The 57671-nt window shown below is 59.9% G+C and carries 51 protein-coding genes, 1 tRNA gene and 2 pseudogenes (2 of these 54 only partly in view); 36 read left to right on the forward strand and 18 right to left on the reverse strand.

Annotated elements, in window-relative coordinates; translation table 11 throughout:
• From sufD to NZ960_01580, 4 genes are all read right to left on the reverse strand, one after another.
• Nucleotides 1–1125, reverse strand: the 5' portion of a protein-coding gene (gene sufD, locus NZ960_01565) for a Fe-S cluster assembly protein SufD (protein MCS7176306.1). 177 nt of this gene lie to the left of the window's left edge; 1125 of the gene's 1302 nt are visible here — the first part of the coding sequence; it begins with the start codon at nt 1123–1125; the stop codon falls past the left edge of the window.
• A 9-nt stretch (nt 1126–1134) separates the two neighbouring features.
• Nucleotides 1135–1908: a Fe-S cluster assembly ATPase SufC gene (gene sufC / locus NZ960_01570; GenBank protein MCS7176307.1), complete on the reverse strand. Its 774-nt coding sequence runs from the start codon at nt 1906–1908 to the stop codon at nt 1135–1137.
• Nucleotides 1909–1934: 26 nt separating this feature from the next.
• On the reverse strand, nt 1935–3380 hold the full coding sequence (gene sufB / locus NZ960_01575; GenBank protein MCS7176308.1) for a Fe-S cluster assembly protein SufB: 1446 nt from the start codon (nt 3378–3380) through the stop codon (nt 1935–1937).
• 120 nt (nt 3381–3500) lie between these two features.
• The gene (locus NZ960_01580; protein MCS7176309.1) at nt 3501–4682 is read right to left on the reverse strand and encodes an acetyl-CoA C-acetyltransferase; all 1182 of its coding nucleotides are present in this window, start codon (nt 4680–4682) and stop codon (nt 3501–3503) included.
• A 116-nt stretch (nt 4683–4798) separates the two neighbouring features.
• Here NZ960_01580 and NZ960_01585 point away from each other — a divergent pair, with 116 nt between their 5' ends.
• Both NZ960_01585 and NZ960_01590 read left to right on the forward strand, forming a co-directional pair.
• On the forward strand, nt 4799–6349 hold the full coding sequence (locus NZ960_01585) for a VWA domain-containing protein (GenBank protein ID MCS7176310.1): 1551 nt from the start codon (nt 4799–4801) through the stop codon (nt 6347–6349).
• A gap of 28 nt (nt 6350–6377) precedes the next feature.
• Nucleotides 6378–6914 (forward strand): hypothetical protein, encoded by a 537-nt coding sequence (locus tag NZ960_01590; protein MCS7176311.1) that lies wholly within the window; start codon nt 6378–6380, stop codon nt 6912–6914.
• On the opposite strand, the gene recA is transcribed toward NZ960_01590, so the two are convergent.
• The gene (recA, locus tag NZ960_01595) at nt 6902–7966 is read right to left on the reverse strand and encodes a recombinase RecA (protein ID MCS7176312.1); all 1065 of its coding nucleotides are present in this window, start codon (nt 7964–7966) and stop codon (nt 6902–6904) included. The genes NZ960_01590 and recA overlap by 13 nt on opposite strands.
• A gap of 222 nt (nt 7967–8188) precedes the next feature.
• Between recA and NZ960_01600 the strand changes: the two genes are divergently transcribed.
• From NZ960_01600 to kynU, 12 genes are all read left to right on the forward strand, one after another.
• Complete coding sequence (locus NZ960_01600) at nt 8189–9238, forward strand: OsmC family protein (protein ID MCS7176313.1); 1050 nt, start codon at nt 8189–8191, stop codon at nt 9236–9238.
• Between the two features lie 5 nt (nt 9239–9243).
• Entirely contained in the window at nt 9244–10356 is a 1113-nt protein-coding gene (locus tag NZ960_01605) for a VIT1/CCC1 transporter family protein (protein ID MCS7176314.1), read from the forward strand.
• A gap of 11 nt (nt 10357–10367) precedes the next feature.
• A complete protein-coding gene (locus tag NZ960_01610) occupies nt 10368–12062 on the forward strand; it encodes a penicillin-binding protein 2 (protein MCS7176315.1) in 1695 nt (564 codons plus the stop codon).
• A gap of 51 nt (nt 12063–12113) precedes the next feature.
• Nucleotides 12114–12857 carry a YolD-like family protein gene (locus NZ960_01615; protein ID MCS7176316.1) on the forward strand — a complete coding sequence of 248 codons (744 nt, stop codon included), beginning with the start codon at nt 12114–12116 and terminating at the stop codon, nt 12855–12857.
• Between the two features lie 49 nt (nt 12858–12906).
• On the forward strand, nt 12907–13071 hold the full coding sequence (locus NZ960_01620) for a response regulator (protein MCS7176317.1): 165 nt from the start codon (nt 12907–12909) through the stop codon (nt 13069–13071).
• The gene (locus NZ960_01625; protein ID MCS7176318.1) at nt 13020–13394 is read left to right on the forward strand and encodes a response regulator; all 375 of its coding nucleotides are present in this window, start codon (nt 13020–13022) and stop codon (nt 13392–13394) included. Before NZ960_01620 ends, NZ960_01625 begins: the two co-directional genes overlap by 52 nt.
• Nucleotides 13358–13978 carry a hypothetical protein gene (locus NZ960_01630; GenBank protein MCS7176319.1) on the forward strand — a complete coding sequence of 207 codons (621 nt, stop codon included), beginning with the start codon at nt 13358–13360 and terminating at the stop codon, nt 13976–13978. The genes NZ960_01625 and NZ960_01630 overlap by 37 nt, the downstream gene beginning before the upstream one ends.
• Before the next feature lie 7 nt (nt 13979–13985).
• Nucleotides 13986–15029, forward strand: coding sequence for a CBS domain-containing protein (locus NZ960_01635; protein ID MCS7176320.1), 1044 nt, complete (start codon nt 13986–13988; stop codon nt 15027–15029).
• Nucleotides 15030–15099: 70 nt separating this feature from the next.
• Nucleotides 15100–15381 carry an HU family DNA-binding protein gene (locus NZ960_01640; GenBank protein MCS7176321.1) on the forward strand — a complete coding sequence of 94 codons (282 nt, stop codon included), beginning with the start codon at nt 15100–15102 and terminating at the stop codon, nt 15379–15381.
• A 9-nt stretch (nt 15382–15390) separates the two neighbouring features.
• Nucleotides 15391–15948 carry a tetratricopeptide repeat protein gene (locus NZ960_01645; GenBank protein MCS7176322.1) on the forward strand — a complete coding sequence of 186 codons (558 nt, stop codon included), beginning with the start codon at nt 15391–15393 and terminating at the stop codon, nt 15946–15948.
• 129 nt (nt 15949–16077) lie between these two features.
• A complete protein-coding gene (locus tag NZ960_01650; protein MCS7176323.1) occupies nt 16078–17103 on the forward strand; it encodes an amidohydrolase in 1026 nt (341 codons plus the stop codon).
• Nucleotides 17100–18392, forward strand: a complete 1293-nt coding sequence (gene kynU / locus NZ960_01655; protein ID MCS7176324.1) for a kynureninase — start codon at nt 17100–17102, stop codon at nt 18390–18392. The genes NZ960_01650 and kynU overlap by 4 nt, the downstream gene beginning before the upstream one ends.
• Here kynU and NZ960_01660 read toward each other — a convergent pair.
• The 5 genes from NZ960_01660 to NZ960_01680 all read right to left on the reverse strand — a co-directional run bounded on the left by NZ960_01660 (nt 18341) and on the right by NZ960_01680 (nt 22961).
• Entirely contained in the window at nt 18341–19177 is an 837-nt protein-coding gene (locus tag NZ960_01660) for an ATP-binding cassette domain-containing protein (protein ID MCS7176325.1), read from the reverse strand. The genes kynU and NZ960_01660 overlap by 52 nt on opposite strands.
• Entirely contained in the window at nt 19174–20967 is a 1794-nt protein-coding gene (locus NZ960_01665) for an ABC transporter ATP-binding protein (protein MCS7176326.1), read from the reverse strand. The genes NZ960_01660 and NZ960_01665 overlap by 4 nt, the downstream gene beginning before the upstream one ends.
• 301 nt (nt 20968–21268) lie before the next feature.
• A complete protein-coding gene (locus NZ960_01670; protein ID MCS7176327.1) occupies nt 21269–21535 on the reverse strand; it encodes a hypothetical protein in 267 nt (88 codons plus the stop codon).
• Nucleotides 21536–21579: 44 nt separating this feature from the next.
• Nucleotides 21580–22113 carry a hypothetical protein gene (locus NZ960_01675; protein MCS7176328.1) on the reverse strand — a complete coding sequence of 178 codons (534 nt, stop codon included), beginning with the start codon at nt 22111–22113 and terminating at the stop codon, nt 21580–21582.
• A gap of 2 nt (nt 22114–22115) precedes the next feature.
• Nucleotides 22116–22961 (reverse strand): SDR family oxidoreductase, encoded by an 846-nt coding sequence (locus NZ960_01680; protein MCS7176329.1) that lies wholly within the window; start codon nt 22959–22961, stop codon nt 22116–22118.
• A gap of 112 nt (nt 22962–23073) precedes the next feature.
• Between NZ960_01680 and uvrA the strand changes: the two genes are divergently transcribed.
• From uvrA to purH, 9 genes are all read left to right on the forward strand, one after another.
• Nucleotides 23074–25869 (forward strand): excinuclease ABC subunit UvrA, encoded by a 2796-nt coding sequence (gene uvrA / locus NZ960_01685; GenBank protein ID MCS7176330.1) that lies wholly within the window; start codon nt 23074–23076, stop codon nt 25867–25869.
• A complete protein-coding gene (locus NZ960_01690; protein MCS7176331.1) occupies nt 25856–26869 on the forward strand; it encodes a flippase-like domain-containing protein in 1014 nt (337 codons plus the stop codon). The genes uvrA and NZ960_01690 overlap by 14 nt, the downstream gene beginning before the upstream one ends.
• A gap of 453 nt (nt 26870–27322) precedes the next feature.
• The gene (locus NZ960_01695; GenBank protein MCS7176332.1) at nt 27323–28027 is read left to right on the forward strand and encodes a 7-carboxy-7-deazaguanine synthase QueE; all 705 of its coding nucleotides are present in this window, start codon (nt 27323–27325) and stop codon (nt 28025–28027) included.
• Nucleotides 28024–28608 (forward strand): DUF3109 family protein, encoded by a 585-nt coding sequence (locus NZ960_01700; protein ID MCS7176333.1) that lies wholly within the window; start codon nt 28024–28026, stop codon nt 28606–28608. The genes NZ960_01695 and NZ960_01700 overlap by 4 nt, the downstream gene beginning before the upstream one ends.
• Nucleotides 28605–30128 (forward strand): heavy metal sensor histidine kinase, encoded by a 1524-nt coding sequence (locus NZ960_01705; GenBank protein ID MCS7176334.1) that lies wholly within the window; start codon nt 28605–28607, stop codon nt 30126–30128. The genes NZ960_01700 and NZ960_01705 overlap by 4 nt, the downstream gene beginning before the upstream one ends.
• The gene (locus tag NZ960_01710; GenBank protein MCS7176335.1) at nt 30115–30993 is read left to right on the forward strand and encodes a YihY/virulence factor BrkB family protein; all 879 of its coding nucleotides are present in this window, start codon (nt 30115–30117) and stop codon (nt 30991–30993) included. The genes NZ960_01705 and NZ960_01710 overlap by 14 nt, the downstream gene beginning before the upstream one ends.
• Nucleotides 30990–32027, forward strand: a complete 1038-nt coding sequence (locus tag NZ960_01715) for an ATP-binding protein (GenBank protein MCS7176336.1) — start codon at nt 30990–30992, stop codon at nt 32025–32027. The genes NZ960_01710 and NZ960_01715 overlap by 4 nt, the downstream gene beginning before the upstream one ends.
• Nucleotides 32028–32103: 76 nt before the next feature.
• Nucleotides 32104–33321 (forward strand): MFS transporter, encoded by a 1218-nt coding sequence (locus tag NZ960_01720; GenBank protein MCS7176337.1) that lies wholly within the window; start codon nt 32104–32106, stop codon nt 33319–33321.
• Complete coding sequence (gene purH / locus NZ960_01725) at nt 33278–34807, forward strand: bifunctional phosphoribosylaminoimidazolecarboxamide formyltransferase/IMP cyclohydrolase (protein MCS7176338.1); 1530 nt, start codon at nt 33278–33280, stop codon at nt 34805–34807. The genes NZ960_01720 and purH overlap by 44 nt, the downstream gene beginning before the upstream one ends.
• A 4-nt stretch (nt 34808–34811) precedes the next feature.
• Here the strand turns inward: purH and lptB are convergent, their stop codons facing one another.
• Nucleotides 34812–35555 carry an LPS export ABC transporter ATP-binding protein gene (lptB, locus tag NZ960_01730; GenBank protein ID MCS7176339.1) on the reverse strand — a complete coding sequence of 248 codons (744 nt, stop codon included), beginning with the start codon at nt 35553–35555 and terminating at the stop codon, nt 34812–34814.
• Nucleotides 35552–36712 carry a trypsin-like peptidase domain-containing protein gene (locus tag NZ960_01735; GenBank protein ID MCS7176340.1) on the reverse strand — a complete coding sequence of 387 codons (1161 nt, stop codon included), beginning with the start codon at nt 36710–36712 and terminating at the stop codon, nt 35552–35554. The genes lptB and NZ960_01735 overlap by 4 nt, the downstream gene beginning before the upstream one ends.
• Nucleotides 36713–36890: 178 nt before the next feature.
• On the opposite strand from NZ960_01735, the gene NZ960_01740 reads away from it, so the two are divergent.
• Both NZ960_01740 and NZ960_01745 read left to right on the forward strand, forming a co-directional pair.
• On the forward strand, nt 36891–38570 hold the full coding sequence (locus tag NZ960_01740) for a hypothetical protein (protein MCS7176341.1): 1680 nt from the start codon (nt 36891–36893) through the stop codon (nt 38568–38570).
• 60 nt (nt 38571–38630) lie between these two features.
• Nucleotides 38631–40007, forward strand: coding sequence for a GWxTD domain-containing protein (locus NZ960_01745; GenBank protein MCS7176342.1), 1377 nt, complete (start codon nt 38631–38633; stop codon nt 40005–40007).
• Here NZ960_01745 and NZ960_01750 read toward each other — a convergent pair.
• The 4 genes from NZ960_01750 to speB all read right to left on the reverse strand — a co-directional run bounded on the left by NZ960_01750 (nt 39996) and on the right by speB (nt 43869).
• Nucleotides 39996–40868, reverse strand: a complete 873-nt coding sequence (locus NZ960_01750; GenBank protein MCS7176343.1) for a L,D-transpeptidase — start codon at nt 40866–40868, stop codon at nt 39996–39998. The genes NZ960_01745 and NZ960_01750 overlap by 12 nt on opposite strands.
• A gap of 215 nt (nt 40869–41083) precedes the next feature.
• Nucleotides 41084–42094 carry an ATP-binding cassette domain-containing protein gene (locus NZ960_01755; protein MCS7176344.1) on the reverse strand — a complete coding sequence of 337 codons (1011 nt, stop codon included), beginning with the start codon at nt 42092–42094 and terminating at the stop codon, nt 41084–41086.
• A gap of 15 nt (nt 42095–42109) precedes the next feature.
• A complete protein-coding gene (locus tag NZ960_01760) occupies nt 42110–42970 on the reverse strand; it encodes a 2,3,4,5-tetrahydropyridine-2,6-dicarboxylate N-succinyltransferase (protein ID MCS7176345.1) in 861 nt (286 codons plus the stop codon).
• Nucleotides 42967–43869 (reverse strand): agmatinase, encoded by a 903-nt coding sequence (gene speB / locus NZ960_01765; GenBank protein ID MCS7176346.1) that lies wholly within the window; start codon nt 43867–43869, stop codon nt 42967–42969. Before speB ends, NZ960_01760 begins: the two co-directional genes overlap by 4 nt.
• Nucleotides 43870–44078: 209 nt before the next feature.
• Here speB and fliP point away from each other — a divergent pair, with 209 nt between their 5' ends.
• The 9 genes and pseudogenes from fliP (at nt 44079) to NZ960_01810 (ending at nt 51810) form a co-directional block, all read left to right on the forward strand.
• Nucleotides 44079–44846, forward strand: coding sequence for a flagellar type III secretion system pore protein FliP (gene fliP, locus NZ960_01770; protein MCS7176347.1), 768 nt, complete (start codon nt 44079–44081; stop codon nt 44844–44846).
• Nucleotides 44847–44873: 27 nt separating this feature from the next.
• A complete protein-coding gene (locus tag NZ960_01775; GenBank protein MCS7176348.1) occupies nt 44874–45128 on the forward strand; it encodes a flagellar biosynthetic protein FliQ in 255 nt (84 codons plus the stop codon).
• Between the two features lie 4 nt (nt 45129–45132).
• A complete protein-coding gene (locus tag NZ960_01780; protein MCS7176349.1) occupies nt 45133–45834 on the forward strand; it encodes a flagellar biosynthetic protein FliR in 702 nt (233 codons plus the stop codon).
• Nucleotides 45835–45932: 98 nt separating this feature from the next.
• On the forward strand, nt 45933–47042 hold the full coding sequence (gene flhB, locus NZ960_01785; GenBank protein MCS7176350.1) for a flagellar biosynthesis protein FlhB: 1110 nt from the start codon (nt 45933–45935) through the stop codon (nt 47040–47042).
• Nucleotides 47039–49124 (forward strand): annotated as a pseudogene (gene flhA, locus NZ960_01790) (flagellar biosynthesis protein FlhA). The gene flhB and the pseudogene flhA overlap by 4 nt, the downstream one beginning before the upstream one ends.
• Before the next feature lie 103 nt (nt 49125–49227).
• A complete protein-coding gene (locus NZ960_01795) occupies nt 49228–49977 on the forward strand; it encodes an electron transfer flavoprotein subunit beta/FixA family protein (protein ID MCS7176351.1) in 750 nt (249 codons plus the stop codon).
• 15 nt (nt 49978–49992) lie between these two features.
• On the forward strand, nt 49993–51012 hold the full coding sequence (locus tag NZ960_01800) for an electron transfer flavoprotein subunit alpha/FixB family protein (protein ID MCS7176352.1): 1020 nt from the start codon (nt 49993–49995) through the stop codon (nt 51010–51012).
• Between the two features lie 61 nt (nt 51013–51073).
• On the forward strand, nt 51074–51700 hold the full coding sequence (locus NZ960_01805; GenBank protein MCS7176353.1) for a DUF151 domain-containing protein: 627 nt from the start codon (nt 51074–51076) through the stop codon (nt 51698–51700).
• 37 nt (nt 51701–51737) lie between these two features.
• Nucleotides 51738–51810 (forward strand) — tRNA-Met (locus NZ960_01810).
• Nucleotides 51811–52163: 353 nt separating this feature from the next.
• On the opposite strand, the gene NZ960_01815 is transcribed toward NZ960_01810, so the two are convergent.
• Together NZ960_01815 and NZ960_01820 are read right to left on the reverse strand one after the other, a co-directional pair.
• Complete coding sequence (locus NZ960_01815; GenBank protein MCS7176354.1) at nt 52164–53306, reverse strand: cysteine desulfurase; 1143 nt, start codon at nt 53304–53306, stop codon at nt 52164–52166.
• Nucleotides 53303–53566: a hypothetical protein gene (locus NZ960_01820; protein MCS7176355.1), complete on the reverse strand. Its 264-nt coding sequence runs from the start codon at nt 53564–53566 to the stop codon at nt 53303–53305. Before NZ960_01820 ends, NZ960_01815 begins: the two co-directional genes overlap by 4 nt.
• A 112-nt stretch (nt 53567–53678) precedes the next feature.
• Here NZ960_01820 and secA point away from each other — a divergent pair, with 112 nt between their 5' ends.
• The gene (gene secA / locus NZ960_01825) at nt 53679–56801 is read left to right on the forward strand and encodes a preprotein translocase subunit SecA (GenBank protein ID MCS7176356.1); all 3123 of its coding nucleotides are present in this window, start codon (nt 53679–53681) and stop codon (nt 56799–56801) included.
• Between the two features lie 5 nt (nt 56802–56806).
• Nucleotides 56807–57671: pseudogene (locus tag NZ960_01830) on the forward strand (RluA family pseudouridine synthase) (it continues 104 nt past the right edge of the window).

A 57671-nucleotide genomic window follows, 5' to 3' on the forward strand; every position in this document is an offset into this window, starting at 1 on the left:
GTCCAGGCTGCCGGTTGTAGCTCCGTGGGTACAACGGACATCGTCAGCGTAGATCTCTAACTGTGGCCGTGCGTTGACGGTAGCCTTCTCTGAGAGTAGCACGGCTCGGTGGGACTGGTAAGCATTCGTCTTTTGGGCCCCTGGGTATACGTGGATTCGTCCTGAGAAGGTGATGGTCCCTTGGTCGTCGGCCACGGACTTGTAGAGCTGATTGCTGGTACACTGCTCTACCCGGTGTTCCACCAGCGTGCAGTGATCAATGATCTGCTGCCCTTCGACCATCATTGCGCCAAAGAGCTGGGCATCAGCACCAGAGCCGGCGAGGCGAATATACAGATTGTTGCGTGTCACTGCCCCGCCCAGGGCCACGTGCCAGACGCCCAAGCGAGCATGCTGTTCCAGTAGGGCGCTGAAGGTCGTAATGAGGTATGCTGTCGTGACGTCGGTCTCCCAGACGACGAGCTCCAAGTGAGCGCCTGGACCTACCAACAGCTCAGCGGCAGCGTTCGTCAGGCCGGGATGCGTGCCCAAGCTGTGGAAGCTCACCAGGACACGCCGGTGGGCATTCGGTTCTATGCGTAGCCACAGCCGAGGGTGTGCAAGCTGCGGCTCAGTTTCTGCGGTTGTTACGATGGCAACGTGGAGTACTTCATCAGGCAAGTCGCCCGAAAGGCTCACGAATGCTGCATCGGGAGCAAAGGCTGTGTTGAGGGCTACGAAGGCCTCATCCTCAAGTGGCAGAAGGCTACCGAAGGAGGGATGGCCTTCCGGATTCTGCAGGAAGCTCCAGCACTGCACCTGCTCGGGCAGCCTGGCGATTACCGGGAGACCGTTGAGGAGCCACACGTGGGGCGTGGGGAGTCCTTCAAGGGCAGGAAACCGGTGGAGGAGAGCGGTCGGTTCCAGAGGTGGCGGGGGGGTAAGCCGGTATGCTGGGCGCAGCAGTGGTGCAATGCTGGTGTATTTCCAATCCTCGTGCCGTGTTGTCGGGAAGCCAAGGCGCTGGAAAGCTGCTATTGCCCGGTGGCGCAGGGGATGTTGCGGAGACCAGGGTAGGTTGTCACCATCATGTTGCCAGCGGTGGAAAGTCTCCACCAAGCGTGTCTGGAGATCGTGTGCTGCCATAGCCCTGTCCTACGGGAGGGTCGGTAGCACAAGCTCTTCGCCTTCGGTGCGGAGCCAATCGTATCCGCGCTCTTCCAGCTCCAGCGCGAGCTCCTTGCCGCCGGAACGTATGATGCGCCCGTCGAAGAGTACGTGCACGATGTCGGGGACGATGTAGTTGAGGAGACGCTGGTAGTGTGTGATGACAACGAAGGCCCGCTCTGGAGAGCGCATTCGGTTGACTCCGGAGGCGACGATCTTCAAGGCGTCGATGTCTAGTCCAGAGTCAGTCTCGTCCAGAATTGCCAACCGAGGCTCCAAGAGCAGGAGTTGGAAGATCTCGTTCCGCTTCTTCTCGCCCCCGGAGAATCCCTCGTTGACGGCACGCTGCAGGAAGGCTGGATCAATCCCGAGCCAGCTCATGCGCTCGCGAGCAAGATTCAGGAACTGGATGGGGTCTAACGGCTCCTGCCCGCGCGCGGTTCGAATGGCATTGAGGGCAGTCCTCAGAAAGGTGGCCAGCGTGACGCCGGGAATCTCTACCGGATACTGGAAGGCCAAGAAGAGACCCAATCGGGCACGCTCTTCTGGCTCCATCTCCAGCAGGTTCTGGCCATCGAAGAGGACCTCGCCCTCCAGGACTTCGTAACCCTCGCGGCCTGCAAGGACCGCTGCGAGGGTGCTCTTACCGGACCCATTCGGTCCCATGATGGCATGGATCTCTCCGGGGCGAACCTCCAGGTCCACTCCCCGCAGAATCTCTTTCCCTTCAACGGCAACGCGGAGATTCCTTACACTCAACAGTGGCTGCATCCTGATCCACAGCTGTGTTACCCAACACTACCCTCCAGCGAGATCGCCAGCAGCTTCTGCGCTTCTACAGCAAATTCCATCGGCAGTTGGTTGAGGACTTCGCGGCAGTAACCGTTGACGATCAGGGCCACGGCATCTTCCTCCGAGATACCGCGCTGCTGGCAGTAGAAGAGCATGTCCTCACCAATCTTGGATGTCGTTGCTTCGTGTTCGGTCACCGCTGTTGGGTTGAGCACCTCGATGTAGGGGAAGGTATGAGCCCCGCAACTGCTCCCGATGAGTAGGGAGTCGCACTGGGTATAGTTGCGGGCGTAGTCAGCCCCGCGGAGGATGCGGACCAACCCTCGGTACGTGTTGTTACTCCGCCCAGCAGCGATGCCTTTAGAGACGATACGGCTTCGGGTGTGCCGGCCGATGTGGATCATCTTGGTGCCGGTATCTGCCTGCTGGAAGCCTTTGGTGACAGCGACTGAGTAGAACTCGCCGACGCTCCCTTCACCCTTGAGGATAACACTCGGGTACTTCCACGTGATGGCAGCGCCTGTCTCCACCTGAGTCCACGAGATCTTAGACTCCTTGCCCAAGCAGATACCGCGCTTGGTGACGAAGTTGTAGATGCCACCGCGCCCCTGAGCGTCGCCCGGGTACCAGTTCTGGACAGTGGAGTACTTGATTTCCGCTCCGTCCAACGCGATCAGTTCCACGACGGCAGCGTGGAGCTGGTTTTCATCCCGCATTGGAGCGGTGCAGCCCTCTAAGTAGCTGACGTACGAGCCTTCATCAGCAATGATGAGGGTGCGCTCGAACTGTCCGGTCCGAGCAGCGTTGATGCGGAAGTACGTGGAAAGCTCAATTGGACAGCGCACTCCGGGCGGGACGTAGACAAAGGAACCGTCGCTGAATACAGCGGAGTTGAGGGCTGCGAAGAAGTTGTCCGTGTATGGCACCACGGAGCCGAGATACCGCTGCACCAGGTCTGGGTACTTCTGGATTGCCTCGCTCATGGAGCAGAAGATGATACCCAGCTCCGCCAGCTTTTCCTTGAAGGTTGTCGCAACGGAGGCGCTATCCAGAACAGCGTCAACAGCAACCCCAGCCAGTAGCTTCTGCTCCTCCAGTGGGATACCCAAACGCTCAAAGATGCGGCGAATCTCGGGGTCAACCTCGTCCAGGCTACTGACGTGTCGTTTCTTTGGTGCTGCGTAGTAGCTGATGGCCTGGTAGTCGATCGGTGGATAGGTAACCTTTGCCCACCGGGGCTCCTGCATCGTCTTCCAGTGGCGATAGGCTCGTAGGCGCCATTCGAGCATCCACTCTGGTTCGCCCTTTCGCTCCCAGATGTAGCGGATGATGTCTTCGTTGAGCCCTACTGGAGCAATTTCTTCCTCAATCTCTGCAACGAAGCCGTACTTGTATTCCGATTCCGTGACCTGCTGGAGAACGTCCTCGTACTGCGCTGGCATCGAAGCTATGTTTCACCGTGGCACGTTTCGCAGGGGCGGAGACGAAGGGAAAAAGGGACTATTTTAGTCGCCTTTTCCCGAGCTCGGTGGTCTCGCGTTAGTGATGCCAGGGACTGAGGGTTACTGGAGGTTTTCAACGATCAGCGCACTGGCCTCTCCACCGCCAATGCAGATAGCAGCCATACCGTAGCGCTTGCCGTATCGCCGAAGGGCGTGGATGAGGGTAACCAAGATGCGAGCACCCGAAGCACCAATCGGATGTCCAAGCGCAACGGCTCCACCGTGGACGTTAAGCCTCTCCAGGGGTATCCCCAGTTGCTTCTGGGCTACGAGCGCAACAACAGCGAAGGCTTCGTTGATCTCAAACAGGTCGATGTCCTCCAACTGCATGCCGGCTTTGCGTAGGACATGCCGGATTCCCTCGATGGGGGCAGTTGTGAACCATTCGGGTTTCTGGGCAACCGAGCCATGAGCGACGATGCGAGCCAATGGCTTGATCCCCAGGGCTGCTGCACGCTCTTCAGACATTACGACCACAGCAGCAGCACCGTCGTCGATAGAGCTAGCGTTTGCAGCCGTTACTGTTCCGTCGGGGCGGAAGACAGGCTTGAGGTGGGGAATCTTTTCGAAGCGCACCTTTGCAGGCTCCTCATCGGTATCGACAGTGACCGTCTGTCCGTTCGGGCGTTCGTAGGTAACAGGGACAATCTCGTCAGCGAAGTATCCCTTCGCTTGGGCCTCCAGAGCCCGGCGGTAGCTTAGGATGGCGTATTCGTCCTGTTCGTCCCGTCCAATCGAGCATGTCTTGGCACAGAGCTCAGCAGCGTCGCCCATGTGGAACTGGTTGTAGACGTCCCAGAGTCCGTCGTGGATCATGGAGTCAACGAGCTGGGCATGTCCCATGCGCAACCCTGTGCGGACTCTAGGGAGGAGGTAAGGAGCATTCGACATTGATTCTTGGCCGCCTGCAACAACGATTTCAGCGTCACCACATCGGATAGCCTGTTCAGCGAGCATAACTGCCTTCAACCCGCTGCCGCAGACTTTGTTGATGGTCATGCAGGGAACGTGTTCCGGAAGTCCAGCGAAGATGGCGGCTTGACGGGCTGGGGCCTGTCCAACACCAGCCGTGAGGACGTTGCCCATGATGACTTCATCAACGATCGCTGGCTCAATCCTAGCGCGGCGAAGCGATTCCGCAATGACGTGCGCTCCTAGGCGTGGAGCAGGAAGCTCAGACAGCGAGCCTAAGAAGGCACCAATCGGGGTACGGACAGCGGAGACGATAACGGCTGCGGGCATAGCAGAAGCGCGAGTAATGCAACACGGCCGCAAAATTACCCCCTCTCCGGCCTCTGAGCAGGCGATAGCGGCTGTAGGGAAATTTCTAATTTGCTGCAGGCAAGCCGCGCGGACTCATGGAGTCAGCACAGCGCTCGGTTGACGAAGTTGGGCTGTTCCTGCTGGCAATGCAGGAATTCGGGCTCTTTGAGGCGGTGGAGCGCCACCTACCAAAGGAGTTTGCTGCCGTCTACGAAATTGCCCGTGTCCTCCTTCGGCCGGATAATCCCCTGGCGCAGCGTCTGGCACCGCTCTTCGGGCTCTTGGCATCGCATGCTACCCTACAGCGTGAGTCGGTGTCGAAACCCCTACTACATCACCAGTTCGTGGCGGAGGAGTACGAGGCCGAACTCATCCGGCACTACCGTGACGTAGCCAGAATCTACTCGCACCAGTTTCTGCTGCCGGAGGAGGTCTTCTACCACCGCTTGGCTGAACGGTCTCTGTGGATGCCCGTTGCCCGCCCTCCGCAGGTCTACGGCTACCAGACTCAAGCCGACGTGTACGCCCCGGACATCCGCAAGCAGAAGGTGTACGTGCTGCTTGACACTTCTGCCTCTATGCAGATGCACCACCGCATCCAGTTGGCAAAGGCGATCACGTACATCTTCCTCCGACGAAACCAGGCAGAGCTTGGTGAAGTCTTCTTCCGCACTTTCGATTTGCAGTTGGGCGAACTCCTCCATGCTAGCGATCGGGCTTCGTTTGAGAAGCTGCTGCAGACTGTGCTTCGCCTCCGGGCCGTGGGCCAAGGGACGGCCTTGGAACAGGCAATTGTGACGGCAGTCAATGATATCCGCCGGCGCCCTTCGTTAGCGCAGAGTGAGATTTTGGTCATCACCGACGGGATTGCGTACTTGCACGTCCAACAGCTCCGGGAGTTGCTGGGCACGGACATCCGCTTGCATGCCGTCCGGCTGGGCGCAGGCCAGCTTCAGCTAAAGGCGAAAGCGGTGGAGGATTTTGCTTATCGGGATGACAGTGAGCCGAGCCGGCTTCTGCGGAAGCTCTCCGACGAGAAGCGCCATGTAGAACGGCTTCTGGCCAACGCCTCCGGGGAACAGCAACGGCGGTCACTGGCCAACCAGCTACGGGCACTGGAGCAGCAGTATGCGGCACTTTTTACACAGGTGGAGCAGCAGGCGCATGAGCACTACAGTACGGCCCTCCAGCAGCTCTGCACGGTGTTTGTGGCCGTGGAAGACATGGAGTTGGCCTCCCTCGTTGAGCTATCGGCGGAACGTCGGGTGCTGCTGGAGAAGGCAGTACAGCAGTTCCTGGAGCGTCTTCGGGACTTGCCAACAGCGCAGGACTACCGCGATGCAGCCGTCCTTGCTGAGTACCTAAGCTTCTTGGCAGAGTGCTGTCCCGAGGCAAGTTCTCTGCAGGCTTTAGAAGAGCAACTGCGGACTCATGTGGCACGTGTCATCCGCCAGGGGGAGTACGTGAGCGCACACCAGCGTGTGTCGCTCAACCGTATGGAGCGTCGGTCTCTGATGGTTCTGGCGGCGGCTTCTGGGAGTTCGTTGGAGTGGCTCCTGAGGTTGCTGTCTCCGCTGTACTGGTTCCGGCGCCTACGGCTGTGGCTACGGCGGCGGCTTCTGCGCTTGCGGTGGCGCTTTCGGTGAAGGTAGACCTGCAGGATGGTGAGGCGAAATGAACCGGTGGCGACTCTTCGGTTCACTGCTAGCGTTTTACGCGGGGATCACGCTGTGGGTAGGGAGCTTGGGGGTGTTCGGGATTGCGGTAGCGGGGGTTCCCTTTGAGGTCCTCTCACGCGATACGGCTGGGGTAGTGAATCGGCTCATCTTGGCACGCCTACATGTACTGGAAATTGCGGGAATCCTGCTCGTCGGAACAGGCCTGTGGCTCCTCAATCTACGGCTCCGTGGGTGGCAATGGCGGTTAGGGTTGGTGGCCTTCGTGGTGATGGTTACGCTCTTCGGCATCTACGCTGGCCTGCTGGAGCCGCTGATGAACAGCATCGCACGCGCCGTTAGCTTCGACAATCCGACGCCTGAGACGCTGGCTGCGATTGCTCGGTTTGAGGGATACCACCGCCTCTACTCTCTCCTGGCGGGGCTGACGGTAACGTGTGGTGTTGCGCTCTTTGGGTGGCAGACCTGGTTGGTGGTGCGTCTGTTGATGCCCTCTAGGGACGCCGCTGCTGGGGATGGGGCTCAGCGCTCTTGAGGTGCTAGGGGCTTTCGAGAGGCATTGCGGGTGGCTTCTCCGTCACCACGTTGTGGTAGCTTGAGAGTAGTTCGGACAGCTTCCTCGAGGCGGGCGTAGAGGGCTGGGTCTTCTTGGAGGAGCTTCCGCAAACCTTCGCGTCCCTGGACGCGTTCCTCGCCGAAGGAGAACCACGAGCCACTACGGGCAACGATACCGTACTCTACACCGAGGTCTATGAGCTCGTTGAGCCGGGAGATACCTTCGGTGTAGAGGATGTCGAACTCGCCTTCTTTGAAGGGAGGTGCCACCTTGTTCTTGACCACCTTGAAGCGGATGCGGCTGCCGACAATCTCCGTGCCCTCCTTGATGACGTCTTTGCGGCGTAGCTCGATGCGGACCGAGGCGTAGTACTTGAGAGCGTTCCCACCAGTAGTCGTCTCTGGGTTCCCGTAGAGCACGCCGATCTTGCTGCGGAGCTGGTTTGTGAAGATCACGACGGCATTCGAGCGGCCAATAGCAGCGCTGAGCTTCCGCATTGCCTGTGACATCAAGCGTGCCTGCAGCCCAACTTGGGCATCCCCCATCTCCCCTTCAATCTCAACCCGTGGCGTGAGGGCTGCGACAGAGTCAACTACGACGACGTCCACAGCACCACTCCGCACGAGTGTCTCCACGATCTCCAGCGCTTGCTCTCCGAACTCTGGCTGGGAGAGCAGTAGGTTGTTGAGGTCTATCCCTAAGCGCTGAGCGTACTGGATGTCTAGCGCATGCTCGGCATCCACAAAGGCAGCGATGCCGCCCTGCCGTTGGGCTTCTGCGATGATGTGGAGGCATACGGTCGTTTTGCCCGAGGATTCGGGGCCGAAGATTTCCACGATGCGTCCGCGGGGGACACCACCAACTCCAATTGCAGCGTCCAAGGTCAGGCTGCCCGTAGAGATGGCTTCCACGGGAACGACCTGGGAGTCGCTTAGGCGCATGATGGCCCCCTTACCGAACTGCTTCTCGATTTGGTCGATCGCTAACTGCAGGGCCTTCTGCTTCGCTTCTGCCGGTCGGGCCTCGGGCATTAGGGGTCCGTTCTGCTGTTCAACAGCCGTCTTCTCGCACCTCAAGGCGTGGTACTACGGCGAGGATACGCGTGCTCAGAAGACGTTCGCAGAAGGGGTTTCATGCATACAGCGGTTGTTCCCGACGGGGCCTTTTGGCTAAGTTTGCGGGGCAAATGCCAACCGTTGACATGGATGCCAGCGCTGTAAGCTACTGGCCCGAGCGATACCGTCGGGGGGAAGATGGGATGGGACTTGGGTAGAGAGACACCGGTACTCCGGGAACTCCTTCGGCAGCGGTCTTTCCCCCTCTTACCGCGGGTGGACGGAAAGCAGACTCGTGTCGTCCCAGGATGCGGTTTCGGACACGACATTAACATTATCTTGCTGGCACGCGAGGGGTACGACGCGGTCGGAGCAGACTTCGCACCTGGACCACTATGGTGGCTGGCGGACCAACTCCAGCAGCAGGGACTGCAAGCAGAGCTCATCTATGAGGACATTTTCCAGCTCCCTGCGGTTTGGGCCAGGCCTGCTGGCGCAGTGTGGGAGTATACGTGCTACTGTGCGATTGACCCCCAACGGCGCGGGGAGTACTTTGCTGCCATGGCTGGCTTGCTGCATCCTGGGGGGCGGTTGGTGTGGCTCTTCTTCCCGCTGGACTCCATAGTAGGCGGGGATGGTCTTGCCCTTCGTTGTGAATACGACAGAAGCGGTGGAATTGATGCAGCAGCAGGGCTTTCGCCCTGTGGAGGTGGTATATCCCAAGGCTTCGCATCCAGTAAGGGCTGGTGGGGAAGTGTTGCTCATGTTCCAAAGGACTACAGGGAGCGTGCGATGAAGGCAGTTTTGGAACTCGTCGATACTGGCATGCGTTTGGAGGGACGCAATGAGCGTGGACAGCGCACGTACTTTGATGCTGACCCGAGCGTTGGGGGGAGCGACACAGCACCGCGCCCAATGGAGCTCTTCCTCCAAGCGATGATGGCTTGTACGGCCATGGATGTGCTCAGCATCATCCGGAAGAAGCGGCGGACGGTGACGACCTTCCGAATCAGTGCGGAGGCAGAGCGAGCGCCGGAGCATCCCAAAGTCTTTCGGCGTATCCATCTCCGTTACGAGCTCGTCAGCCCCGATGCGACGGAGCAAGACTTGCAGCGGGCCGTGGAGCTGTCGCAGAGTACCTACTGCAGTGCCTCCATCATGGTGCGCCGTTCGGGGTGCGAGATAACGTGGGAGGTTCTCCTGCGTCGCCCAGAGGAAGTAGAGGTGATGCCACAGTCGGCAGAGTAGCCCACATGGAGACCCGCCGGCTCTTGGAACACTGGCATGATGAGCGGGAGTCCGCTCTCATCTACGACGCATTGGCTGAAGCAGAGTCCGACACCGAACGACAGGCGCTTTATCGAGAGCTAGCTGAGGTAGAGCGTCGGCATCAGGCATGGTTTGAGGAGCTCCTTCGGAGCCAAGGCGTGAGTCCGAAGCCGCGCCCGCTCAGCTTACGGACACGCTTCCTCCTGTGGATGATTCGCCGAGGCAATGCCCGCTTTGTGGTACACGCGCGTATCAACGAAGAGGCACGCGAGGTTCGGCAGTATCTCCGTGAGCAGCCCCGTCTCTCAGGGCGGCTTCGAGAGGTGACCTCCCGGGTAGCTCGGGACGAGGCAGAGCACATTGCCGAATTGAACCGACTGCTGGGGAACGGAAGCGAGCCCTGGCATCGGATGGAGTCGGGGGGCTTCTTACGCAACGTCGTCTACGGCTTCAACGATGGCCTTACGGCGAACTTCGGACTCGTCATGGGTGTCATCGGGGCAGAGGTTGCTCCCCACATTGTGCTCTTGTCGGGCATTGCCGGTTTGGTGGCCGACGCACTCTCTATGGGTGCCAGTGGCTACCTGGCAGCGAAGAGTGAGCGGGAGGTCTACGAGCACGAAATCCAAACGGAGCGAGAAGAGCTGCAGTTGATGCCAGAGCTGGAGCGAGAGGAGCTAGTGCTGCTCTACCGTGCAAAGGGAATGCCGCCGGAGCAGGCCCAGCAGGCTGCAGAGCAGGTCATGGCTGATCCAGAGCTTGCTCTCCGCGAAAAGGTACGGGAGGAGCTTGGGATTGGTGAATTCCGGAGCTCACCGTTGCGAGAAGGGGTCACCACCGGGATAGCAACAGCCTTGGGAGCACTCGTGCCTGTTATCCCGTTCCTGTTTGGGCACAGCACGTTGGTCGTCTGGATCTCCTTCACCGTGAGCATGCTCATGCACTTCGTCGTTGGGGCAGCTCGGAGCATCTTCACGGGCCGCGGGGCGTTCAGGAGCGGGCTGGATATGTTCCTGGTTGGGCTTGGAGTTGCAGTCGTCGGTTACGTCGTTGGTGACCTCCTCATGCGCCTGTTCCAGGTCGGTGCTGGTGGGTGAGCCATTCGCGAATGCGTGCTGTAGAGGGGCGCCAAATCCCTGGACGCCGTTGGTTAGTGCAGCTCGTGGGCATTGGACTATCTGCCGGCTTCATACTTGTGTGGGCACGGCTTGCTATGCTCCATCTCTTCGCCAGCTCCGAGCTGCGGGAGGCACTCCACGGGCAGGCATATGTCTCTGTGCTGTCACTGCCTCAACGCGGGCGCATCGTGGATTGCCGAGGCGAGACGATTGCTGAGAGCGTCCAGGGGGTATCGTATGGAGTTGACCCGGCAATGGTGCGGTGTGCGGAATGCCTCTGCCGGCGGGTGCAGGAAGTGCTGGCCATCCCGGAGGCGGAGTGCTTGGAGCGGATTGCTACGGCAAAGGGGCGCTTCTTCTGGCTGCGCCGTGGTATTTGGGGCAAGGAGACGCTTGGGCTGGACACACTCTCGGAGCCTGGACTGGTGCGGCTGCGCGAGCGTGTGCGTGTCTATCCGCACGGTGACCTCTTCCTGCCAGCAGTGGGCAGCGTTGGCGTGGACCAACAAGGGCTGTCGGGGTTGGAGCTCGTCTACGACTCCGTGCTGCGGAAGAACCCAGAGCCAATCGTGATGCGCCGCGATGCTCGGGGATACCTCTCGCCGCAGGTAGAACATGTCCTGGAGTCCGGAAGGCGCCCTCCAACACTACGGACGACGCTGGATGGTGAACTCCAGAGCATCGTGGCTTACGAACTATCCGAAGGCGTACGTCGGGTAAAGGCCGCTTCCGGTTTGGCGCTAGCGATAGAGCCGTCCACTGGTGCCGTGCGGGCTATGGTGGTCGTCCCTACGCCGCCGCGCGGGAGTGCTCATGCGCCGATCGTCAGCGACGTCTACGAGCCTGGGTCTATTCTCAAGCCCCTCATAGCAGCGGCGGCTCTAGAGCAAGGTCTTCTGCGCCTGTCAGATACCCTCTTCGGGCATCATGGAGTATGGGATGGCGATGGCTATCGAATTGTCGACGAGCACCCGCTGGGATACACAACGTTGCGAGAAGCACTAGCGTGGTCCAGCAACGTCATCTTCGCCAAAGTAGCCCAGGGCCTGTCCCCTCGACTCCTGTATCGCTACATCCGTGACTTCGGCTGTGGGCTTCCGACGGGCATCGAACTGCCTGGCGAAGCACCTGGGATTGTCCCAAAGCCGCACCAGTTCCAGCCTTTGACCGCGCTCTTCTGGGGCTTTGGCTACGGGTTAGCGGTGACCCCACTCCAGCTAGCCTGCGCTTACGCTGCCATTGCCAACGATGGCGTCCTGATGCGCCCGTACTTGGTAGAGGCGGTGCTGGATCCAGATGGGACGAAGCTCCAGAAGTTCTCCCCACAGCCTGTCCGCAGGGTTTTGACGGTCCCGGTAGCGCAGCAGCTCCGGCAGCTTCTCCGGAGTGTGGTAGAGGAGGGGACGGGACGGCCTGCCTATCTTGCGGGGATTGCCGTTGCGGGCAAGACAGGGACAGCACAGCAGCTTGTTGGAGGGCAGTATAGCCGCGAACACCATACGGCCTCGTTCGTGGCTCTCTTCCCGGCGGACCGTCCTCGGTTGGTGCTACTGGTGATGCTCCTACGCCCACAAGGGGGCGGCTCTGGGGGACATACCGCCGCCCCAGTCGTCCGCCGAATCCTCCAGCGGATGATGGCCCATCCGCGCTTGAGCTGGTACGTTGCGCCTAACGGCACTGCCTAAAGGTAGCGTTCGTCATAGCCTGCGTACATCTGTGGTGTCCTCGGCAGAGTGATGGACCAGCCTACATCGGAACGCATAGCCTGGCTCCAAGGTGTACGCTACCTCTTGCGGCCTAGCCATCTGGTTCCCCTACTCGGAGCTCATGCCGGTAAGGTCTTCGCGATGGCCCTGCTCTGTATGACGGGAGCGTCGGTGGTAGTCAATTGGCTCTACGCCGAAAACCCGACGCTCCGAGAACAGATGCGTCGTATGGCTGAGCAGCGGCTTGAGGACTACTTCGCCCGGCATCCGGAGATTACTGAGCAGCAGCGTGCAGAGATCCGCCAGCGCTTGCAGGAGGGATTAGCCTTCTCGCTACCGCGGAGCCTGCTCGGAGGGCTGTTCACGAATGTCATCACACTGTTGTCGCTTGCAGGGCTCCTGTGGCTACTGCAGCCGCTTGTTGGGGTGCAGTGGAAGAGCTTATCGTTTGCGGTTCTGGTGACGGCTCTGGGATACTGTAGCCTCGTAGGCGCAGCAGGTGAGGTCATCACCGCGGTCGTCCAGACACTTGGGGGGTCCATTCAGATACAGCCTGGACTTGCCCTGTTCGTTCCATACGAGGCTGACCCGACGCTGTTTTCTGTGCTGTCGCGGATGCACGTCGGGGCAATTGCGCAGTTCGGCATGCTGGGGTACCTCTTTGGGCGAGTGGCGGCAATACCTTTGTGGCATGGGATGGTGTGGAGCTTTGCTGCCTGGGGACTGTGGTTGGGGGCAATCTACGCAACGGCAGTCGTTGTTCTCCGCGGGTAAGTGGAATTGGTATTTTTGTGCTGCGTAGCTCACAGCAGAGGGTGTAGCGGTGGCTGCTCCTTACGTGCTCGTAGTGGACGACAACCGGATTATGGTCAAGCTCCTGCGGCGCTACCTTGAGAAGTACGGCTACGAGGTTGGCGAGGCATACAACGGGATGGAGTGTCTGAGGCCGTTGCGCAACGCCTGCCCGATGCAATCGTACTGGATGTGATGATGCCGCAGATGGACGGCTATACAACGCTTCAGCGGCTACGGCAGGACCCTGCAACGGCGCTGGTTCCAGTGGTCATTGTGACGGCCCTCACCGATGCTCCAAACCAGCTTCGGGCGATAGAGGCAGGAGCCCACGACTTTCTCGGCAAGCCCGTTGACGAGCGTCTGCTGGTCGCGAAGGTACGTCTCCTGACGACTCTTAGCCAGCTGCGGCGGGCATGTCAGCTCCTGTACCATCATGCCCACCAGCATGGGGTCCCCATACCACCAGAGATCCGCGAGCTATGGAGCTCCCTTGGCTTTACCGAACAACCCTCCTGAGCACTCTCTGGTTGGGGATCTCTGGCTGCCAGGCAGTCCGCCAAGTCACAGAGGCACTTGTCGGCATTGAGCACCTCCAGTTCCGTCTCAACGGCATCACGGATGTCCAGTTGGTAGGGATCTCTCTGGGCCAGAAGCAAAGGGTCAGCGACTTTAGCGCCGTGGAGGCAGCACAGTTGCTAGCATCCTATCGGGCCGGGAGCTTGCCGGTGGACTTCATACTCCAGGTAGCGGTCCGCAATCCAAACGATGGTACTATGGGGCGCCGTCAGCTCCCAATTCGGCTGGCGGCAATGGAATGGAGATTGCTGCTGGATGAGGTCCCTACGATACGAGGGACACTGGCACAGCCAGTGGAGATCGCAGGTGGTGCAGAGACGTTGTTGCCTCTGCAAATTAGGGTGGACCTAGTAGAGTTCTTCCAGCAGCGGCGGTATGAGGATGTGCTCCGTCTGGCACTGGAGCTTGGCCAGGGGCAACTGTCTCGAGTTTCACTAGACGTTCAGCCGACGCTCCAGACTCCTCTTGGGGAGATCCGTTATCCGAGGCCAGTCCGAGTGGTAGCGGCAGAGTTCCGTCCGTAACTGCTCCATGGAAGAGCTCTTGTGGCTCGTACTTTGGGGTACTCTGCTGGCGCAGATTGCCTTAAATCTCTGGCGGGGCGTGGTGGAGGAAGAGCCATGGATGCTCATGGCTGAGCGCTCAGGTGAGGAGGTGCGTCTACACCGAGCTGTGCTGAGCTTTTGGGAGACTGTTGTCGAGGGGGCCTTTCTCTTCGCCGTCTTCTTCTTGCTACAGCAGTGGGGACTGCCGATGTGGGGGCGGCTCGTGGGGGTAGCGGTGGCGATACTCCTCGTGGGGTGCCTGAGACCGATGGCCCAGGTGGTAGGGATGTTGTACCCGGAGCCCCTCTTCCGAGCGCTGCGAGGCTTCTTCTGGCTGCTCCATCGAACGGAGGTCCCTTGGCGCTTCTTGCTGCGTTGGCTTCCTCGACGCCAAGAAGCGGAGCTTGTACGGCAAGAGCTCTCCGCGGTCGTGGAGACAGCCCGCCAAGAGGGGGCCTTGGAGCCGGAAGAGTACCGGCTGGTGACGAACCTCATGCGCCTTCGGAATATTCGAGTCGCTGATGTCATGACGCCCCGCACGGTGATGGTCTCCTGCCCTGCGGACATCAGCGTGCGGGATGCTCTCCGTATCCCTGAGCTCCGGAACTACTCGCGAATTCCTGTGTGGGAAGGAGAGCCGGACACGATCATTGGCTATGTGCTGACAAAGGAGCTCCTCTGGGCCTTCTGGGAAGGCAGAGCGGAGATCCCCGTTCGGCAGCTCGTCCGCGAGGTCCACTTCTTGCCCGAGACCTTGGAGCTAGACCATGCACTAGAGGCCTTCTTGGAGAAGCGGCAGCATCTCTTCGTCGTCGTGGATGAATACGGGGGCGTAGAGGGGATTCTGACGCTGGAGGACATCGTGGAGACGCTGTTGGGGGTGGAAATCGTTGACGAGGCGGACAAGGTTGCTGACCTCCGCGAGCTTGCAAAACTGCTGCGGCAGGAGCGGATTGCGCGTTCTCGAGGTGTGTCGGCCGGAGGGATTCAGTCAGCGGAGGGGCAGGGCAAGGAGACCATGGAAGCATGACCACGGCCGGGATGGAATTGGAGGAGGGCGCTGTAAGTTTGCTCCGCTGTAGCTTGAGCAAAGGAGTGGGATGCGACGTCAGGATGCAGTGCGGTACGTGAGCCAGAAGACGGGAATCCAGCCATCACGGGTGCGCGCCGTGCTTGAGCACCTTTTGGAGTTCGTCCAGGAACAGGTTGCGCGGGGTGAGCGAGTTGACTTTCGGGGATTTGGGGCGTTCTTCCTGCGACGGCGACGTCCGCGGATGGCCCGCAATCCACGAACGGGCGAGCCTGTTCCCGTCGGCGAGCGACATGTGCCAGACTTCAAGCCTTCACCGAAGTTCATCCGAAGGGTTCAGCAGCAAGGTTGAGGTGAATCCGTGCGGAGCTGGGTCATTGCTGTGGCGGTTGTTGTCGTATTGAGCCTTGGCTCCTGGCTGCTGAAACAAGTCTTCCGTCCGGTGCCTGCCTCGGCAACGGCAGGGGAGCCGGAGCTGTCCCAGGAACAGCAACAGCGCCTGAGCGTGCTCCAGCAGCAGTTGGCACGGGACTCTACCAACCTAGTCGCCGTGCTGGAGTTGGCGAATCTCTACTACGACATAGGACGTTTCGCTGAAGCAGTCCCGCTCTACCAGCGCTATCTGGCAGCCGATCCAGGCCAGGCCGAAGTGCGGATAGACTACGCCTATGCCCTCTTCGCTAGCGGTCAGCAGGCAGCGGGAATTAGGGAGCTGCGTCGGGTATTGGAGCGCTTCCCTGATCACCCGATTGCACTCTTCAATCTCGGTGTGCTCTTAGCCCAGTCTGGCGACCTCCAGGGGGCTCGGCAATCATTTGAAGAGCTTATCCGTCTGCATCCTGCGCTCCCCCTGGCCGAGAGGGCGCAGCAGGCACTACGGACGTTAGACTCGCTCCAGGCAAGTTCCACAAAACCGTAAGAGGCCGATGCCGTGTGGTCGGAAGCGTAAGCGTTACAAGATGAATCGCCACAAGCTCAAGAAGCGGCGTCGGAAGAATCGCCACAAGAAGAAGCGGTAATCTAGCTGCTCCCCTAGGGAGCGGGCACTATGGCACTGCGTAAGATAGATGTCCATGCTCACATTGTGCCTCCTAAGTGGCCTGATCTGAAGAGTCGCTTCGGCTACGGAGGCTTCGTCCGGATGGAGCACTATGCCCCCGGGCGGGCTCGAATGGTGCGTGATGATGGGGTGGTCTTCCGGGAGCTGCAAGAGAACAGTTGGAACCCGGAGTGCATCCTACAGGACATGGACCGACACGGGGTGGAGATGATGGTGCTCTCCACGGTGCCGGTGCTCTTCTACTACTGGGCCCGCCCTAAGGACTGCTACGAGTGGTCCCGATTCCTCAACGACCATCTGGCGGAGGTGGTCGCCCGTTTCCCGAAGCGGTTCTTGGCGCTCGGAACAGTCCCTCTGCAGGATGTAGACTATGCCATTCGCGAGCTGGAGCGCTGCGTCCAGGAGCTTGGCTTCCCAGGGGTGGAGATTGGCTCCAACGTGAACGGACGGAACCTGGATGACCCCGAGTTCTTTCCCTTCTACGAAGCGGCCCAAGAGCTTGGCGCTGCACTTTTTGTCCATCCGTGGCAGATGTTGGGGCGTGAGCGGCTACAGCGCTACTTCTTGGAGTGGCTCGTTGGAATGCCGGCAGAGACGACAGTAGCCATCTGCTGCTTCATCTTCGGAGGAGTCTTCGACCGGTTCCCTCGGCTGCGCGTCCTCTTCGCCCATGGGGGTGGCTCCTTTGCTTTCACGCTGGGCAGGATTGCGAAGGGGTATGAGGCACGCCCGGATCTCTGCAACGTCAATGCCATCAGCAATCCCCGAGCGTACGTAGGGCGTTTTTGGGTTGACACCGTCACGCATGACCCGCGAGCTCTCCGCTTCTTGCTGGAGACCTTTGGCCCCAACCGAGTGGTCTACGGCACCGATTACCCTTTCCCGCTGGGCGATCTGGAGCACGGGCGCTTCATTGAGGAGACGGGATTGCCTGAAGACGTGCTCCGCCGCGTCTTTGCGGAAAACGTGCAGGAGTTCCTCGGGCTGACGCAGCCGGCAGCGCTTCGGTCATGAGGAGCGAGTACGAGGCAACGGAGGAGTATGCCCGGCACTTGGATGACTCCGACCCCATAGCGGAGTTTCGCCGGCGCTTTTTCATTCCATGTCGAGACGGCAAAGAACTCGTCTACTTCTGCGGCAACTCGCTCGGGTTACTGCCCAAAGAGGCGGAAGTAGCAGTCCACGAAGAACTTCGCCGCTGGGCTGAGTTGGCAGTGGATGGGCACTTCCACGGCCCACTCCCGTGGTTTTCGTACCACCGCACAGTGACGGAGTACCTTGCTGAGCTGGTGGGAGCGCAGCCACACGAAGTCGTGGCGATGAACTCGCTATCGGTCAACCTCCACTTGCTCCTTGCCAGCTTCTATCGGCCGGCTGGGCGACGCACCAAAATCCTCATGGAGCACTACCCCTTCCCTTCAGACCTCTACGTTGCCCAGACACACTTGCGATGGCACGGACTAGAACCCAGCCAGCACATCGTTCTCGTCGAGCCCCCGCTAGATGGGCATTTGTCGCGCACAGAGGATATCTGCTCCCGGATTGCAGAGTTCGGAGAAGAGTTGGCCCTTGTCTTCCTCAGCGGCGTGCACTACTACACTGGACAGCGATTCGAGATTGAGCCAATTGTGCAGGCGGCTCACGCTGTGGGGGCACATGTCATCTTGGACCTGGCCCATGCTATCGGCAACGTAGAACTCCAGCTCCATGCCTGGGGAGTAGACGCTGCGGCATGGTGCTCGTACAAGTACCTCAACTCTGGCCCAGGTGGGGTTGGGGGCATCTTCGTCCACGAGCGGCATGCCACTGATAGAAGCAGGGTGCGGTTAGGGGGATGGTGGGGGACTCCGGAGGAGACTCGCTTTCGCCTCTTGCCGGAGTTCCTTCCGACTCTTGGGGCGGAGGGGTGGCAGCTCAGCAACGCCCCGGTCTTGCCCTTGGCGGTTCATCGCATAGCGCTTCGGCTCTTCCATGAGGCTGGCTTTGAGCTGCTCTGCGCGAAGCGGGATTGGCTCAGCAGCTATGCCGAATACTGGATTGAGACTGTGCGTCAGGCGGTACCCAAAGCCCCTCTGCGCCTTCTGACGCCCTCTGATCTTCGCCATCGGGGGTGCCAGCTTTCGCTCTGGGTCGGTGAGAACGGCCAAGAGCTTTACAACCGGCTCCAGGCTGCTGGGATCGTCGTGGATTGGCGAGAGCCGAACGTTATACGGCTGGCCCCTGTGCCGCTCTACAATAGCTTCCGGGACGTCTACATCTTCGGAAGGACACTGCTGGAGGCAGCGCGGGCTCTGTGGGGGTAGGAGTCTAAAGGGATGACGTACCGCTCCAAGAAGCGCTGCACGATTGGCTCGCTGCTCTGCAGCATCTCCTCTGGGGTTCCGACGAAGCGGATGATCCCCTCGTCGATCAAGGCCACGCGGTGGGCGATCCGGAGGACGGTGAACATATCGTGTGTGATGACGACCGAGGTCACCTGTAGCCGCTGGGCCAGTTCGGCGATGAGGGAGTCAATCTGCTCGGAGGTGACGGGGTCCAAGCCGCTTGTGGGTTCGTCATAGAAGACGTACTCTGGGTTCCCGACCAGCGCTCGGGCAATCCCCACGCGCTTGCGCATGCCACCGGAGAGATCAGCGGGGTACTTGCGGCAGAGGAGCTCGTATTCCCGCTGGAACTCGCGACTGTTGGCTTCTTCCAATGGCGGCAGAAGCCCAACGGCGCTGAGGACGCGCTGCGCCTCGCGGTGCAAGACTTCAGGCTGGCGGATGTCGTGCTCGTAGAGTCCAATGACGACGTTCTCGAGCACGGATAGCGAGTCGAAGAGTGCTGCACCCTGGAAGACATATCCGAAGCGCCGCCGGAGCTGGAACCACTCATCCCGCCGGAGCTTGGTGACCTCTTGCCCGTCAATCCAGATTGTGCCGGAGTCGGGGCGTAGAAGCCCGACGATGTGCTTCAGGAGTACCGTCTTGCCAGAGCCAGAGCGCCCGATGATGCATGTGGTCTGGCCTGTGGGAATCTTCAGGCAGACGTCTTGGAGGACAACCTTTGGGCCGAAGCGCTTTGTGAGGTGGAGGACTTCAATCATGCCGGTGCCGTTCCCACACGCTGGTGCTGGAGCTGCTCTAACCGAGCGCCAGGGATGGCAGCAATGAGGGTCCTCGTGTAGTCGTGCCGTGGGTTCCGGTAGAGTTCTTCGGCGTCGCCAATTTCCACGATGCGCCCGGACTGCACGACGGCGATTCGATCGCTAATGAACTTGACGACGCTCCAGTCGTGGGTGATGAAGAGGTAGGTTAGCCCAAACTCCTCGCGCAGCTCGACCAAGAGGTTGAGTACTTGGGCCTGGACGGAGACATCGAGGGCTGAGACAGGCTCATCGCAGACGATGAAACGGGGCCGAACGGCGAGGGCCCGAGCGATGACGAGGCGCTGGCGCTGGCCGCCGGAGAACTCGTGTGGGTAATGCCAGAAGTGGCGTGGCTCCAAGCCAACCCGGTGGAGGAGCCAGAACACGTACTCACGGCGCTCGCGGTCTGAGTCGAAGAGCTGGTGGACCCGCAGGACCTCCATAAGAGCGCTGCCAACTGAGAGCCGGGGGTTAAGCGAGGCATAGGGGTCCTGGAAGATAATCTGCATTTGACGTCGGAGGGCTTTCAGCTCTGCTGGCTTGAGGGCGAGGAGGTCCTGCCTATCGAAGAAGACCCTTCCGCCTGTGGGCTCAATGAGGCGTAAGATAGCGCGCCCGGTGGTCGTCTTGCCGCTGCCAGATTCGCCCACCAGCCCTAGCGTCTCTCCCCGGCGGATCGAGAAGGAGACGCCGTCGACGGCCTTGACGAAGCCACGAGTTCTGCTGAATAGACCTTTGCGGATTGGAAAGTAGACGCGCAGATCCTCTACCTCCACCAGCGGAACTTCTCCAGCTATAGCGGTAGTGCGAGCGGCCAGCTCTTCAGGACGGAGGGTGAGGGAATTGATGTACTCTTGGACACTGATGTGGAGCCGTTCCTGAGTAGCGCCGTCCGGCAGTTCCTCCATGAAATCTCGCACTGTTGGGAGCCGCCGTAGCTTCCGGTCTAACCGCGGCCGACACGCTAGTAGTCCCTTTGTGTATGGGTGCTGTGGCTCTGTGAAGATTTGTTCCAGCGGGCCATACTCTACGATGCGCCCTCTGTACATGACGGCGACTTCGTCAGCGATCTCCGCCACTACGCCCAAGTCGTGCGAGATGAAGATGAGAGCCATCTGGTGAGAGCGCTGGAGCTGACGCATCAGCTCAAGGATTGTCGCTTGGACAGTCACGTCCAGTGCTGTCGTGGGTTCGTCAGCAATCAGGATATCGGGCTCACAGCTCATCGCCATGGCAATCATGACACGCTGCTTCTGCCCGCCCGAGAGTTGGTGGGGATAGCTTTGGGCGATGAGCTCTGGGTCCTGCAGTCCAACTTCAGCGAACAGCTCCAGTGTGCGCTGGTATGCCTCCTGACGACTCATGGAGCGATGGATCGTGAGGGCCTCCATGACCTGATCCCCGCAGCGGAAGACGGGATTCAGGGAGGTCATAGGCTCCTGGAAGATCATAGCAATGCGGTCGCCACGGTACCGCTGCATTTCGCGTTCGGGCAGAGAGAGGAGGTCCACAACCCGGCCATCCTGGTGGTGGAAGAGGACCTTGCCGCTCACGATGCGTCCAGCTGGGGCAGGCACGAGCCGCATCAGCGAGAGCGCTGTCACGGACTTCCCAGAGCCCGATTCGCCTACGATTCCCAGTGCCTTGCCCCGATCTAGGCGGAAGCTGACCTGGTCTACTGCTCGGATTACGTACTGCTCCGAGCGAAATTCCACCGTAAGGTCTCGGACTTCCAGCACCGTTGGCATGCGTCGCACTCCAGTCACATCGAGAGGTACAAACTTAGGGACCACTGGCTACCGTGGTAGCATGGGGGACCGGAGGGCAGCACAGGATACTACGACTTCGGGAACTCGCGGCGAAGCTGCGAGAAGAACTCCTGAGCCTTGAGGTGGTCATTCTCTGCACATACTAGATGCCCGGGGCGGAGCAAGAGTCGTTCTCGCAGAGAAGGCCTGCTGTCGGGCTGCTGTAGAAGTTTGTATTGAGCGTGTCTCTGAAGGCTAGCCCAATGCTGCCATGCACTCGGCGACGTGGAAGAGGGCTTCGTTAGCTGGAGAATCGGGCTGCGGAGAGGGCCGTGAGACGCTGCAACAGTACTAGTGCCGAGTCGTGCTCCTCTTGTTGGAAGAGCCGTAGAGCTTCAGCATGCGTTGTCAGTGGCGTGCCAGTAGAGACTACTCCTGCTGCTACGACGAGCGTGTCGCTGAACCGCTGTAGGGTTGTAGGAGCCACAGGGGCCTGCGCTAGACTGCGTGCAGCGAAGGGGTGTGGGTGCACGGGAGAGGCTCGGAGAGCAGTACACCCAACCCACATAGCACAGCAACACTATCAGCTGCCGTAGACGTGGTGCAGGGGCATCAGCGGAAGTAGTACATCAGCCCGAACTGGGGTAGTGGAAGTACCTGCAGAGCGTCGCCATTGGTGTAGGCGGTAATCGCGAGTTCAGCCCCTAAGGCCAGGAGCTCGACGAGGAAGACCTCAGCCCCTAGCCCTACTCCGAACCGAACTGGCCAGATTGGCTCTGGCTTAGAGTCTGTCGTGTGCGAGTAGTAACCTAGCCCGGCTAAGAGGTAGGTCCTGTAGCTGGGGGTAGCACTGAGGCGGTAATGGACTTCGCCGCCGAGGCACCAGAAGCTGGTTTTCTTTAGCTTGAGGATGCCGGCGTTGAGCTCCCCTCCCCACCGAACTGGTGAGGAGATGCGGAAACTCAGCCCTATGCCGCTCATCCAGCCGACCTGGAGGCCAGCACCGTAGTAAGTATAGAGCTCAAACGGATCTGCCGCTGTCACCGGCCGGGGCGGGCGGCCATCCTGTGGCTCTACGCGGTACTGCGGGATTTGCTGTGCAATCGCACTACCAAGTGTCACGAGAACAAGGCAGAGAAGACGCATTCCTACGACATCTGAGGTATGTGAGACTCACTCTTCTCGGGCTTCCACCAAGTGACGTCAACGACGTTCTCACCCCCGTCAGCAGCAATAACTGCGCCGTTAATCCAAGCTGCTTCAGGACGGACTAATAAGGTGACGATGCGTGCGACGTCTTCTGGGGTCGTCAAGCGATGGTACGGATTGCGGCCGATGGCGTTCTCTATGAGGATCTCATGCCCGGGGATACGCCGCAGGGCAGGAGTGTCGGTGACGCCGGCCCGGATGGCGTTCACTGTGATGCCGTAGGGAGCCAGCTCTAGAGCCAATTGCCGGACGTACGCTTCTAGCGCGGCCTTTGCTGCAGAGACTGCGCCGTACATCGGAATGGCACGTTCGCTGCCGGCACTCGTCATGGCTAGGATCCGACCTCCAGCACCAATGAGTCCTTCCCTGATGAGCTCTTGGGTCCAGTAGACGAGGCTGTTGGCCATCACATCTAGCGTCATCTCAAGCTGCTTCTGGCTGATGCTCTCCTGAGGAGGAGCAGCGACGAGTGGGAGGAGCGTGCCGAACGCCAGAGAGTGTAACAAGACACGCACGGTCGCTCCGGGATGGAGACTGAACTCTTGCTTCAGCACCCCTACAACTGTTCGGCGACAGGTAGGATCAGCCGCATTCTGGTTGAAGAAGAGAACGCGAACCCCGCAGGCTTGGAGTTGAGCTTTGAGCTCGTCAACCTTGGGCAAGGTTGCAGCCCGGTCCAAGTGGACTCCGACGATATGGTATCCCTCGCGGGCCAGGGCTAACGCAGTGGCGCGTCCGAAACCGCTGGAGGCCCCTAGTATAACGGCGTACAGCGGCTGCTCCATCGAACCCCTTGACAGTGGCACTTCGTGGGCGTCGCAAAGATATGAACTCCGAAGGCCCTTCGTGTCGCCTTATTTTTGTGCCTTTGCGGGCGCTTGGCGCTACCGAGAGGGAATGGCAGAGCAGCGCTGGATTCGCATCTACGGAGCTCGAACCCACAACCTGAAGAACATTGCGCTTGCCCTTCCACGCGGGCGCCTGATTGTCATTACTGGTCCGAGCGGTTCAGGGAAGTCGTCTCTAGCGTTCGACACGCTCTACGCCGAAGGACAGAGGCGCTTTGTGGAGTCGCTCTCTGCCTACGCCCGGCAGTTCCTGGAGCGGATGCCACGGCCGGACGTGGAGAGCATCGAAGGACTCCCACCAGCCATCGCACTGGAGCAGCGTCCGCTACAGCGGAATCCCCGCTCTACGGTAGCCACGATGACCGAGCTCTACGACTACTTCCGCCTACTCTACGGGCGCGTGGGGAAGACGTACTGTGTCCGCTGCAACCGACTCGTCCGGCGGTCATCCCCACAGTCGTTCTCAGAGGAGATTCTGCGCCTGCCCGTAGGCGGACGGCTGATTGTGGGATTCCACTTTCCGGAGACACCTCCTTCGCTGCAGGAGCGCCTGGAGCGCCTTCAGGCAGAGGGGTTCGTGCGGCTTTTCCATCGTCCGACAGCGGCAATGGTACCGCTTTCGGAGGCAGCCTCTTGGATTAGTGACGCGGCCGAATGGGTTGTCGTTGTAGACCGGCTCGTGCTTGAGCTTGACAAGGAGACACGTGCACGGCTCGTAGAGGCCTTGGAGACGGCGTTCGCCAAAGGGCAGGGACGGGCTATGGCGTACGAGCTCTCTACCCGGACGGAGCTGCAGGCCAGCACTCGGTACGAGTGCCCAGTGTGCCGGATTGAGTACGTAGAACCTGAGCCTCGACTCTTCTCCTTCAACAGTCCCTTGGGAGCCTGCCCGACCTGCCAGGGGTTTGGACGGACGATGGGGATTGACCCAGAGCTCGTCATCCCTGACAAGCGTCGCTCCCTGCGGAATGGAGCTATCCATCCCTTTCGGACCCCCGCGTATGCGCACCATCTCCGACGGCTCTTGGCGGTTGCTCCGAAGTATGGCATCTCCCCAGACGTTCCCGTAGAGCAGCTTACCCCCGAGCAGTGGCGCATCCTCTGGGAGGGTGCTGATGGCTACATTGGGCTGAACCGCTTCTTCGCTCAGTTGGAGGAGCAGACGCAGAAAGTACAGGTGCGGGTACTGCTGAGCCGTTACCGTGGCTACACGCGCTGTCCAGCCTGCGGGGGCTCGCGGCTGCGGACCTCTGCGCGTCGGGTCGCCGTTGGCGGGAAGTTCTTCCCGGAGCTCATCACGATGGACTTAGCGTCGGCGCTGGGGTGGTTTCTGCAGCTCCAGCTTTCGCCATCTGAGGAGGCCGTTGTTGGGGCCGTATTAGCAGAGATTCGGCGCCGGCTGCAGGTCTTGGTGGACATTGGGCTAGGGTACTTGACGCTGGACCGGCTCTCCCATACGCTCTCTGGTGGAGAGGTGCAGCGAATCCAGTTAGCAACGGCCTTGAGCTCGGCATTGGTGGGCACGCTCTACGTATTGGACGAACCCAGCATCGGGCTCCACCCGCGGGATACGCAGCGGCTTCTGCACATCCTCTTCCGTCTGCGCGAGCTGGGCAACACGATTGTCGTAGTGGAGCATGACCCGGACATCATTCGTCATGCCGACTGGGTTGTGGAGCTCGGTCCGGGCGCCGGAGAACACGGTGGACAGGTTGTCTTCCAGGGCACTGTGGAGGAACTACTCCGGGCTGAAACGTTGACGGGGCAGTATCTTTCTGGCCGTCGCCAGGTGGATTCCAACAAGAGGGGGCATCGCACGCCCAAAGGCTGGCTCCGCATTCGGAAGCCGATCGCCAACAACCTCAAGGGGGAGGATGTCGAGCTGCCGTTGGGTTGCTTGTCGGTGGTGACAGGTGTCTCCGGGTCGGGCAAGAGCACGCTAGTCTACGATGTTCTCTACACTACGCTGCGCCGCCTCAAGGGACTGCCGGCGGAGGGGAGCGGCAGTTGCGCTGGTATAGAGGGTGCGGAGGCAATCGACCACGTGGTGCTCATTGACCAAGCCCCGCCAGGGCGTTCCAGCCGTTCCACGCCGGCAACCTACACGAAGGCCTTCGATGGCATCCGAGAGGTCTTCGCTACCACAGACTACGCGCGGCAGCGGGGCTGGACCCCGGGCTACTTCTCCTTCAACATCCCCGGCGGGCGCTGCGAAAGCTGCCAAGGCGAGGGGATTGTGTGGGTGGAGATGCAGTTCCTCTCCGACCTCCCCTTGGAGTGCGACGCTTGCCGGGGGACTCGCTACAAGAGCGAAGTCCTGCAGGCCCGCTATCGGGGCAAGTCCATCGTGGACGTGCTCCAGATGACCGTGGACGAAGCGGTGGAATTCTTCGCCGAGCATCGGCGGATTGTGGAGCGCCTTCTGCCGCTTCAGCAGGTCGGATTGGGCTACCTACGGCTTGGGCAGCCCACGACGATGCTCTCCGGTGGGGAGGCACAGCGGCTGAAGTTGGCTTCCTACCTGCTGGAGGAGGTCTCCGGACACGTGCTTTTCTTGCTGGACGAGCCTACTACAGGGCTTCACCTCTGCGATGTAGAGCGGCTGCTAGCCGTCCTGCAGCGGCTCATCGATGCTGGACACACGGTCGTGGTCATCGAGCATCACCTACATGTCATCGCAGCAGCTGATTGGGTGGTGGATCTAGGTCCGGAGGCGGGGGATGCTGGGGGGCATGTCGTTGTGATGGGGACCCCGGAGCGGGTGATGCGCCATTTAGGCTCGCATACGGGGGCGGCGTTGCGTGCGTTCATGGGCAAGCGGGCACTTGTGCATGCAGCCTCGTAGCCTTGGGCGCTTTCTCCGCTGGGGGCTGAGCCTTGGACTTCTGGGCCTCTCAGTAGTAGTGGCAGCACGGATCACCGACTGGAATGCCTTCGTGGAGGTGCTCGGCCGAACGGCGTATGAATGGCTGTGGGTGTTCGTGCCGGTCATTCTTGGGGCCCATCTCCTGCGAGCATGGCGGTGGCAGCTGTTGGTGCAGGCAGCCCTGGGTCGGCTGCCGGGTTTAGGGAATGCTTTCTCCGCCGTGATGGTCGGCTACGCTGTGAACTCGATTGTGCCAAGGGCGGGCGAGTTGGTCCGCCCGTACGTCCTGAGCCGTCGCGAGGGGCTCTCCCCAGCGACGCTCCTCTCTACAGTTGCCGTTGAGCGGCTGCTCGACGTTGCTACGCTGGTGATGCTACTCCTCGTTGCGAGCACGTTGTTTGCCGAGAGGCTCATCGGCATCGTGGAGAGGTCCGGCGGGATCGGCTCAGTGCTCGTGAGCCTAGGTGTGTTGGCCCTTGTGGTTGCGGCTCTAGTGAGCGCCCGGCGTTGGGGAGGATGGTTGCTACGGTGGATGCACACGCGGCTTCCCGGCACGGTGCAGCGAGGCAGCAAACTCCTTCAAGAACTCGCTGCTGGAGTGGCTGCACTCCGGCAGCCCCGCCTGTACGTGCTGCTATTGCTGCAGACTCTGCTACTGTGGTTCAGCTACTGGGTGCCGCTGTATGGGCTCTTCTGGGTCTGTTCGTTGCCACTCGGTCCGGCTGAGGCGTTTCAGGTGCTGGTGGTCTCTGCGGTGGCCATCTCAGTAGCCCCGACCCCATCGGCAGCAGGGGTCTACCATGTGGCCGTCCAGCTCGCATTGGTGGAGCTCTTTGCCATACCGCCGGCGGAGGCACTAGCCTATGCTGTGATTGCCCATGGAGTCAACACAGCAGTTGCCCTCGTCGTCGGGGGACTCTGTTGGCTGTGGGAGCAGCTCCGGCCAGTAGGAGCAAAGCTTGCTACGGGGCCAGACTAGGGGGGTGTCTTGAGCCTGCACAGGGAACGACAGCGGTGCTGTGTTCTGCCCTGGCGGGTGTCGGGCGGGTGGAGCCGGTAATGAGAGACCAGCGGAGTCGGAAGCTGCGATGTATAGGATTGCCCGGGCGTAGGGTATGGACGGGTGACATCTGGAAGTGCGGCCGTGGGACACTAGGGTGTACGAGCATGGCCTAGCACTAGATGGGCGAGATGGTCGCGTGTGGAAGGATGCTCGTGTGATGGGCCCGAGGCGGGGCTGAGACAGCGTGTTGGAGTGCTCAATCTCCGCGTGTCCCAATTGTTTTGATGGGAGCTGGGGCGTGGCTGAGACTATTGCATGGCTACAGCGGGGCTGTGAGGAATGCTGGAGTTGTCTCGGCAGGGCTATGTTGCAAGAGGTTGGTTCGTCTCTTTGTGGCGCCAGTGTGAAGAGCGATTCGGTACCCGGTAGATGCTGCGACAGCCGACGCGGGAAGCTGTGGAGGCGATCGACCCTGTGAGGGAGCGTTTCCACGTGAGCGAGATCTTCCACTCCATCCAGGGCGAGGGGAGCCGGTCGGGAATGCCCTGTGTCTTCGTGCGCCTGCAGGGATGCAAACTGCGCTGCGTGTGGTGCGACACGCCGTATGCACTGGACCGACGCGACGGAGGACAGTGGATGACGGGGGAAGAGATTCTGCGGAGTGTGCAGGCTTACGGGTGCCGTTTCGTAGAGTTCACCGGCGGCGAGCCGCTGGAACAGTGGGGGAGCTTTGGGCTAATGCGGCTGCTGTGCGACGAAGGCTACACTGTCGCCGTTGAGACAGGTGGGCACATCAGCATTGAACCACTGGATGAGCGAGTCATTGGGATTGTTGATGTCAAGTGCCCGTCCTCGCGTATGACGCCGTTGATGTACTGGCGTAACTTGGAGCTGCTGCGCCCACACGATGAGGTGAAGTTCGTCATCGCTGACCGGCAGGACTACGAATTCGCCCGCCAGGTAATCGAACAATATCGCCTGCCAGAGCGGACGGCAGCTGTGCTCTTCTCGCCAGCTTTTGGACTGATCTCTCCGCGGCAGTTGGCTGAATGGATTCTGCAGGACCGGCTGCCGGTGCGGCTACAGTTGCAGCTCCACAAGTACATCTGGGACCCGCACCAGCGAGGGGTATGAAGCAGTCTGGGTTCATCCCAATCGGTGATGTGCTAGTGCAGAGCTCGATTGCGGGGCTGCCGTTTGCCTGCGATGTAGAGCGCTGCCGTGGTGCTTGCTGCACAGTGTCGGGGTCTTTGGGAGCTCCGCTACTGGAGGAAGAGGTGCCGATAGTAGAATCGCTCGTCCCTCTGCTACTGCCGCGCCTGCCAGCGGAGACACAGCGGGTGCTCCAGGAAAGCGGGGCGGTGGTGCGGCAAGAGGGACAGTTCTACACCCGCTGCGTTGGGGAGGGCGCGTGCGTCTTCGTAGTGTGGGAGCGAGGAATTGCTCGCTGCGCCATAGAGCAGGCCTACGAGGAAGGCCTCAGCTCGTTTCGGAAGCCCCTCTCATGCCACCTCTTTCCGCTCCGCTTACGTCAGCGCCATGGTCAGCGCTACTTGGTGGCTGAACCTTTCGAGGAGTGTGCTCCAGCGTACGATCACGGGCGCCGTTGCGGTACGACAGTTGTGGTGTCGGTGGCGGAGGCGCTGGAGCGGGCCTTTGGGAGAGAGTGGTGTGAGCGGCTACGGCAGGTGCTTGTGGAGGCGGCTGCGTCATGATTGGGCAACGGCTCTCGCTGCGGGCACGGCTGACGCTCTGGTATGGGGCTGTCGTCGCCGCTGTCTTGATAGGGTTCGGGCTGTTCTGGTACTGGAGTGTACGGCAGGAGCTCTACAGCAGTCTGCGCCATTCGTTGGAGCAGGTGGCCCGTTCAGTGGGGGTGCTGCTGGAGCGTGCTGAAGAGCAAGCGGGGCGGCGGCTCCGGCCTCCACGCCACGGGCGACTGCTGCCGTTGTGGGAGCAGATGCTCTTTGCCCGTCCGGTGCGCCGCTTCGTGGGTCCGCTCCCAAGCGATACGCTGATGGGCGCGGAGAGCCAGGTCTGGGGTGCCATCTACCAGTACGTCCTCCTCAACCCCCGCAGCTACGTTCTCCAAGTGGCCGACACCGCCGGACGCATCCTCTGGCGTTCGGAGAACCTTCTGGGAGACAGCCTTCCCGTACTGGCGGGGATGACCGTTGGGGAACAGCAGTATCGCCACTTTGCGCTCAGAGGTGAGCCTGTGGAACTCTTGGTCCATCACACTCGCCTGGCGCAGATCGCCGTGGGGTATAGCGTCCGCGAGATTGAGTCAGTCCTCCAGCGGCTGGCAGTGACGCTCCTTTGGGCATTGCCGTTGGTGCTTTCAGTCTCGGCCTTTGGGGGATGGCTCCTGGCTCGAGCGTCGCTGCGGCCAGTGGAGCAGATGCGGCGGACGGCAGAGAGTATCACGGCTCGGAATCTGAGTCTACGAATCCCAGAGCCGCCAACGAAGGATGAGTTAGCCCACCTGGCGCGAACGCTCAACCAGATGATTGCGCGCCTGGAGGCCTCCTTTGCCCAAATCCGACAGTTCACAGCCGACGTGTCGCATGAGCTCCGGACTCCGCTGACCATCCTCATCGGCGAGTTAGAGCTGGCACTGCGGTCGCGGAAGAGGCCAGAGGAGTACGAGCGAGTGCTCTCCAGCGTGCTGGAGGAGGTGTTGCGGCTGCACCGGATTGTGGAGACACTCCTGGAGCTGGCCCGTGCTGAAAGCGGGCAGGTGCAGTTGGAGCGCCGTCGTGTGGACCTAGGAGCCATCGTCCGCGAGATCGCAGAGGACATCGAGCCGCTAGCACGCGATCGTGGACTCTCAATTGCAACGGAGGTGGCGCAGGAGTGCTACGTGTTCGGCGATGCACTCCGTCTGCGCCAGGCCGTGTTGAACGTCGTAGACAACGCACTGAAGTATACACCGGCCGGGGGACGCGTGACGTTGCGGGTGGCTTCGGAGGCTGAGACCGTCGTGGCTGAAGTGGCTGACACGGGCATCGGCATACCAGAGGAGGAGCTGCCGCAAATCTTCGAGCGCTTCTACCGAGTGGAGAAGTCGCGGACCCGCAGTCATAGCAGTGATGGGGTTGGATTGGGCTTGGCGATTGTGCGCTGGATCGTTGAGGCCCATGGGGGGACGGTAGAGGTAGAGAGCGCTGTCGGACAAGGGACGCGGTTTCGGTTCCGGTTCCCTCGTTATGAGGGGCAGGATGCAGGCCAGTAGGGGATGGCAGCCGCTGTGGGGTTCTCTCCGCTGGCTTGTTTGGATTGGGGATACCGTGGGGCAGCGCCTGGCGCAGCAGCACCTCTTCCTGCTGGCAGCAGGAATTGCTTTCAACGCCGCCCTCTGCTTCATTCCGCTAGGGATGGTCGCGTTGTGGCTATTCGCTGGATTCGTGAAGCCTGAGGTTGTGGAGGAGGCGTTCAACCGCGTCCTCGTACTGCCTTGGATGCCTTCGGCCCGGCTCCAGAGTCTGATGGAGTCGGTCGTGGAACAGCTTGAGGTCTTCGTCCAGCGACGTGCAGCGGTGGGCGTCTTCGGGATAGTCGCGTTGCTGTGGACAGCTTCCGCGCTCCTGCAGTCCCTGCGAACTGGGCTCCATGCGGCCTTGAGACTCCCGCCGAAGCCGCAGCGAGCATTAGGGCTCTGGAGCCGGCTCCGAGACATGTTGCTGACGGTTGTCCTCTTGCTGTTGAGCCTCCTGCTGTCGGCGGTCTTGGTCGGTTGGGGGATGGTGATTGCCTGGGGAGCAGAGCTACTGCCGCCACAGTGGTACGAGGTCGTGCAGGGAGCCTGGAGTGCAGCCACCTCTGTGCTGCTGGAAGCGCTGCTCTTCTGGTTTGTCTTCCGCTTCGTTCCAACACCTGCTCCGCCGGGCCGTGTCATCTGGAGGGCCATGCTCGTGGCCGTTGTGATGACCGAGCTCCTGCGGGTAGGCTACGGGTGGTATCTGGAGAACTTGGCCCCGTGGGGGTGGATTTACGGGGCGTATGCGGCACTGGTGTCGCTCGTAGTGTGGGCGTACGCTATCGCGTTCGTGATGCTGTTTGCGGCAGTCGTGGCTTCGGTGCTCGTGGAGGGGAGATGAAGAGTTTCGGAGGCTTCTGGCAGCGGCGCGGTTGGGGATTAGCGCTGTGGTGGACGGGTATCAGCAGTGTAGCAGCCGTTGCGGGCACTTGGAGTGGATGGGCATCCTTTGCGTTGATTGGGGTGGGCTTAGCAGGGTCTGGGATACTGCTCCGAGTATGGCAGCGCCGCTTCCAGCAGGAGGTTACCCTTTGGGCATACGAAGTGGCCGAGCGCTTACAGCGGCTCAGCTCTGGGATCTTCTCAGTGCGCTTCCTCGGGGCGGAGTTCCCAGCGGAAATACGTCTGCTTGCAGAGCGACTCAGTGGACTGGCAGAGGCCGTAGAGACAGAGTTGGGACGGGTACGGAAGTTAGAGCGGGTCCGGAGCGACTTCCTTGGGAACGTCTCCCACGAGCTCCGGAATCCGCTCTTCGCACTCCGAGGGTACTTGGAGACGTTAGCAGAGGCTCCACCTGAAGATGCTACAACAGTCCACCAATTCGCTCAGAAGGCGCTGCAGTACGCCCAGCGGCTGGAGAATCTCTTGGCACGCCTGATGGAGATCTCCCAGATTGAGACTGGGGCTGTGCGGATGCGCCTGCGGACCTTCTCAGTGACGGAGTTGGCCAAGGAGGTGGTGGAGATGTTCGCGGAGCAGGCGACCCAGCGCCAGGTCCAGCTCCACGTAGAGGCACCATCAGAGCCGGTCGAGGTCGTTGCAGATCGAGATCGGATCGAGCAGGTGTTGAGCAACCTAGTGGAGAACGCCATCAAGTACAACCGTCCTGGAGGCTCAGTCCACGTGCGAATCCGCCCCGAAGGCAAACGGGTGCGGGTAGAGGTTGCGGATACCGGGATTGGGATTCCGCCGGAGCATCAGGAGCGAGTCTTCGAGCGCTTCTACCGGGTGCGGCATGCTGAAGCCTCGGCGGTAGAGGGGAGCGGACTTGGCTTGGCAATCGTCAAGCACATCCTGGAAGCCCACCAGGCACCGTACGAGCTGGAGAGCCAGCCTGGGGTAGGGACGACGGTGCGCTTCTGGCTGCGAAGCTGAGTGGTGTTGCTGTAGCGTTCTCAAGCCCCGGTAGGTTTTTCCCTAAGTTTGCGCCTTGCTGCAGGGCTCAGTTAGGATGGAACATCACCCACGGAAGGCACGGCAGCGAGCGGTGGCAATCCTCTTCGGTGCAGTCCTTGTAAACCTCATCGGTTTCGGCATCATCATCCCGCTCCTGCCGTTCTACGGGCAGCGCTTTGGTGCATCAGAGCTGGAAATCGGAGCGCTCTTCGCCAGCTTTTCTATAGCGCAGGTATTGAGCTCGCCGCTGTGGGGTGCACTCTCGGACCGTTACGGTAGGAAGCCTTTCCTCTTCCTGGCCCTCGTGGGGGCAGCGGTTGGGTATGTCATCATGGCTCTAGCACCCTCACTGGAGTGGCTCTTCGTTGCTCGTCTGGTTGATGGTGCCTTCGGTGGGATCATCACTACCGTTCGGGCATACCTGGCCGATGTCTTGGAAGAAAGCGAGCGTGCTCGCGGGTTCGGACTGATCGGAGCTGCGTTTGGGATTGGCTTCGTCGTAGGGCCATTGCTGGGGTCCGCGTTAGCAGCGTGGGGGCTATCGGCACCGGCGTGGGCCGCTGCCGCACTCAGTTTCATTGCTGCGCTGTGGGTTGCTATGGGATTGCCTGAGCCAGCGCGCCATCGGACCCGGTCTGTAGGCTCGTTTGGAGAGGGTTTTCGGAGGCTGTGGGGCCACCAGATGGTGCGCCCGTTTCTGCTCTTCGACTTCCTCCTCTGGAGCTCCCAGGCAGTCTACCAGACTAGCTTTGCCCTCTTGGTGCATCGCCGCTTCGGACTCACGGAACAGCATGTGGGGTACTTGGTGGCCTTCGCCGGTGCCTTGGGAGTTCTGACGCAGGTGGCCATTGTCGGGCCGGTTGCCCGCCGACTGGGGGATGGGAACGCTTTCTGGGTAGGGTCTCTCCTGGCAGCAGTAGGGCTGGGTACAGCAGTGCTGGCGCCATCAGTCCCGCTCTTCATGCTCTGCGTCGTTCCAGCAGCATTGGGATCGGGGATGGCAATCCCAACGCTGCTTAGCGTGCTGAGCCGTGTCACGCCATCGGCTTACCAGGGCAGCCTCCAAGGGGTGACGACATCACTGGAGGGCTTAGCGCGGATCCTCGGCCCGCTGTGGGGGAACGGTAGCATGGCACTTTCTCCGCTACTCTCCTTCGGCTCTGCGGCGGTAGTGCTCGCTGCCGTTGGGCTTGCCGCTATCCCGTATGTGCAACGCTTGCCCCAAGTCCATGAAAGTTCGCAGGGCTCTGCTGAGCGCATGGCGGAAAGATGAGCTCGTAGAGTTTGCTCGCCAGCTCTCCCAGCTTGGGGTAGAGCTGCTGGCTTCCGATGGTACAGCCCAGGTGCTGAGATCGGCTGGAATCCCCGTGCAAGCCGTCTCTGAGCTGACGGGCTTCCCGCCTATCTTGGACGGGCGGGTGAAGACGTTGCATCCACTCATCCACGCTGCTCTACTGGCGCGGCGTGATGTGCCGGAACACATGGAGCAGCTCCGACGCTTTGGCGTGGAGCCTATAGACCTGGTGGCGGTGGATTTCTACCCGTTCGAACAGGCTCTCGACAGTTCAGAGCTGGACGCTGGGATGCTGGAGCTAATCGATATTGGTGGTCCGGCATTAGTGCGGGCAGCAGCGAAGAACTACCCATGGGTGACGGTCGTCGTGCAGCCGGCCCAGTACGGGGAAGTCATTGCACTACTCCGTGAACACGGGGAGGTCCCCGAGTCTGTGCGCCGGCGCTACGCAGCGGAGGCCTTTGCCCGAACAGCCGCTTACGATGCTACGGTGGCTGCAGCCCTGCGGGCCGACGGGGATACTCCACAGTGGTGGGTTCAAGTCCTCCCGCTGGCACAGGAGCTCCGCTACGGGGAGAATCCCCACCAGCGTGGCTGGCTCTACGGCAGCGATTACGGCCGCTGCTTCCAACAGCTCCATGGCAAAGAGCTCTCGTACAACAACGTGCTGGATGCGGACGCTGCTGTGCGACTCATCCTCGAGTTTGAGGCCCCCACAGTGGCCATCCTCAAGCACACAGCACCTTGCGGAGTTGGAAGTGACGAGGACTTGGTGAAAGCCTGGGAGAAGGCCTGGGCATCCGATCCGATTTCGCCGTTCGGTGGGGTTGTTGTGGTCAACCGTCCATTGGGCGCGGAGTTAGCAGAGCGGTTAGCGTCTGTGTTCTTAGAGCAAGTGCTGGCACCGGACTTCTCCGAAGAGGCTCTGGCACTACTCCAGCGCAAGCGGAATCTCCGGCTCCTCCGCTACAACGAGCCCTTACTGCGGCAGCAGTGGGAGCAAGACTTCCGGAGCATCCTTGGGGGTGTGCTCGTCCAGACGTCGGATGTTGCCGTGCCTCTGCGGACTGAGGAGTGGCAGGTGGTGACGCAACGAGAACCTACGCCAGCGGAATGGGAGGCTCTCCGCTTCGCTTGGCGTGTCGTCAAGCATGTGAAGTCGAACGCCATAGTCTTCGCAGGTCCCGATCGGACGCTAGCAATCGGCGGGGGACAGCCGTCGCGGCTGGATGCTGTTCGAGTGGCCGTGCGTAAAGCGCGAGAGAGTGGACCATCGCTCAGCGGGTCTGTGGTTGCTTCTGATGCCTTCTTCCCCTTCCCGGATGCGGTGGAGGAGGCGATTGCTGCGGGGGCAACAGCAGTAGTTCAGCCTGGCGGGTCGGTACGTGATGCGGAGGTCATCGCCGCGGCCGATGCCCACGGCGTTGCCATGGTCTTCACAGGTACGCGCCACTTCCGACACTGAACGACTACTCCCAGCGGTAGCGTTCCAGCGAAAAGCTCTCGCCAAGGTAGAGGCGGCGCACGTCGGGATGGGCAGCAATTTCTTCCGCCGTTCCAGCGTAGAAGATGGAGCCGTCGATGAGGATATAGGCCCGGTCCGTGATGGAGAGCGTTTCGTGGACGTTGTGGTCTGTGATGAGCACGCCGATACGACGCTCCTTCAAGCGGCGGACGAGGCGCATGAGATCTTCGACGGCCAGCGGATCTATGCCGGCAAAGGGCTCGTCCAGCAGGATGAACTTGGGATCAGACGCTAGAGCGCGAGCAATCTCGCAACGTCGGCGTTCTCCGCCGGAGAGCATGTAGCCTTTCCGATGTCGGATGTGGGTAATCCCGAACTCTTCCAGGAGCTGCTCCAAGCGTCGGCGCTGTTCGGGACTTGGGAGACGGCGGAGCTGGAGGATGGCTCGGATGTTTTCTTCTACCGTCAAACGCCGGAAGACCGAGGGTTCCTGCGGCAGGTAGCTAATCCCCAAGCGAGCACGGCGGTACATTGGCATGTGGGTAAGCTCCTGCGAGTCCAAGAAGATGCGCCCGGCCGTCGGAGAAATCATCCCGACGAGCATGTAGAACGTCGTTGTCTTGCCTGCTCCGTTTGGGCCCAGGAGTCCAACGACCTCCCCCTGCCGGACTTCCAGCGAGACGTTACGGACAACCAGGCGTCGGCGATACGCCTTGGCTAAGCCCTCGCACCGTAGGGAGCTTATCATGAGCGGCGCCTGCCGACGACCAATTCAACTGTCCTCTCCCGCCCGTCGCGCAGGATGGTGATTCGCAGGCGCTGTCCAACCATCGTGTCAGCCAACAGCAGGTTGGCATCGTCGCTATCGCGGATACGGGTGCCGTCTATGGCCGTAATGATGTCTCCTGGCTCAATCCCCGCATTGTCGGCCGGGGAGCCCCGGCGGACGCTGACGACGAGGGCACCGTATGACAGCTTTCCTACATCGAACTGCTCAGGATCGCCCAAGCGGATACCAATATCTACGTCGCGGTCGATATGCCCATCGGCGTGTAGGCGCTCGATGATGCGCTTGACGCGATTGATGGGGATAGCAAAGCCAATTCCGATACTACCTGCGCCTTGCCAGTTCTGAGCCGTTGAGATGATCGCCGCATTGACCCCCACAACCTCTCCGAGGGCGTTGACGAGCGGGCCTCCGGAATTGCCGGAGCTAATGGCAGCGTCGGTCTGGATCATGCCGCGGTAGACCCGCCCACCCTGCCGAAAGTTGACTCCAACGTTGCTGACTACCCCGACGGTGACAGTTGGCTTTGCGTTGAGGTCAAACAGTCCAAAGGGGTTCCCGAGAGCGATGACCCACTCGCCAACAATCACGGAGTCGGAGTTGCCGAGCCGCAGGTATGGGAACTGGCGGGGCTTCGATGAACGGAGCTTCAGCAGTGCGATGTCGCTGACGGGATCGGAGCCGACGAGCTCAGCATCGTAGTGCTCGCCTCCAACCAGGGTCACCGTGATCTTTGTCGGGCGTTCGCCGACGACGTGCTGATTGGTCACAACGTAGCCGTCGGGGGAGATGAGGAATCCAGAGCCTAAGTTCCGGATCGTGTAGCGCTGACGGTACTCACGTGGCTCGCCGAAGAAAAAGCGGAAGATCGGGTCGTCGTAGAACCACGAGCTGAAGGGGTCGCGGTAGACGACCTCACGCTCGTCTATCACAGTGATGCCTACGACGGCAGGACTACAGAGGTGGACAGCACGGGTGATGGCATTCGTTCGCGTGCCAGTGAGAGTTGCAGTGAGCAGGTGTCGGAGGCTGTCAGGAGGATTCTGGCTCTCTTCATACAACCGCTCCCCTCGGCCTCCGGAACAGTTCAGGCCGAGGAAGAGCAGGGATGTAAGCATCCACACCGCATGTTGCCGGTAATGCATTTCCATGCCAGCCTTTTCGGACTTTCTGCGCACGGTATTGACGAACAATGCCGCAGCCTCCGGCAAGAATAGAGCCTGGGAATGGGGAACCCTTCGCATTTTGGCGGAGTATGAGTAGACGCTTGAGTACTGCCAACCGTTGAGGGGGTTCATGGCTGTAGCGCTTCTAATCTGCTTTGCCAGCTTCGCGGTCGTGGGGATAGCACAGGACCGCACGGCCGCTCCGATAGAACTTCGAGGCTCGCTCAGTACGACTGCGGAGGCGTATACCAGCACTGGGGAAGCTCCATCTCAGCACTACATGCCTCGGTATGGGGCTCGGGTGTTCTTCCGTCCAGTCGTGCGGCTCTTCGGGGAAGTCGAGCTTCCATTTGAGTTCTCTTACAGCGCTGCCGTAGGCCGGCGGGCACCTTCTTCGATTGTGGAACCGCTGCAGCCGTTCAACCAGTTTGGCCTCAGTCCGCGGATTACCTCGTGGCTGCGCCTCCACGGCGGATACTTCTCGCTGCAGCTATCGGAGTTGAGCTTCGGAGAGCTGCGTGTGCTCGGTGGAGGACTGGAGCTGACACCTGGTCCTCTGCGGTTGAGAGGACTATACGGTATCGTGCAGCATCCTCGACCCATAGATACCGTCAGCGGCTCTCCTGGTGCATATCGCCGCTGGGTGTGGGGTGGCTCGGTAGGGTTCGGTACCGATGAAGGTGCAGAGGTAGCGCTACACTACGTGCGCCTGCTGGACGATACCACAAGTATTCGCCTTGCCCGAGTCGTGCGGGATACGCTGCTGGGGCGTAGCGATACGGTCGTCACCCCAGGTCAGGACAACGCTGTTGCGGCGCTTTCGTTCCAAGTGCCGTTGACGACAGGGATGACCGTCCGTGGGGAGATTGCCGTGAGCGCCTTCTCCAGCAGTATCCGTGCGCAGAGGAAGGAATCAGAGCTGCCAGACTGGCTCTTTGCGTCTCGCTACTCCTCCAATATCGACGGAGCTGCTACAGTAGGGATTAGCATTGTGCCGTCACCTTCGGTGGCTGTCAATCTGAATGGGCGCTGGGTTGGGCCGGGATTCTACAGCCTCGGGTATCCGCAGCTGTTCAACGATGTAGCGGAGGTCAGCGTAGCGCCTCAGTTCAGCTTTGCTGAGCAAACAGTCTCTGTTCGCCTCTCGGGAGGACTCCAGTGGAATAACTTGCGGAAGACGCGCCTGGGAACCTCACGGCGTATCATCGCTGGAGCGGGCGTTGGCTGGCAGCCATCGCAGAACTTCGGCGTCGACGTGCAGTACTCCAACTACGGCATGCGAATGCAGCATGACAACGACACCTTCCGGGTGCAGAACGTCTACCACAGCGTTTTGCTGAGCCCACGGTGGCAGTTTTCCGGACTGGGGGGTATGAACTCCGTTGCAGCGACCTATGCGTTCTCTAAGACGGACGACCGCAATCCCGTGAGTCGTGGAGCCACGCAGCAGCAGGCACACTCCCTGTTCCTCTCGCACAGCCTGTTGTTCCCTTCGTTGCTGGGCCTGACGACTACGGCCAGCTATGCGCTTACAGAGGCCGGTGGCTTGCGGACCAGGATCTGGATGCTCGGAGAGACCGTCTCTTACCCGATCGTTCCGGAGAAGCTCAATGGCTCAGTAGGACTAAGCCTGTCCCAGACTCACGTAGTAGCGTGGGATACACAGTGGGGACTCCGATTGTCGTTGAGCTACCACCTCAAGGAGTGGGGAACGCTGACCTGGAACACCTTCCTGAACCGTTCTGAGCGTTCCGGGCGGCGACCTTTCACCGAGTTGCATACCAGCCTCAACTACGGGTTGAACTTCTAAGCGGATTGCTGCATTGCAGCAGAGTAAATTGGCAGCCGATGAGCTGCGCGTCTGCCTGTGATGGCGTACCCGCGGAATGTGCTCTTTATCGTGGCAATGCCGCTGTTCCTATGGGGACAACTCCATGTCTCCTTCGACGCTGCACAGTTCTGGCATGAGGGGCGAACGCCGCGGTGGGAACTCTACTACGCCTTTCCGGATACGATCCTCTGCTACCGGCCCCACCGCGAGGGATATCTCGGCGAGCTTTACTTCGGTGTGCAGGTAGACAGTGCAGGACGTCCTGTGCTTGCGCACCAATGGGTCGTTCCGGTTGAGCGCCCAACCCCACGGATCGAGCAGCCTCAGGAGCTCATTGGGCAGCAGAATTTCCTCCTAGCCCCTGGCGAGTACCGTGTCCGTCTCGTTGTCCAAGATGTACACGACAGCACGCGCCGAGCAACGGCTCAGTTTGGGCTATCCCTCCGTGCCTTTGATACGGCCCAGCTCCAGCTTAGCGATATTCAGTTGGCCATACTCATCGAACGTGTCGAAGAAGGCGTTGGGTCTTCCCCATTCCACAAGGGGCGATATCGGGTTGTGCCGAATCCTACGGTTGAATACCGAGGGACAGACCCAATCCTGCGGCTCTACGTGGAGCTCTATGGTGCACGTCGACACGCGCCACAAGGTGGGGTGATTCGCTATGAACTCCAGGATGCCGTGCGTCGCCTTCTGTGGGAGATGGAGCGCCGCTTTGAGGCTGTCTCGGACGCCCTAGCCGATGTCTTGGAACTGCCGCTCAATGTTGTGCCGAGCGGGGTCTACTTCATCCGGGTCGTTGCCCGAAGTGATCGCGACAGCACCTCTGCAGAGAAGCGCTTCTACGTTCTCAACCCCGAGATGCCTCCACAGGCTATCACGGGTCAGCCTGAGGACAGCCTCTTCGAGCAGAGTGAGTTTGCGGCCTATTCAGAGGATCGGGTTGCCGAAGAGTTAGAGCAAATTGCTTACTTGGCGACGCCTCAAGAGCTCGAGGTGGCCCGCTCCCTTACGGACTTGCGGGCGCGTCAGCGTTTCCTCTTCCGTTTCTGGCTGCAGCGGGACCCGAATCCCCTCACCGCCGTTAACGAGGCCCTCGAGGACTTCCGATCGCGGGTGCAGTATGCCAACACCTTCTTTGCTTCCCCCCGGTGGCGAAAGGGGTGGCGTTCGGACCGTGGCCGAGTACTGCTCAAGTACGGTCGGCCAACACAGCGGGAGAGCATCCAGCCCACGCCGGAGCGCCGACCGTATGAGGCGTGGTTCTACAGCGAACTGCGAGGTGGGACTTACTTCTACTTCGTGGACCTGACGGGCTTCAATGACTACGTGCTTGTGCACTCTACCTGTCCTGGCGAGCCGTACGCTCCTGATTGGCAGAGCCGGTACCTGCCGTTAGGGCCTTCAAGGCAATGAGTCGCTATGAGGGTGGTGGCGGTAGGAGTAAAAGGAAGCCCATGTGTTGCTTGCAGGCACTGGTAGAAACTCTGCAGCTGCGCTGAGGAGCAATGGGGGCTCTTGGGAGGGAATCGAGTCCGCAGACCCGATTGGGTACCCCGGGGAGGGCAGTACGGTAGAGCCATCCAGAGCAGCCCGTCGGAGGGGATACCGAATGCGTCCGCTGTAGAGGTCCTGGAGTCGTGCCTGGAGAATTCGCCGTTCCGTGGCGAAATCAGAGCCTAAGAGCCAATCGCGGTGAGGGTCGAATTCCTCCGGGAGTAGGAAGGAGAGCACGCGTGCTGGCTCCCTGCTGTAGACTAGCACGGGGGTACCGCGGCGGAGTGTGTGGTAGAGATAGCGGGCGTCTTCACGGCTCAGACGTACACAGCCGTGCGACGACGGGCGCACCCCGAGGTGGCGGTAGTAGCTCCATCCCTCTAAGGCGTGGAAGCCAACATTACCGGAGAAGCCCATCCAATACAGCATCCGGGTATTGTCGAACTGACGGGAGATCGCTAAGGTTGCCTTCGTCTGCAGCGTAAATAGCCCCGTTGGGGTTTCGATCCCCCCAGCTATCCAGGGGGTACCTGAAGAAACCCTGAACTCCTGCCGTTCACCGTTGCGGCTGACGAGATATAACCGCTGCCGTTGCAGGTTGAGCTCCAAGTACCACGGGCTTAGGGTGTAGATGGTATCCCGCCGTGGGAAGAAGCGGAGGAAGCTCGTGGGGATGATACCTGTTGCTGATGACTGAGCCCGATAGGCTGGCGCTGGGCCCCCTTCAAAGGGGGTGCTCAATAGGAGCCAGGCAATGCAATGAAGGAGGAGACGCAGCATTATGGGTAGTCAGTGATAGGCATGCACAGAGACGAACGAACTTTGGGGTTGTTGGATCTCGCAGGGAGTATTTTCCGGTTAAGCTTTGGCTTCTGCTTGTGCCGGCGGGATTGAGAAGGAGGAGGGGCTGTTAGGCCAGATCTGCGGTCATCTGGAGACTCGCAGGTGTCGTGAGGCGTGCCATACAGAGAGTGGTGGTGCACGTATCGGCGTACCTAACTGCTCGGGAGACCAGTCGGAGTGCTGGGAGAGTCGTTGGGTATTAGGTTATGCAGAGTACAGGAACCCCTCATTGGGGATGGTGTCCCTGTGCCGTCGAGTTGCGGTACCGAATCCTCCCCAACGATGCTCCGGAAGATCGCTTCTATGCTCGGTTCGGTCCAGGCAAGGTGGTAGAGCTCGACATGCTGTACTACTGCCTGGAGGAAGGTCGGTAGGGAGCGAAGGTCCCCATGCCACTGAAGCTCTATGTGGCCGCGGCTAGAGCGTAGGAGGTGGGCATTCGGGAACTGCTGGAGCACGGGAGTGATGTCTCCGCAGAATTCCAGTACAAGCGTCTTGGGGCCCCATTGCTGCTTAATGTCACGAATACTGCCCGATAGTGCGATGCGCCCACGGTGGAGGAAGATGATAGCATCGCAAAGCTCTTCCGCCTGCTCCATGCGGTGAGTTGATAATACAATCGTTTGGCCTTCGCTGCGGAGCTCCTGGAGGAGATTGCTTAGTTCCCGAACGTCGACTGGGTCAAGACCCGACGTCGGCTCATCCAAGAGCAAGAGGTGCGGTTGATGGAGGAGTGCGGCCGCTAGCTGGACTTTTTGCTGTATCCCCTTGGAAAGCTCGCTTATCCGGGAGTGACGCCATGGTATTACCCCTAACCGCTCTAGCCAGTATCCGATAGCCTGCCGTGCCTGTCCTAAGGGTAGGCCTCGGAGACGGGCGAAGTAGAGAAGTTGATCCTCCACGCGCTGATGTCGGTAGAGCCCACGCTCTTCTGGCAGATAACCAATGAGCCGCTGATGACGACGCTGCAGAGGCTCACCTTCGAAGAGGATTTGACCTGCATCCGGTAGTAGGATGCTGGCTAAGAGGCGGAGGAGGGTGGTCTTTCCAGCACCATTAGGTCCCAGCAGTCCAACGACCTGCCCTGTGCGGAACGTGAAGCTGCATTCCTGCAGGGCTACTGTCTGCCCGTAACGCTTCCAGAGACCTCGGGCCTCTACCATCGGGGACTGTGCTGTTCAGCGAAACATCGCCCGGAGGGCCTCTTCTAGGGCCGTTCGAGCGTCAGTCTGACGATCGCGGTACTTCACAATCAAGGGTGTCACTATCCCAAGCCCATGGGCCCGGGCAAATTCGGTGGAGATTCCCCGAACGCCAGGCACGACGACAGCAGCTTCGGGGATCTCAATCGGTGACTCCGGTGTGCCGGTAAGGAGCCGCTCGTGGACCAGGTCGTAGACCGGAGTAGTCGCCGTTAGCTGGACTCCAGCAGCGAGGACGGCGCGGCGACGCACGAGGACTCCTTCGAAGAGCCCACAGTTTGCGCCAATGAGGACCTCATCCTCAACGATGACGGGTCGAGCCGTGGGGGGCTCGAGCACGCCTCCAATCTGTGCTCCAGCACTGACATGGACACGCTTGCCAATCTGGGCACAGCTCCCGATGAGAGCGTGTGAATCCACCATCGTGCCCTCATCAACGTATGCGCCTACGTTGATGTACATGGGGGGCATGCAGATGACGGTAGGAGCAACATAGGCTCCCGTGCGGACGGTAGATCCTCCGGGGACGAGCCGCACACGGTCTTCTGGTGCAAACCAGCGTGGAGGCAGAAGGTCGATGTCGGTGAAGTGCCATCCCCCCAACCGCATGGGGCTGAGTTGCCCTACGCGAAAGCACAGAAGAATCCCTTGCTTGATCCACGAATGGACTCGCCAGGAGCCATCAGGCTGCGGACTGGCTGCGCGGACTTCCCCACGGCTGAGAGCGTCGAGGAGGGCACGGACATCGTGGATGACAGCCTCCCGCTCAGCTCGTAGAGTGTCTGGCGAAGCGTTGCTCCATCGCGTGATAGCTGCCTGCAGTTCTTCCACAGTCATGGCGCAAAGGCGATGTTGAGAGCCTTGTAGGTAAGACGCGCGGCCGTTAGGGCTGCATGGTGGAGGCCGGGGATGGGAGCAAATTCTACAACATCGAGGCCGATAATACGGCGGCCACTCGATCGCACGCGGCGCAGGAGTTCAACGAGCTCGTGGTACAGTAGCCCGTTCGGTTCTGGTGTCCCTGTGGCTGGCATCTGCGCCGGGTCTAAGACATCGACGTCGAGCGTAACGTAGACCTCAGGCCCCAGACTCTCTACGACGTGCCCGTACCAGTCCTCTCCGAACAAACCTTTTCGGATGGAGGTTGCAAAGAATGTTCGGAGGCCTCTACGGCGGATGAGCTCGACCTCCTCGCGAGCGATGGCTCGGATCCCAACTTGGACAAGTTGGCTAGGGGGTAGAAACTCCAGCGCACGTGCGATGACACAGGCGTGCGAGTATGGGGAGCCCTCATAGGTGTCCCGGAGGTCTGGGTGAGCATCCAACTGAAGAAGGCTCATGTGTGGAAATTTCCGGAAGTGGGCCCGAATCGGTGCCAGGGCAATAGTGTGCTCGCCGCCAATAGTCACCACGAACTTGCCCTGCTGCAGGAGTGTCTCGATGACGGCTTCCACTTCAGCAATGGCGGCAGCGTCGTGTTTACCGCCGAACGCAATCGGCTGGAGAGTTGCTAGGCCGAGCTCGTAGCAGAGCTCTCGGTCGAATTCCTCGTCGTATGTCTCCAGGTGAGCGCTAGCGGCAAGGATAGCCTCCGGGCCGTAGCGTGTGCCTTTGCCGAAGCTGGTTCGGTATTCGTATGGCGCTGGGACGATGACGATCCGTGAGGACTGGAGTCCCGAATGCTCTGGCTCTAAGTCCAAGAAATTCTCCTTCGGGCCCAAAGTAACAAGCTCCATTCTAGTGACCAGGTGTACTTACACGTTGCTGCGGCGTAGTGGCTCAGGACGAAGAGCCAGCGGGTTGCGGGTACGGGCTGATCTGCTATGGTGTGGCCCGACGGTGCTTTTGCCACTGCACGGTCGATGCCTTAGGGGAGATGTAGGGTCTCCGGAACTGGTACGAAGATTGACATACAGCAGACGGTGTCTTGTGACTATGCAGCAGAATGCGGTGGAGCTTGAGTGTTGGGGTCTTAGTGGCAACTCTCTGGTTGGGGGGAAGCGAGGTGTGTGCGCAGACGATGTCGCTGCCCCCCATTCCGAAAATCAGCGTGGGCGTGGAGGAAGCGAATTCTCCGCAGGAACTCTCTCTCACCCTCCAGCTCTTAATCTTGTTGACGGTGTTGGCTCTGGCACCGTCTATCCTGGTGATGATGACCTGCTTCACCCGGATCATTGTGGTGTTCTTCTTTCTGAAGCAGGCCCTGGGGACACAGATGCAACCACCCAGCCAATTGCTGACAGGGCTTGCTCTCTTCTTAACCTTCTTCGTAATGCAGCCTGTGCTCGATGAAGCTAACGAGAAGGGGCTCCAGCCATACCTGCGGCAGGAGATTACTCAGCAGCAGGCGGTGGAGAACATGGTGCGCCCCTTTCGGGAGTACATGCTCAAGCGGGTGCGGCAGGAGGACTTAGCGCTCTTCTTGCGACTCAGTGGGGCGCGGCGCCCAAAGACTCCAGAGGAGGTGAGCATATGGGCACTTATCCCAGCCTTTGCGATTAGCGAGCTGCGAGTCGCGTTCCAGATCGGCTTTTTGCTCTTCCTGCCCTTCCTGGTCATCGATCTTATCGTTGCCAGCGTCCTGCTTTCGCTAGGGATTTTCCTACTACCCCCACAGCTGATTTCGTTGCCGGCCAAGGTGCTGTTGTTCGTGCTCGTGGATGGCTGGAACCTGTTGATTGGCTCGCTCTTGCAGGGGATACTCGCACCTTGAGTGGCGGGGATAGCCGTGAACGAGGAGATGGTGGTATACTTGGTCCGGGAAGCCTTCTTCCATACCCTCCTTGTGGCTGGGCCCCTGTTGTTCCTGGCATTGGTGGTGGGGCTGGTAATCGCAATTCTGCAGGCAGCAACGACCATCTCTGAACAGACGCTCACCTTCGTACCGAAGCTCGTAGCCGTTATGATCGTAGGTGTCTTGCTGCTACCCTTCATGGTAGGGGCGATGAAGCGCTACCTTCTAGAGCTGTTCCGTCTCATCCCGACTCTGCGATAGTGCTATGGTACTGGATGCAGCAGCGTTGGAAGAGACGATACGGGTTGTCATAGTAGGAGCGCTGTTGAGTATCCGGGCCGTTGGGGTACTCATAGTAGCCCCAGTCTTCAGCCACCCCGGGATTCCGGTGCTCGTTAAGGGGATGCTGGCACTTGTGATTGCCGCTGCATTGGTGCCGAGCGTACCCCCACAGCCAACATTGGAGCTCCACCCTTGGGTCTTAGCGTTCCTCGCGTTTAAGGAGGCATTGGTTGGTCTCATGATTGGATTCCTCAGTTCAGGCGTGCTCTACGCTGCCCGCTTTGCCGGAGGGATGTTAGACTTGGATATCGGCTTCCAAACGGCTCTACTGTTCGATCCGGGATTGGGAGGCTTCCCGACCCTTATCGGAGAGTTCTTCGCCCTCACAACTCTGGTGCTCTTCTTCTGGCTAGATGGACACCAGGCGCTGTTGCTAGCTCTCAGGGAGAGTGTCCACCTGATTCCGCTGACAACCGTAGTTGTACCGACGACGGGAGAAGAGCTCATCCGCTGGGCAAGTTCTGTGACGGCTCTAGCACTGAGCCTTGCTGCACCGACGGTGGCGGCGCTCTTCGTCAGCATATGGGTATTGGCACTGCTGGGGCGAGGTCGGCACCACAGATCAACATCTTCATGCTCAGCTTTTCGGTTAAAGCGCTGGTCGGGATTGGGATGCTCGGCTTGAGCACTCCACTGGTGGTGGTAGCACTGCGAAACGCTTTGAGTGAGCTCCAGCTACAGCTCTTCGCATTCGTGCGTGCTTTGTGGCCGTAGTGACTACTGATGCCGGAGACTCCAGAAGGACAGCAGCGGACCGAACCGCCGACGCCAAAGCACCTTGAGGAGGCGCGGTTGCGAGGACAAGTCGCCAAGAGCGCAGATATGACGGCAACAGCGGTGCTGATAGGAGCACTACTCCTCTTTGCCGGTCTGCTACCTGGTGCCGTCCGCTCTTTCCAGGGCCTATTGGAACAATACCTGCAGTGGGGCGCCACTGTGCGGCTTGATGAGAGTAGCGCCTATGCCCTCGCTTGGGACTTTATCGTTCGCACATTGCTGCTACTCCTACCGGCTATGGCTGTCGTCCTTGCTCTTGGCGTCGGGGCTGAGCTTGCCCAGGTAGGGGTGCGGTTTGCAACGAAGAAATTTCCGCAGGGGCTGCCGTTGCAGACGGTCTTCAATCCCCTCGTGGGGCTACGGCGGGTATTCCTTTCGGGGCGCTCGGCTGTTGAGCTGCTCAAGAGTGTGCTGAAGATTGCATTGGTGATTGGCATCGCTGCTCAGGTGCTCTGGGGCCGGTTAGAGGAGCTCATCCAACTTGCTGTACTTCCGTTGCCTCAGGCTGCTTCCGTGCTGTGGAACGTGGTGGTGGAAGCAACGGTGAAAATTGTCGCTGCTCTGCTGCTGTTGGCGTTAGGCGATGTGCTCTATCAGCGGTATCGCTACCGTGAGGATCTTCGCATGACACGACAGGAGGTCCGGGATGAACTCAAGCAGACGGAAGGGGACCCACAGCTCAAGGCTCGTTTGCGAAGCTTGCTCCAACAGCGCTTACGGCGATGGCTGCTGCAGCGCGTACGACAAGCAGATGCGGTTATCACGAACCCTACCCACGTTGCTGTTGCTCTCCAGTATACGCCACAGAAGATGCGGGCCCCAATCGTTGTAGCGAAGGGTGCGAATCGGATTGCGGAGCAGATTCGCCAGATAGCACAGGAGGCAGGAGTGCCGATTATCGAACGACCTGCCTTGGCATGGAGTCTCTATCGGGGTGTAGAGGTGGATCAGGAGATCCCCGAACGCCTGTTCGCAGCCGTTGCAGAAGTGCTGGCGTACGTGTACCACGTGTACAATCGGGCCAAAGCATCCCAGATCTTGCAGAGTCGTAGATGACTGAGCTCCGGCTTCCAACAACGGGTTGGCTCCAACGCCTCCAGCGACAACCTGATATCGCTGTGGCTGTTGGAATCCTGGGGATTTTGACGTTGTTGCTCTTCCCGCTCCCGACCCCTCTACTGGATTTGCTGCTGGCTCTCAACATTACAGTGTCACTGCTCGTTCTACTGATAGCGGTCTACGTTCAGCATCCGTTGGAACTCAGCGTCTTCCCCAGCTTGCTGTTGATCACGACCCTCTTTCGTCTTGGGCTCAACGTTGCTACAACGCGGCTCATCTTAGGGCAGGCGGACGCAGGTGAAATCATCCGTGCTTTCGGCAGCTTCGTCGTTGCTGGGAACTACATCGTTGGCTTCATCATCTTCCTCATCCTGGTGCTTATCAACTTTGTGGTCATCGTCAAGGGGGCAAATCGAATCGCCGAGGTTGCAGCCCGCTTCACACTGGATGCTCTACTAGGGAAGCAGATGAGCATAGATGCCGAGCTCAACGCTGGCTTCATTACAGAGCAGGAGGCACGGCAACGGCGGGAACAGTTAGCGCGGGAAGCTGATTTCTACGGAGCAATGGACGGGGCGGCAAAGTTCATTCGAGGCGATGCCATTGCAGGTCTGGTCATCACGCTGGTCAACATTCTCGGGGGCCTCATCATTGGGATTGCACAGCGAGGGATGGAGGTTGTTACAGCACTCCAGACGTACACAGTGCTGACTATCGGCGATGGCCTCGTTGCCCAAATTCCTGCTCTCCTCATCTCCGTTGCCGCTGGTATGGTGGTTGCCCGCTCCTCCACACGTGACCGTCTGGAGAAAGAGCTCGGTCGGCAGTTCGGGCAGCAGCCGCGGGCAATCGCCATAGGAGCAGTTGCTGCGCTCCTCCTGGCACTGCTCCCTGGACTGCCATTCTTTCCCTTCGTGGTGCTAGCTGCTGGGTTAGGGACGATCTCCTACTTCCTGCTCCGTCGGGAGCGCCTGCTCGAGGAGCGTCGCCGTGCCGAAGAGGCGGCGCGTGCACGCATACCGGAGCGTCCGGCTGAGCCAAGCCCTGAGGAACTGTTGCGTGTGGACCCCGTAGAAATTGAACTCGGGTATGGGCTTCTCCCCCTCGTGGATGAGACGCGGGGGGGCAACTTGTTGCAGCGCATCACCAACGTGCGGCGCCAGTTAGCGGCAGAACTGGGCATCCTCCTCCCTCCAGTGCGGATCCGATCTCCGACTGGAACCCGAAGAGTACCTCATCCGGATTCGGGGCAATGAGGTGGCACGGGGGAAAGTCTTCCCCGGCATGGTGATGGCGATGAATCCAGGAACGGCCGAAGGGGAGCTCAAAGGGCTCCATGTCACAGAACCTGTCTTCGGGCTGCCTGCTGTGTGGATCCCTGCTGCCCAGCGGGAGCAGGCAGAACTGATGGGCTATACCGTCGTGGAAGCTGCTACGGTGCTGATCACCCACCTCACCGAGCTCCTCCGCCGAAATGCCTGGCGCCTGCTAACTCGACAAGATACGCGCCAACTCCTAGAGCAGCTTCGCCGGGATTACCCAGCACTCGTGGAGGAGGTGACTCCAGAGACGCTGCCTTTGGGAACCCTGCAACAGGTCCTGCAGAACCTTCTGCGCGAAGGCATTCCTATTCGGGATCTGCCCCTTATCGTAGAACCGGCGCTGGAACACAGCAAGGCGACCAAGAGTGCCGATGTGCTTACGGAGTATGTACGGCATGCTCTTGGTGAGACCATCCGACGGCTGTACCAAGATAGCAACGGTGTGGTACATGCCGTGACGCTTGCTCCCGAAGTCGAGCGGCTGCTGACAGTACAGCTACAGCAATCACCGCAAGCTGCGGGATTGCCCACCTTGGGATTGGCTCCAGACGTTGTGCAACGCCTTCGGCAGGCTACTGGACAAGCACTGGAACAGCTCTTAACGCTCGGATATCCCCCCGTCCTCCTCGTCTCTACACCTTTACGTCCTTACGTTGCCCGTCTGTTAGGAACGACGTTTCCCATGCTGGCTGTTCTTAGCTACACGGAACTTCCGCCAGACACCACCCTGGACATCATAACGTCGGTTCAGCCCTGAGCCCGTAGTGCATGGGACTCCATGTGAGTCCCGTACAGAAGCGTGTTACGAGATAGTCCGTAGCTTTGCGCGTGCTGGTGTCACAGCTGATGTAGGCGTGTGCATGCGAGTGCTGGTCTGCATCTCGTACGTGCCGGATACAGCAACGCGTCCACAGGTTGCTAGCGATGGGAAGCAGATTGAGCGCGCTGGTGTCAAATTCATCCTCAACCCTTATGACGAGTACGCGATTGAAGAGGGGCTGCGAGTTCGCGAACGCTTCGGCGGTGAAGTACTCGCCGTCTGTGTCGGACCCGAAGGGGCAAAGGAGATTCTGCGGACGGCCTTGGCAATGGGGGTTGACCGGGCGCTCCTGGTGCGGAATGGGTGGACTTTGGACTCATTCGGCGTTGCAACTGCGCTGGCAACGGTTGCTCGCCAATATCAGCCCGAGCTCATCCTCATGGGACGACAGAGCATCGACTGGGACTCCTTCCAGATGCCCTCGACGGTGGGTGAACTTCTGGGGTACCCATCGGTTGCCGTCGTTTCGCGCTTGGAGATTGCCGATGACGGAGCTGTGATAGCTGAGCGAGATGTTGAGGGAGGCAAGGAAGTGGTGCGCACGCGCTTGCCGTGTGTCATCAGTGTCCAGAAAGGGATCAACGAGCCACGATATCCTCGGCTGCCAGACATCATCAAGGCGAAGTCTAAGCCGATAGATGAGATAGCTCCTCCCGAAGTGGAGCCGCTCAGCGAGGTCGTGCAACTAACACTGCCTCAGCGGCAGCGGGCGGGCAAGATCTTGGGACCATCTGACGCGGAGCTGGACGAGCTCATCCGGCTGCTTCACGAAGAGGCGAAGGTCATTTAAGCGTGGAGGATGGGAATGGCGAAGGTTCTGGCCCTTGTTGAGACAGATACTGCGGGGATCAAGCGCACTTCGCTGGAAGTGTTGACGGCTGCGGGGGCTGTTGGTGAAGCGCTTGGAAGCAGCGTTGCTGCAGTTCTCATAGCAGGTCCTCCTGAGGCTCTCAGTCAAGCTGGTGTCTACGGAGTCCCCGAGGGGATCGTCCTCCAGCATGAGCTGTTGGGTTCCTACTCTATGACAGGTGTGGCAGCAGCAGTAGCGCAACTAGTGGAAGCGGAAGACGCACAGATCGTGTTGGTCGCTGCAAACGCACGAGGAAAGGAATTAGCCCCACGGTTGGCTGCGAAGCTCCGGGCAGGATATGCCTCCGATTGCGTAGAGCTACGGCCCCAGCAGGGACAGCTCTTGGCTATCCGCCCTGTCTATGCCGGGAAAGTAATGGCAACCGTGCGTTTGAGAACGGCTCGGGGAGTGTACTCGCTGCGTCCCAACGTCTTCACTGCTCGTCCACTAGCAGATGGGGTGGAGACTACCATTCGCTCCTTCCGGCCGGAGTTGCAACCGGAGGACTGTACGACGATCGTAGAGCGCGTCATCCGTACAGAGGGGAAGCTAGATGTCCTAGAGGCAGACATCATCGTCTCTGGTGGCCGTGGGATGAAAGGACCGGAGCACTTCTGGATGATTGAAGAGTTAGCCCAGCTCTTAGGTGGTGCCGTGGGGGCATCCCGGGCAGTCGTAGATGCTGGATGGCGGCCTCATAGCGAACAGGTTGGGCAGACTGGCAAGACCGTGTCCCCAAGCCTTTACATTGCCTGTGGAATCTCGGGTGCTATTCAGCATCTGGCTGGCATGTCCTCCTCGAAAGTGATCGTGGCTGTCAACAAGGATCCGGAGGCTCCGATCTTTAAGGTAGCTGACTACGGGATTGTCGGAGATGTCTTCGACGTGTTGCCGCGCTTGGCTGTGAAACTTGCCCGCTTCCTGGGGAAGCCTCTTCCGGAGCGCTTTCAGCATATGGTGGAGCAGAGCAATTGAGGAATAGCCCTCGTCGTCTACACCAGCAGCGCTAGGTCAATGCCGCCAAGAGGGCCGAAGGATGAAGAAGGTACGGGTAGAAGTTGTCGGGCTTGCCTCCACGGAGAGCAACAGCGCTTATGCCCTCATCCTGAAGGAAGTAGACGGTGAGCGCCGCTTGCCGATCATCATTGGGGCGTTTGAGGCACAGGCTATCGCACTGGAGCTGGAGAATATGCGCCCTCCACGCCCGATGACTCATGATCTGCTCAAAAGTGTCATAGAGGCCCTGGACAGCAACTTGGTGGAGGTATGTATCCACGACCTGCGTGATGGCACTTTCTACGCGTACCTTCTCCTGGAGGATGGAGAGGTGGAGGTGGATGCTCGCCCCAGCGATGCTATTGCGCTGGCATTGCGTTGTGGGAGTCCTATCTATGTTGCCGAGGATGTCATGGAGGAGGCGGCCCTATCGCCTTCTTCCATGGAAGAGGGTTCAGCGGAAGAAGAAGCCGAGGAAGAAGAGCAGGACTTCTTTGAACGCCTTAAGCGGAGCTCAGAGGAGGCAAGGGCCTCTTCAGCGCAGCCTAAGGATCAGCTCCAGCGCCTGCAGCAGCAGCTTCAGAAGGCAATTGAGGAAGAGGACTACGAACGGGCTGCCCGTATTCGGGACGAGATCCGTCGTCTCATGCAGCGCTCTTCGCAGTAGAGTGTCGGCCTGAGCCTGCTATTTTTGCATTTGGCCTGCCGGCGTAGCTCAGCTGGTAGAGCAGCGGAATCATAATCCGCGAGTCGGGGGTTCGAATCCCTCCGCCGGCACTTTCTCCCCACGCTTTAGTGACGACGAGTAGCCGACTTCTCAGTGGGCACTTCAAGCTAATCGCGGGAGCGCCCGTCTGGATTTAATGCCCCAGTTGCGATCGGGAGGAACGTGGAATGGATGTGCTGCTCCACCAGTAGTGGGCGCAAGATTCTCCCTCCTTATCCGAACGCGGGTGACACAAAATCTAACGATAGGCAATCGGTCGGTTTTTCAGGCGGCCGTACAAATCAGCCATGGACGCAGGTGGCTGCCCGGTGCGAATATCCCTGGCATCAACGAGAGTAAGCCTCTGAGGCATTGTCGACGGCGATGATCAGTGGTGTCCTGAGGTGCCGAAGGGTAGGCTAACTTAATCGCGCATCGGCGCTAAAACACGCTGGAGTGCCTCTACGGCGTAGGAAATCTCTTCCTCCGTGGTCTCGTGGGAGAGTGAAAATCGGATCGCTGCTCGCGCCTGAGCCGGGCTGCGCCCCATGGCCAAGAGCACATGGGAGGGTTGCATGCTCCCGGCAGTACAAGCTGAGCCGTTGGAGACGGCAACGCCGTGTAAGTCCATTCCAAGGATGAGGGCATCACCATCGAGCTTATGGGCATCAGTGAAGGTAATGTTCACGATGTTGGGTAGGGAGCCTTCCTCTGGGGTGTTGAAGATGACGCCTGAAATGCGCTCGCGCAAGAGCCGGCGGAGGAGGTCACTTAGGTGGCGCATACGCTGCGACCGATGTTCAAGCTCTTGGACAGCCTTCCGGACAGCTACTTGGAAACCGACAATGAGAGCAACGGGTTCAGTTCCGGCTCGTCGGTTCCGTTCCTGTGAGCCACCATGTTGATGAGCTTTAAACTCGATCCCACGTCGGATGTACATCGCCCCGATCCCCTTGGGACCGTGAAGCTTGTGGGCAGAGAAGCTAGCGAAGTCGACGCCTAACTGGCGAACGTTGAAGGGAGTCTTGCCGAGGGATTGTACGGCATCCGTGTGCAGCAGCGCATCTGGTGCTAATCTCCGGATTTCCTCCAAGGGCTGGATGACCCCTGTCTCGTTGTTTGCGTGCATGACGGAGATGAGGGTACGGGGATGGTTCCAACGGGCAACCTCTTCTAAGACCACTCTGCCCCAGGAGTCCACAGGAAGCACGGCTGTTCGGAACCCTTGGGCCGCCAGAGCCTCCGCAGGATGAATGACAGCATGGTGCTCTACAGCGCTGTACACAACCGTGTCAGCCAACCCTGACTCTGTACAGCAGCTCTTCAGAATAGCATTGTTGGATTCAGTGCCACCGCTAGTGAATACAAGCTCCGCTGGGTGGGCTCCAATCAGAGTGGCGATCTCCTCCCGGGCTTCTTCTACGGCAACCCGTGCGCGACGGCCCCACGTGTGGAGCGAAGAGGCATTTCCAAAGTGCTCCCGTAGCCAAGGGAGCATAGCCTCCAGGACCTCAGGGTCTAACGGAGTGGTAGCACTATGGTCGAGGTAGACGCTACGCTGTTTCATTCTTCCGCTTCGTTGAGCCGACCATAGCCCTTGTGGATGTCAAACTTTGGGCTATATAGCACGATGTTAAAGGAACTGTCCCGAAGGATTCCGCCAGAGGGTGAGAGGTAGAAGATCGCAGTGCGCCCTGTGGGATAGCGAGCTGGCATGCCCCGTTCGTCGACATAGAAGCGGAGGATGTAGTATCCCTGCCTGTATTCAGCCGTCTCCATCTGACGTAGCACATTCTCTGGAGAGAAGATGTAGAGCTGCGACTCCATGGTAGCGCCTAGTCCTCCGGCTAACCCCGCAAGGTAAGACGCACAAACCCCCTTGCTTCCTGCGTCTATAGGCAAGCTGTTCCACAAGGAAGCTCGATGCTCTGTCCCAATGTTGCTCAAGCTACTGCAGCACATCTTCCCAACGAAGCGTGAGCGAGACATTCGGCAGCTGTTGCCGATAGTGGAAGCGATCAACCGTGAGTATGAGCAGCTCCATGATATCACTGATGCCGAGTTGCGGGCTAAGACGGACCTCTTCCGCTCGATTGTTCGCGAGCGTACGGAGCGCTACCGGCAGGAGATAGAGAGTCTGCGAGAGCAACTGCGGACTCAAGACCTGTCGTACGAAGAACGGCTGCAGGTCTACGACCGTCTAGCGAAGCTGGACGAAGAGGAGTACAGCGTGATTCAGTCTACGTTGGACGAGTTATTGCCACAAGCATACGCTGTCGTCAAGGAGGCGTGTCGGCGTCTGGCGGAGTCCCAGTATACCTACGAGGTTGTGGGGCACCAGGTTGTCTGGGACATGATTCCGTTTGATGTTCAGCTCATGGGGGCAATAGTCCTGCATCAGGGCAAGATTGCCGAGATGGCGACCGGCGAAGGGAAAACCCTTGTGGCTGTAATGCCGCTATACCTCAATGCGCTGGCAGGGCGTGGAGTTCATCTGGTCACCGTCAATGACTATTTGGCCCGGCGAGATGCGGAGTGGATGGGACCCGTCTTCCGAATGCTGGGGGTGACAGTCGGTTGTATCCAGACAGGGATGTCCATCCCGGAGCGGAAGAGGCAATACGAGTGCGATGTCACCTATGGAACGAACTCAGAGTTCGGCTTCGACTACCTTCGCGACAACATGGTGCTGGACCCCAACGACATCGTCCAGCGAGGACACTGGTATGCGATCGTCGATGAGGTAGACTCTATCTTGATTGACGAAGCCCGTACACCGCTGATCATCTCCGGTCCCGTCATCTCCAGCAACGAGGAGTTCGTGCGGATGAATCCGCGCGTTCGTCGACTGGTAGAGGCGCAGACCCGGCTTATCAACCAGATTGTTGCAGAGGCCGAGCGGCTGCTCCAGCAGAATTCCTCTAAGGAAGCACGCGAGCGCGCAGGGAGGCTTCTGCTACAGGCACATCGAGGCCTACCGAAACACAAACGTCTGCTCAAGCTCCTTGCTGACGGCGAGATTAAAGAACTTCTGCACCAAACGGAGCTTTACTACCTCCGTGACCAAGGTATCCATCTCCATGAGCTGGACGAGGAGCTCTACTACACCATAGACGAGAAGACCCACCAAGTGGACATCTCTGAAAAGGGTCGCCAACTGCTAGCCCAAGTGGGAGAGGATCCCGACATGTTCCTCATTCCGGACGTTGGTACGGAGATCAGCCTCATCGAGCAAGACCCGGATCTAACACCTGAAGAGAAGCAGCGTCGCAAGGACGAGGTCTTCCGCCTCTACGCTGAGCGCAGCGAGCGTGTCCACGTCGTCAACCAGCTTCTGCGGGCCTACTCGCTCTACGAGCGCGACGTGGACTACGTCGTCCAGGATGGCAAGGTCAAGATCGTGGACGAGTTCACGGGGCGTATTTTGGAAGGACGTCGGTATTCTGATGGCCTCCACCAGGCGATCGAGGCCAAAGAGGGCGTAACGGTAGAGCAGGATACTCAGACATTGGCAACGATTACCATCCAGAACTACTTCCGCCTCTACCGCAAGCTAGCTGGCATGACTGGAACGGCTGAGACGGAGGCTGCTGAATTTGACAAAATCTACGGACTAGACGTTGTGGTCATTCCGACGAACAAACCCGTAATACGCCAAGACTTGGATGACCTCGTCTTCCGGACGAAGCGTGAGAAGTACAACGCCGTTATCCAGGAGATTCAGCGACAGTTGGAGCGAGGACGGGCTGTTCTGGTAGGGACCACGAGTGTGGAAGTCTCCGAGACGCTGAGCCGTATGCTGCGACGGCTCGGCATTCCCCACAACGTGCTCAACGCGAAGCACCACCAGCGCGAGGCGGAGATCATCGCGCAGGCAGGACGGAAGGGAGCTGTGACGATTGCTACGAACATGGCCGGTCGCGGCACAGATATCAAGCTAGATCCAGAGGTGCGTGCTGCTGGAGGCTTGGCTGTTATCGGCACAGAGCGGCATGAGGCGCGGCGGATAGACCGGCAGTTGCGCGGACGTGCAGGTCGCCAAGGTGATCCGGGGACGTCACAGTTCTTCGTATCCCTCGAGGACGATCTGCTCCGCCTCTTCGGTGGGCCGAGGATTGCGGCGATTATGCAGAAGCTCAAAGTGCCCGAGGGTGAGCCGATCCAACATCCGATGATCACGAAGGCAATAGAGCGGGCACAGAAGAAGGTAGAGGAGCAGAACTTCGCAATCCGCAAGCGGCTGCTGGAGTACGACAATGTGATGAACCAGCAGCGCGAAATCATCTACGACCGTCGGCGCCATGCTCTCCTGGGTGAGCGCCTTAAGGGTGAGATCTTCCAGTACATCCGGGAGCTGGCTGAGGATTGGTATGCCACCTACCACCCAGAAGGCGACCTAGAGGGGCTGAAGAACACCGTCCGTGCCACCCTGCTCTGCGAGCCTGCAATTAGGTCAGAGGAGTTCCGCGAGATGTCCAAGGAGGAATGCGTGGAGCGAGTTCTCCAGGCGGCTCAGCAGTTCTACCAGCGCAAGGAGGCTCTGCTAGGACCAGAGTTCATGGCCCAACTGGAGCGGTTTGCTGTTCTGGCTACGATCGACGAGAAGTGGCGAGAGCATCTCCGAGCAATGGATGAGCTGCGAGAGGCGATCCACTTACGGGCTTATGGGCAGAAGGACCCGCTATTGGAGTATAAGGCGGAGGCATATCGGCTCTTCGTGCAGCTCATCAAGGAGATCAACCGGGAGGCAGTCCACTTTGTCTTCAAGTACTTCCCGCCTGTCCTCGAGCAGGCTCCAGCAATGGCGTATCAACAACCCGCTGTAGCCCCGCCATCGCTTCGTCTTCAGCAACGAATTCCTTCGTCAGCATTGCAGTTTTCTCACCCTGAGGTGACGAGTAGTGTTGTACCGGCTGGGGTTGGAGCGGCGCAAGCTGTTACTGCAGGTGTGGTAACGAAACCAAGTCCTGTTGTCAATACTATGCCTCGCGTTGGTCGTAACGATCCGTGTCCCTGCGGCTCTGGAAAGAAGTACAAGCACTGCCACGGGCGGAACGCGTAGTATCCATGGAGGCTGCCCGGGAAGAGCGCATCCCGGTGCACTATACGTTTCGTGTGCCTGAGGGGCAGAGGGCTGAACGCATTGATGTGTGGCTGGCTCGGGTGCTTCCGCACGCCAGTCGTACGAAGGTACAGCGGGCGATTGAGGCCGGGCTCGTCCATGTGAATGGGCGTATCCCGAAGGCAAGCTACAAGGTTCGCCCTGGTGATGAGATCGGCTGCGTCGTTTACCGACTTCCGCCGCTCGAGCTTGTCCCCGAGCCGATACCGCTAGACATCGTCTACGAAGACGAGTACTTGATGGTCATCAACAAGCCTGCGGGTATCCCGACGCATCCAGGGATTGGGCATCGTCGCGGGACGCTTGTCAATGCCGTCCTCTACTACCTTGGCCTACGGGAGCCCGTGCGCGTTCAGGCAGAGCTGGAGGAGGAAGAGGACGAAGGTGCAATCTTTGCTAGCGAAGCTGTGCGCCCCGGCATTGTCCATCGTCTGGACAAGGACACCTCAGGACTGCTATTGGTCACGAAGGAGTCTGCACTCCACGCTGAGCTGGCTGAGCAGTTTGCGCAGCGCCGGATCTACCGGGAGTATCGGGCAATTGTATGGGGGCGGCTCTCGCAGAAGCACGGCGTGATTGACGCTCCGATTGGGCGTTCTCCGAAGAACCGAAAGGCATTTGCAGTAGTGCCTTCGGGGAAGGCGGCACGGACGGAGTACTGGGTTGTAGAAGAGTTCCCGATCGCTTCGTTGTTGCGACTGCGCCTCTATACAGGCCGCACACATCAAGTGCGGGTCCATTGCACCTGGATGGGACACCCGTTAGTCGGGGATGCCCTCTACGGTGGAGCAGCCGTTCGAGTGAGAGTCG

The organism is Candidatus Kapaibacterium sp., assembly GCA_025059875.1.
GTDB lineage: Bacteria > Bacteroidota > Ignavibacteria > Kapaibacteriales > HRBIN21 > HRBIN21.

Coding starts and splice junctions, on each gene's coding strand:
- NZ960_01745 (MCS7176342.1), top strand. CDS start 38,631: ATGGCGTACCCGCGGAATGTGCTCTTTATCGTGGCAATGCCGCTGTTC.
- fliP (MCS7176347.1), top strand. CDS start 44,079: ATGCGGTGGAGCTTGAGTGTTGGGGTCTTAGTGGCAACTCTCTGGTTG.
- flhB (MCS7176350.1), top strand. CDS start 45,933: ATGCCGGAGACTCCAGAAGGACAGCAGCGGACCGAACCGCCGACGCCA.
- NZ960_01795 (MCS7176351.1), top strand. CDS start 49,228: ATGCGAGTGCTGGTCTGCATCTCGTACGTGCCGGATACAGCAACGCGT.
- NZ960_01590 (MCS7176311.1), top strand. CDS start 6,378: ATGAACCGGTGGCGACTCTTCGGTTCACTGCTAGCGTTTTACGCGGGG.
- NZ960_01780 (MCS7176349.1), top strand. CDS start 45,133: ATGGTACTGGATGCAGCAGCGTTGGAAGAGACGATACGGGTTGTCATA.
- NZ960_01660 (MCS7176325.1), bottom strand. CDS start 19,177: ATGATTGAAGTCCTCCACCTCACAAAGCGCTTCGGCCCAAAGGTTGTC.
- sufB (MCS7176308.1), bottom strand. CDS start 3,380: ATGCCAGCGCAGTACGAGGACGTTCTCCAGCAGGTCACGGAATCGGAA.
- purH (MCS7176338.1), top strand. CDS start 33,278: ATGAAAGTTCGCAGGGCTCTGCTGAGCGCATGGCGGAAAGATGAGCTC.
- NZ960_01650 (MCS7176323.1), top strand. CDS start 16,078: ATGGCACTGCGTAAGATAGATGTCCATGCTCACATTGTGCCTCCTAAG.
- NZ960_01760 (MCS7176345.1), bottom strand. CDS start 42,970: ATGACTGTGGAAGAACTGCAGGCAGCTATCACGCGATGGAGCAACGCT.
- NZ960_01680 (MCS7176329.1), bottom strand. CDS start 22,961: ATGGAGCAGCCGCTGTACGCCGTTATACTAGGGGCCTCCAGCGGTTTC.
- kynU (MCS7176324.1), top strand. CDS start 17,100: ATGAGGAGCGAGTACGAGGCAACGGAGGAGTATGCCCGGCACTTGGAT.
- recA (MCS7176312.1), bottom strand. CDS start 7,966: ATGCCCGAGGCCCGACCGGCAGAAGCGAAGCAGAAGGCCCTGCAGTTA.
- NZ960_01820 (MCS7176355.1), bottom strand. CDS start 53,566: ATGGAGTCGCAGCTCTACATCTTCTCTCCAGAGAATGTGCTACGTCAG.
- NZ960_01635 (MCS7176320.1), top strand. CDS start 13,986: ATGGAAGAGCTCTTGTGGCTCGTACTTTGGGGTACTCTGCTGGCGCAG.
- NZ960_01580 (MCS7176309.1), bottom strand. CDS start 4,682: ATGCCCGCAGCCGTTATCGTCTCCGCTGTCCGTACCCCGATTGGTGCC.
- NZ960_01610 (MCS7176315.1), top strand. CDS start 10,368: ATGCGTGCTGTAGAGGGGCGCCAAATCCCTGGACGCCGTTGGTTAGTG.
- NZ960_01605 (MCS7176314.1), top strand. CDS start 9,244: ATGGAGACCCGCCGGCTCTTGGAACACTGGCATGATGAGCGGGAGTCC.
- NZ960_01710 (MCS7176335.1), top strand. CDS start 30,115: ATGCAGGCCAGTAGGGGATGGCAGCCGCTGTGGGGTTCTCTCCGCTGG.
- NZ960_01675 (MCS7176328.1), bottom strand. CDS start 22,113: ATGCGTCTTCTCTGCCTTGTTCTCGTGACACTTGGTAGTGCGATTGCA.
- NZ960_01740 (MCS7176341.1), top strand. CDS start 36,891: ATGGCTGTAGCGCTTCTAATCTGCTTTGCCAGCTTCGCGGTCGTGGGG.
- NZ960_01700 (MCS7176333.1), top strand. CDS start 28,024: ATGAAGCAGTCTGGGTTCATCCCAATCGGTGATGTGCTAGTGCAGAGC.
- NZ960_01705 (MCS7176334.1), top strand. CDS start 28,605: ATGATTGGGCAACGGCTCTCGCTGCGGGCACGGCTGACGCTCTGGTAT.
- NZ960_01670 (MCS7176327.1), bottom strand. CDS start 21,535: ATGTGGGTTGGGTGTACTGCTCTCCGAGCCTCTCCCGTGCACCCACAC.
- NZ960_01800 (MCS7176352.1), top strand. CDS start 49,993: ATGGCGAAGGTTCTGGCCCTTGTTGAGACAGATACTGCGGGGATCAAG.
- NZ960_01815 (MCS7176354.1), bottom strand. CDS start 53,306: ATGAAACAGCGTAGCGTCTACCTCGACCATAGTGCTACCACTCCGTTA.
- lptB (MCS7176339.1), bottom strand. CDS start 35,555: ATGATAAGCTCCCTACGGTGCGAGGGCTTAGCCAAGGCGTATCGCCGA.
- NZ960_01695 (MCS7176332.1), top strand. CDS start 27,323: ATGCTGCGACAGCCGACGCGGGAAGCTGTGGAGGCGATCGACCCTGTG.
- NZ960_01805 (MCS7176353.1), top strand. CDS start 51,074: ATGAAGAAGGTACGGGTAGAAGTTGTCGGGCTTGCCTCCACGGAGAGC.
- NZ960_01735 (MCS7176340.1), bottom strand. CDS start 36,712: ATGCTTACATCCCTGCTCTTCCTCGGCCTGAACTGTTCCGGAGGCCGA.
- NZ960_01640 (MCS7176321.1), top strand. CDS start 15,100: ATGCGACGTCAGGATGCAGTGCGGTACGTGAGCCAGAAGACGGGAATC.
- NZ960_01720 (MCS7176337.1), top strand. CDS start 32,104: ATGGAACATCACCCACGGAAGGCACGGCAGCGAGCGGTGGCAATCCTC.
- NZ960_01600 (MCS7176313.1), top strand. CDS start 8,189: ATGGGATGGGACTTGGGTAGAGAGACACCGGTACTCCGGGAACTCCTT.
- speB (MCS7176346.1), bottom strand. CDS start 43,869: ATGGAGCTTGTTACTTTGGGCCCGAAGGAGAATTTCTTGGACTTAGAG.
- NZ960_01630 (MCS7176319.1), top strand. CDS start 13,358: ATGGAGCTCCCTTGGCTTTACCGAACAACCCTCCTGAGCACTCTCTGG.
- NZ960_01665 (MCS7176326.1), bottom strand. CDS start 20,967: ATGCCAACGGTGCTGGAAGTCCGAGACCTTACGGTGGAATTTCGCTCG.
- NZ960_01615 (MCS7176316.1), top strand. CDS start 12,114: ATGGACCAGCCTACATCGGAACGCATAGCCTGGCTCCAAGGTGTACGC.
- NZ960_01750 (MCS7176343.1), bottom strand. CDS start 40,868: ATGCTGCGTCTCCTCCTTCATTGCATTGCCTGGCTCCTATTGAGCACC.
- NZ960_01585 (MCS7176310.1), top strand. CDS start 4,799: ATGGAGTCAGCACAGCGCTCGGTTGACGAAGTTGGGCTGTTCCTGCTG.
- NZ960_01690 (MCS7176331.1), top strand. CDS start 25,856: ATGCAGCCTCGTAGCCTTGGGCGCTTTCTCCGCTGGGGGCTGAGCCTT.
- NZ960_01775 (MCS7176348.1), top strand. CDS start 44,874: ATGGTGGTATACTTGGTCCGGGAAGCCTTCTTCCATACCCTCCTTGTG.
- NZ960_01715 (MCS7176336.1), top strand. CDS start 30,990: ATGAAGAGTTTCGGAGGCTTCTGGCAGCGGCGCGGTTGGGGATTAGCG.
- uvrA (MCS7176330.1), top strand. CDS start 23,074: ATGGCAGAGCAGCGCTGGATTCGCATCTACGGAGCTCGAACCCACAAC.
- NZ960_01755 (MCS7176344.1), bottom strand. CDS start 42,094: ATGGTAGAGGCCCGAGGTCTCTGGAAGCGTTACGGGCAGACAGTAGCC.